Source organism: Streptomyces sp. NPDC056128 (genome assembly GCF_042263835.1).
Classification (GTDB): domain Bacteria; phylum Actinomycetota; class Actinomycetes; order Streptomycetales; family Streptomycetaceae; genus Streptomyces.
The window spans coordinates 1-55,919 of sequence record NZ_JBHJVQ010000019.1 but is presented as its reverse complement, the minus strand read 5'-3'; the positions used below and the strand labels follow the sequence as shown (position 1 = coordinate 55,919).

Here is a 55,919-nt window from a genome sequence, read left to right as displayed (position 1 = left end):
GCCCAGCCCACCCCGGTGGCGGTCAGCCGAAGTAGGCGTCGAAGTTCTTCATGAACTCCCAGTTCCCGAACCGGTCCCAGTTGATCGACCACGTCATCAGGCCGCGCAGCTCCGGCCAGGTGCCGTGGGTCGCGTAGGAGCCGCAGTCGGTCTTCTTGGTCAGGCAGTTCAGGGCCTTGTTCACCTCGGCCGGGGAGACGTGTCCGTTGCCCGCGTTGACGGAGGCCGGCATGCCGATCGCGACCTGGTCGGGGCGCAGCGGCGGGAAGACGTTGTCCGCATCGCCGGCGACCGGGAAGCCGGTGAGGAGCATGTCGGTCATCGCGATGTGGAAGTCGGCGCCGCCCATGGAGTGGTACTGGTTGTCGAGGCCCATGATCGGGCCCGAGTTGTAGTCCTGGACGTGCAGCAGGGTCAGGTCGTCGCGCAGGGCGTGGATGACGGGGAGGTAGGCGCCGGCCCGCGGGTCCTGCCCGCCCCACTTGCCCGTCCCGTAGTACTGGTAGCCGAGCTGGACGAAGAAGGTCTCGGGGGCCATGGTCAGCACGAAGTCGTCGCCGTACTTGGCCTTGAGGGTCTTCAGGGCCGAGATCAGGTTGACGATGACGGGGGTCTTCGGGTTCTTGAAGTCCGTGTCGTCGGCGTTCAGCGACAGCGAGTGGCCCTCGAAGTCGATGTCGAGGCCGTCGAGGCCGTACGTGTCGATGATCGCGGAGACGGACGAGACGAACTTGTCGCGGGCGGCGGTGGTGGTCAGCTGGACCTGGCCGTTCTGGCCGCCGATGGAGATCAGGACCTTCTTGCCAGCCGCCTGCTTGGCCTTGATCGCGGCCTTGAACTCGGCGTCGCTCTCCACGTTCGGGCATTCGGTGACCGGGCAGCGGTCGAAGCGGATGTCGCCGGAGGTGACCGAGGTGGGTTCGCCGAAGGCCAGGTCGATGACGTCCCAGCTGTCGGGCACGTCGGCCATCCGCGTGTACCCGGACCCGTTGGCGAAGCTGGCGTGGAGGTAGCCGACCAGGGCGTGGGCCGGGAGATCGCCGGACCCGCCGCCGTCCGGGCGCTCGGCGGTGGTGGCGGTGACCGTCGCCGAACGCGCCGACTCACCGGCGTCGTTGACGGCGGTGACCTGGAAGGCGTACGCCGTCGAGGGGGTCAGGCCGGTGACGGTGGTGGAGGTTCCGGTGACCGTGCGGACGCGGGTGCCGTCGCGGTAGACGGCGTAGCCCGTGGCGCCGGGGACGGGTGACCAGGACAGCGCGACGCCGGTCGGCGTGACGGAACCGGCCGTCAGGCCGCCGGGGACCGCCGGGGGCCGGCCCACCTCGCCGCCCGGGCCGGTGAGCGAGATGTCGTCGGCGTGGTAGGCGCCGGTGCCGTACCAGCCGTGGGTGTAGACCGTGACGCGGGTGGTGGACGGGCCGGTGCGGAAGGTGGTCGTCAGGCGCTGCCAGTCGGGGGCGGACTGGGCCCAGGTGGAGACGTCGGTGGTGCCGGTGCCGCTCGCGCCGAGGTAGACGTAGGTGCCGCGGACGTAGCCGGAGAGCGTGTACTGGGAGTCGGGCCGCACGGTCACCGTCTGCGCGCAGCGGGCGTTGTCGGCGCCGGCCGGGGTGGCCTTGAGGGCCGCCGTGCCGCTGCGCACGGGCGCGCTGACGACCGCGCCCGCCGTGCAGGTCCAGCCGTCCAGGGCGGACTCGAAGCCGCCGTTGCGGGCGAGGTCCGCGTCGGCCGCACGGGCGGCCGACGTGAGCGCGGTCAGACCGGACGCGGCGAGTGCCGCGGCGGTGAGCAGGGTGACGAGGGGGCGGCGGGCGAGCGGTCTGGAGCGTTCCACAAGTGCCTCCGGACATGGGGGAGATGGGGAGGGTGGAGCGCGCCCAACTTGGTCCAGACCAATTCTCTTGTCAACCCCTTGCGCTGCTCATATCCCTCCCTCCTCCCCCGCGAGCGCCGCCGCCGCCTCGTGCATCGCCAGTTCCAGCAGCGCGGGGTCGGTGAGGGTGCCGGAGCCGTCCGGCGGGATCAGCCAGCGGACTCCGCCGGACGACGCTCCCCCCGGGTGCGGCACCACGATCCAGGTGCCGAGCCCGGCCGTCCGGACCCCGGTGCCCACCCAGCGGGTCGCCGTCCCGGCCGGCACGAAGAAGCCCGTCCGCGCGTCGCCGAAGTCGACGAGCACCGGGCCCGGCCGGTCCAGGACGCGGGAGAGCACGTCGAGGGTCGGACAGCCGAGCCTGCTCGGCAGGATGAGCACGTCCCAGGCCCGGCCCGCGGGCAGCAGCGCGACGCCCAGGGGGTCGCGCTCCCACTCCCGCCGGCAGGACTCGGGATCCGGTGCGACGGATGCCAGCCACGCGACCGCCGTCTTCGCACCAGGCATGTGAAGACCTCCCTCTCGCTCATTGGACGCGGGGTGCGTCACGAGGGAGAGGGAGGTCACCGGCGGGCATTACGCGAGTCGCCGCGCCTCGTTCGGGTGAAGCGGGTCACACGGGCCCGGCTAGCTGTCGAAGCCCAGCCCCAGCTTGTCCATGGTCCGCAGCCACAGGTTGCGCTTGCCGCCCTGCGCGTCCGCGCGGGCCAGCGACCACTTGGTGAGGGCGATGCCCGTCCAGGCGAACGGCTCGGGCGGGAACGGCAGCGGCTTCCTGCGGACCATCTCCAGTTCGGTGCGCTCGGTGCGCTCCCCCGACAGCAGGTCGAGCATCACCTCGGCACCGAACCGGGTCGCGCCCACGCCGAGGCCCGTGTACCCGGCGGCGTAGGCGACCTTGCCCTGATGGGCGGTGCCGAAGAACGCCGAGAAGCGGGAGCAGGTGTCGATCGCGCCGCCCCAGGCGTGCGTGAAGCGGACGCCCTCCAGCTGCGGGAAGCAAGTGAAGAAGTGCCCCGCGAGCTTGGCGTAGGTCTCCGGGCGGTCGTCGTACTCGGCGCGCACCCGGCCGCCGTACGGGTAGATCGCGTCGTAGCCGCCCCACAGGATCCGGTTGTCGGCGGAGAGCCGGAAGTAGTGGAACTGGTTGGCGCTGTCCCCGAGCCCCTGCCGGTTCTGCCAGCCGATCGAGGCCAGCTGCCCGTCGGTGAGCGGCTCGGTCATCAGGGCGTAGTCGTAGACCGGGACGGTGTACGAGCGCACCCGCTTGACCAGGTTCGGGAAGATGTTGGTGCCGAGCGCGACCGTGCGGGCGCGGACCCCGCCGTACGGGGTGCGGACGGCCATGCCGGCGCCGTACGGCTTCAGGGTGAGCGCCGGGGTGTTCTCGTAGACGCGCACCCCGAGGTCGAGGCAGGCCCGCTTGAGGTTCCAGGCGAGCTTGGCCGGGTTGAGCATGGCCACGCCCTTGCGGTCCCACAGGCCCGCCCGGAAGGTCGGGGAGCCGACCTGTTCCCGGACCGCGTCACCGTCCAGGTACTCGACGCCGTCCGCGAGTCCCTTGGCGCGGATCTCCTCGTACCAGTCCTTCAGCTCGGCGGCCTGGTACGGCTCGGTGGCCACGTCGATCTCGCCGGTGCGCTCGAACTCGCAGTCCAGGGAGTGGCGGGCGACCGCCGTCTCGATCGCGTCGAGGTTGCGGGCGCCCAGCTCCTCCAGCTTGTGGATCTCGCCCGGCCAGCGGCTCAGGCCGTTGGACAGGCCGTGGGTGAGGGAGGCGGCGCAGAACCCGCCGTTGCGGCCGGAGGCGGCCCAGCCCACCTCGCGGCCCTCCAGCAGCACCACGTCCCGGCCCGGGTCGCGCTCCTTGGCGATCAGCGCGGTCCACAGCCCGCTGTAGCCGCCGCCGACGACCAGCAGGTCGCAGGTCTCGGCGCCGGTGAGGGCGGGCTGCGGACGGGGCCGGCCGGGGTCGTCCAGCCAGTACGGGACCGGCTGGGCGTCGGAAAGGGATTTCGTCCAGTCGTTGCTGCGGCTCATGGCGCTCGGGGCCATGATTTCAACTCCCTACGAATGCATTACTCAGTCGCTACGCCTTGCGGCGATTTCGGCGGTTGCCGACGGCCATGGAGGCCAGGACGAACAGTACGGCGATGACGAACATGGCCGTACCGACGACATTGATCTGAACGGGCGTTCCGCGCTGCGCCGATCCCCAGACGAACATGGGGAAGGTGACGGTGGAGCCCGCGTTGAAATTGGTGATGATGAAATCGTCGAAGGAGAGCGCGAAGGCGAGCAGCGCGCCGGCCGCGATGCCGGGGGCCGCGATGGGCAGCGTGACCCGGACGAAGGTCTGGAAGGGGCCGGCGTACAGGTCCTGCGCCGCCTGCTCCAGCTTCGGGTCCATCGACATCACGCGCGCCTTGACGGCCGTCACCACGAAGCTGAGGCAGAACATGATGTGGGCGATCAGGATCGTCCAGAAGCCCAGCTGGGCGCCCATGTTGAGGAACAGGGTGAGCAGCGAGGCGGCCATCACGACCTCGGGCATCGCCATCGGCAGGAAGATCAGCGAGTTGATCGCACCCCGCGCGCGGAAGCGGTAGCGGACCAGCGCGAAGGCGATCGCGGTGCCCAGCGCCGTGGCGCCGAGCGTCGCCCAGAGGGCGATCTGGAGGCTGAGCGACAGGGAACCGCACAGCCCGGCGACACCGCAGGGGTCCTTCCAGGCGTCCGTGGAGAACTGCTGCCATTCGTAGTTGAAGCGCCCGTTCGGTTTGTTGAACGAGAACACCGTGACAATGACATTGGGCAGCAGCAGATAAGCGAGCGTCAGCAGTCCGGCGATGACGACCAGATTGCGCTTGAACCAGTTGACGAAGGCCATTTAAACCAAATCCTCCGTCCCGGACTTCCGAATGTAGAGGGTGACCATGGCGAGAATCGCGGCCATCAGGATGAAGGAGAGTGCCGCCGCCGTCGGATAGTCCAGCACTCTGAGGAACTGCGACTGGATGACGTTGCCGATCATTCCGGTGTCGGCCGAGCCGAGCAGGGAGGCGTTGACGTAGTCGCCGGTCGCCGGGATGAAGGTCAGCAGCGTGCCGGAGACGACGCCGGGCATCGACAGCGGGAAGGTGACCTTGCGGAAGACGGTGGAGGGCTTCGCGTACAGGTCGCGCGCCGCCTCGTGCAGCCGCCCGTCGATGCGCTCCAGGGAGGTGTACAGCGGAAGGATCATGAAGGGGAGGAAGTTGTACGTCAGACCGCAGACCACCGCGAGCGGCGTGGCCAGCACGCGGTCGCCGGACGTCCAGCCGAGCCAGCTGGTGACGTCCAGGACGTGCAGCGTGTTCAGGGCGCCGACGACCGGTCCGCCGTCCGCGAGGATCGTCTTCCAGGCGAGGGTGCGGATCAGGAAGCTGGTGAAGAAGGGCGCGATCACCAGGATCATGATCAGGTTCCGCCAGCGGCCCGCGCGGAAGGCGATCAGGTACGCGAGCGGGTAGCCGAGCAGCAGGCACAGCACGGTGGCGGAGGCGGCGTAGGCGACCGAGCGCAGGAACTGCGGCCAGTACTCGGACAGCGCGTCCCAGTAGGTCACGAAGTGCCAGGTGACCTTGTAGCCCTCCTCCAGCGAGCCCGTCTGCACGGACGTGGAGGCCTGGTAGATCATCGGCGCCGCGAAGAAGACGACCAGCCACAGGATGCCGGGCAGCAGCAGCCAGTACGGCGTCCAGCGGCCCCTCTTGCGCGGGGGCTTCTTCGGCTCGGGCGCGGGCGGGGTGAGCGGCGGTGGCGCCTCGGTGAGGGTGGACATCAGGCGGCCTCCCCCTCGGCGACGCCCGCGTCGATGTCCTGGGAGGCGTCCAGCCCGAAGGTGTGCGCCGGGTTCCAGTGCAGGACGACGTCGGCGCCGGGCACGAGGCGGGCGTCGCGGTCGATGTTCTGGGCGTACACCTCGAAGTCGGGGCAGGCCGCGCAGTCCACGACGTACTGGGTGGAGACGCCGATGAAACTGCTATTGCTGATCTTGCCGGTGATGCGGTTGCGGCCCTCGGGTATGGAGCCGGCCTCGTCCGCGTGGGTGAGGCCGACCTTCTCCGGGCGTACACCCACCAGCACCTTGCCGCCCGCCTGCGCGGGCACGGCACAGCGGGAGCCGGGCAGGAGCAGCTTGTCGCCGGCCGCCCGCACCACGATGTCGTCGCCGCTGCGGGTGTCGACCTCGGCCTGGATCAGGTTGGAGGTGCCCAGGAAGTTGGCGACGAACGTGGTCTGCGGGTTCTCGTACAGGTCGGCGGGGGCGCCCAGTTGCTCGACGCGGCCCCCGTTCATCACGGCGACCTGGTCGGCCATGGTCATGGCCTCCTCCTGGTCGTGCGTGACGTGCACGAAGGTGATGCCGACCTCGGTCTGGATGCGCTTGAGCTCCAGCTGCATCTGGCGGCGCAGCTTGAGGTCGAGGGCGCCGAGCGGTTCGTCGAGGAGCAGCACCTTGGGGTGGTTGATCAGGGCGCGGGCGACCGCGACGCGCTGCTGCTGGCCGCCGGAGAGCTGGTGCGGCTTCTTGCGCGCCTGCTCGCCGAGCTGGACCAGGTCCAGCATCTCCTCGACCTGCTTCTTCACCGACTTGATGCCGCGCCGGCGCAGGCCGAAGGCGACGTTCTCGAAGATGTCGAGGTGCGGAAAGAGGGCGTAGGACTGGAAGACCGTGTTGACCGGCCGCTTGTACGGCGGGAGCGCGGTCACGTCCTGGTCGCCGAGGTGCACGGTGCCGCCGCTGGGCTCCTCCAGCCCCGCGATCATGCGCAGGGTGGTGGTCTTGCCGCAGCCGGAGGCGCCGAGCAGGGCGAAGAAGGAGCCCTGTGGGACGGTCAGGTCGAGCGGGTGCACGGCGGTGAAGGACCCGTAGGTCTTGCTGATGCCGGAGAGGCGGACGTCGCCGCCGCGGTCCGTGGCCTGTGGCTGAGTTTTCGTCGTCATCGTCGTCACGCCCCAGTGAGCTTCGCGAACTTCTCTTCGTATGCCGTCTCTTCCTTCGAACTCAGGGAGCGGAAGGAGTGCGACTTGGCCTGCATGGCCTTGTCGGGAATGATCAGCGGGTTGTTCGCCGCGTCCTCGTCGATCTTCGCGAGCTCGTCCTTCACACCGTCGACGGGACAGACGAAGTTGATGTAGGCGGCGAGTTCCGCGGCCGGGCGGGGCTCGTAGTAGTAGTCGATGAGCCGCTCGGCGTTCGTCTTGTGCCGCGCCTTGTTGGGGACCAGCATGTTGTCGCTCGACGTGACGTAGCCGCTGTCCGGGATCACGAAGTCGATGTCCGGGTTGTCCGCCTTGAGCTGGACGACGTCCCCGGCCCAGGCCAGGCAGGCCGCGAAGTCGCCCTTGCTGAGGTCCGAGGTGTAGTCGTTGCCGGTGAAGCGGCGGATCTGACCGCGGTCGACGCCCTTCTGGAGCCGGGCGATCGCCGCGTCGTAGTCGTCGTCCGAGAAGCGGGCCGGGTCCTTGCCCATGTCGAGCAGCACCATGCCGACGGTGTCGCGCATCTCGGTGAGGAAGCCGACCCGGCCCTTGAGCTTCGGGTTGTCGAGCAGGTCGGCGACCGTCTTCACCTCGACGCCGTCCAGCGCCTTCTTGTTGTAGGCGATGACAGTCGAGATGCCCTGCCAGGGGTACGAGTAGGCGCGGCCCGGGTCCCAGTCCGGGTTGCGGAACTGGGGCGACAGGTTGGCGAAGGCGTGCGGCAGGTTGGCCGGGTCCAGTTTCTGGACCCAGCCGAGGCGGATCAGACGGGCGGCCAGCCAGTCGGTGAGGACGATGATGTCGCGGCCGGTCTCCTGGCCCGCGGCGAGCTGCGGCTGGATCTTGCCGAAGAACTCGCTGTTGTCGTTGATGTCCTCGGTGTACGTGACCTTGATGCCGGTGCGCTTGGTGAACGCCTCCAGCGTGGGGTGCCGCCGGCCGCTCTCGTCGACGTCCATGTACTCGGTCCAGTTGGAGAAGGCGATCCTCTTCTCCTTCTCCGACCGGTCCTCGGCGGAGACGCCGCCCTCGGTCTTGCCGGCCGCCGGGATCCCGCAGCCGCTCAGCATGCCGAGACCGCCGACCGCGAGCGCGCCGCCCGTGGAGGCGCGCAGCAGTGAGCGACGGGTGAGGGCGGCCCTGCCGCTCCTGAGACTGCGCCGCATGGCGGCCACTTGGGCCGGTGACAGGCGGTCGGGCTCGTACTGCTCCATGCGCGTGGTTGCCCTTTCGGGTGGGTCGGCCGTGGTCGGCGGCCTCTCGACGTGACTAGCGGTCCCCGAAGACGGTGCGGTGCCAGTCCTTGGCCGCCACCGCGGTGTTGTCGAACATGACGTGCTTGACCTGTGTGTACTCCTCGAAGGAGTAGGCCGACATGTCCTTGCCGTAGCCGGACGCCTTGTATCCGCCGTGCGGCATCTCGCTGATGATCGGAATGTGGTCGTTGATCCACACACAGCCCGCCTTGATCTCGCGGGTGGCGCGGTTCGCCCGGTACACGTCCCGGCTCCAGGCGGAGGCGGCGAGCCCGTACGGCGTGTCGTTGGCCAGCCGGATGCCCTCGTCGTCGCCGTCGAAGGGCAGCACGACCAGGACGGGACCGAAGATCTCGGACTGGACGACCTCGCTGTCCTGCGCGGCGTCGGCGATGAGGGTGGGCCGGTAGTAGGCGCCTTCCTCGAGGTCGCCCTGCGGTGCCTCGCCACCCGCCACCACGCGCGCGTAGGAGCGCGCCCGGTCGACGAAACCGGCGACGCGGTCCCGCTGGACGTGGCTGACCAGCGGGCCGAGGTCGGTGCCCGGCGCGAAGGGGTCGCCGACCCGGACGGTCTCCATGAGGGCGGCGGTCTTCTCGACGAACGCCTCGTACAGGGGCCGCTGCACGTACGCGCGCGTGGCGGCGGTGCAGTCCTGGCCGGTGTTGATCAGCGCGCCCGCGACCGCGCCGTGGACGGCGGCGTCCAGGTCGGCGTCGTCGAAGACGAGGAAGGGCGCCTTGCCGCCCAGCTCCAGGTGCAGGCGCTTGACGGTGGCGGTGGCGACCTCGGCGACCCGCTTGCCGATCGCGGTGGACCCGGTGAAGGAGGTCATGGCGACGTCGGGGTGGGCGACCAGGTGCTCGCCGGCCTCCCGCCCGGTCCCGCTCACGATGTTGATCACGCCGTCGGGGATACCGGCGGCGGTCGCGGCCTCGGCGAACATCAGGGAGGTCAGCGGGGTGATCTCGGCGGGCTTCAGCACGATGGTGTTGCCCGCGGCGATCGCCGGGAGGATCTTCCAGGCGGCCATCTGGAGGGGGTAGTTCCAGGGCGCGATGGAGCCGACCACGCCGATCGGCTCGCGGCGCACGTACGAGGTGTGGTCGCCGGAGTACTCCCCCCGCCGACTGCCCCTGGAGGTGCCGGGCGGCGCCGGCGAAGAAGGCCGCGTTGTCGATGCTGCCGGGCACGTCGAACTCGCGGGTCAGCTTCAGCGGCTTCCCGCACTGGAGGGACTCCGCGCGGGCGAAGTCCTCGGCGCGGTCGGCGAGCACGGCGGCGAACCGGTGCAGGGCGTCGGAGCGCTCGCCGGGCGTGGCGCCCGCCCACCCCGGGAACGCCTCCCGCGCGGCGGCGACGGCCGCGTCGACGTCGTCGGGACCGGCGAGCTCGTAGGTCAGGACGTCTTCGCCGGTCGCCGGATCGACGACGGTGTGGGTACGCCCGGAGGTGCCCTTCGTCAGGCGGCCCGCGATGTACTGGGCCCCGTCCGCGAAGCGGTCCTGGGCCGGGAATCGGTCCGGGGTGGCGTTGCCCGGGTTGTGCATGTCGGCTCTCCTCGGTCTCCCCGTGGCGGGGGCCGGCGTGGCTCAGGCTCGATGTGAGTGCCGATCCTGACAGAGCACTAGGGCTCCAACAAGTGATTCCGTTGTTGCCATTTGGTTACGCGACGGAATCTGTCGACCAGGTGTCGAGTCGCCACGGAAAAGCACGGACGGAGTGTCAGTGGCGCGTGCCAGACTCGCGTGCATGGACAGGATCACGGGGGCGGCGCCGGAGCCCGGCGTCATCGACAGCAGGGAGGCGCTGCTCGGACAGGTCCGCGCGGGCGCCCGGATCAAGTACCTCTGCTTCTGGGGCCACCGCCCGCTCCCCGACGGCCGCGTCGGACCGGGCTGCCTGAGCCAGTGGTGGCCGTCGCCGTTCACCGTGGCCGGGGTGGAGTACGCGACGGCCGAGCACTGGATGATGGCCGGCAAGGCCAGACTCTTCGAGGACCCGGAGGCCGAGCGCCGCGTCCTGGCCGCCGGGCATCCGGCCGAGGCCAAGAAGGCGGGCCGGCTGGTCCGCGGCTTCGACGAGGCGGTGTGGCAGCGGGAACGCTTCGGGATCGTCGTCGAGGGCAGCACCCACAAGTTCGCCTCGGACCCGGCGCTGCGCGACTTCCTGCTGAACACGGGCGGCAGAGTCCTGGTCGAGGCGAGCCCCGTGGACCGCGTCTGGGGCATCGGCCTGCCCGCGTCCGACGAGGCGGCGACGGACCCGGAGCGGTGGCGGGGGGCGAATCTGCTGGGGTTCGCGCTGATGGAGGCGCGGGAGCGGCTGCGGACGCGGTGATCTTAGCGGGCGCGGCGGCACAGTAACCGGACACCGGTCCACGGGTGCGGCGACGGTCACGGCGACCGGCTTCGGATCATGCGCCGACTCGTGCCCAGTACTCCCAAGGCCGCGCTTTGACCCACTCGAGCGTCGGAGTGAGCTGGATGCCCAGCGCTTCCTCCACGGACGCCGGATGCGGACAGAGCAGGTCGGGGGCCTGGCCCTCGCCGACGTGGTGGTAGATCCCGGCGACCCCGGCCGCGGCCTCGGCGCCGAGCAGGTCGGCGAGCCCCTGCTCGAACCTGGCGACCTCCAGGGGCAGGTAACGGACCTCGCGGCCCAGGGCCTGGCCGAAGACGGCCGCGAGTTCGGGACCCGTCAGGACGTCGGCACCGCCGACGTGCAGCACCTGGCCGGCGGGCACGTCGTCGTCGAGGGCGCGGGCGGCGACCTTGGCCAGGTCCTCATGGCTCATCCACGCCACGCGCTGCTCGGCGGGCAGCGGGTAGGCGAGGACGCCGTCGTTGACGATGGCGGGGCCGTTCCAGGGGCTGAAGAGGTTCTCCAGGTAGACCGGCGGCCGGATGGTGACCACCGGGACCGCACCGGCTCGCAGCACTTCCTCGGCGCGGCGACGGGTCTCGAAGCCCGCGTAGCGCGTGGCCTCGTCCGGAACGGGCGTATTGGTGTTGAGGACGATCCGGCGCACGCCGGCCTCATGGGCGGCCTCGGCCACGTTGCGGGCATAGTGGGTGACGGTGTCGGGGTCGTACTCCAGCGGCATGACGACGACGGCGTGCGTGGCACCCCGGAAGGCGGCGCGCAGGGCCTCGGGGCTGCCCAGGTCGCCGCGGACCGGCGTGAACCCGCCGCCCGCAGCCGTGGCCTTGGCCTCGTCGCGGACCAGGCCCCGCACATCGTGCCCCTGGCCCGAGAGCCACCGGGCGACGGCACCGCCCTGGAATCCGTTGGCGCCGGTCACCAGGACGCGCTTGAGGTGCTCTTGTGTCATGTCGTGCCTTTCATCGTGTGGTTCGTGCGGGGCGTACGGGCCCGATCGCGGGCCGCGGGGGCCGGACCGGGAGGCCGCGATCAGGACACGGGACGCCGTTCTGCGGCGGCGGTGCTCGCCTCCGTGTCCGGATGGGGCGGCGCGGGAAGCCGCAGCCGCAGGGACAGCAGCACGCCGAGTACGGCGAGAGCGGTCCCCACCAGGAAGGCGGCGCCGAAACCGTCGGTCAGGGCGGTGTCGTGGGCCGCGGTGGAGGCGTTGGTACGGGCGGCCGCCACGCCGGACAGCACGGCCAGGCCGATGACGGAGCCGAACTGGAGGCTGGTGTTGACCAGCCCCGAGGCGAGGCCCGCCTCGTCCTGGCGAGTGTCCAGGGTGGCGGCGACGTTGGTGGTGATGGAGACCAGCGGCAGGGCCACGCCGAGCACCAGCGTCGGTGCCAGGACGTCGGCCGCGAACGAGCCGTCGGCCGGGATCCGGGACAGACCGGCCATCCCGACGGCGACCAGCGCGAACCCGGCCGCCATGACGCCCCGCAGACCGAACCGGCCGATCAGCCGGTCCGCGAGGGAGGCGACGGCGATGACGACCACGCACAGCGGCAACAGGGCCAGACCGCCGAACACCGCCTCGTGGCCCAGCACCGCCTGGAGGTAGAGACTGACCAGGAAGAACATCGGAAACAGCGACATCTGCCACAGCGCGGCCAGGAGATTGGCGAGCCGAAGTGTGGGCCGACGCAACACCGCGGGCGGCACCAAGGGGTGCGCGACCCTGCGTTCCACCAGGGCGAACAGGACCAGCAGCACGACGGCGGCGCCCCCGGTGGCGAGGGTCGCGGTGGACCGCCACCCGGCCTCGCCCGCGTTGACCACGGCGTAGGCCAGCAGGGCCAGGCCTGCCGTGCCCGCGATCGCGCCGGGCACGTCGAAGCCCTGTTCGCGCCCGCCGCCGGTACCGCCCGGCAGCAGCCGGGGTGCGGGCAGCATCAGTGCGACACCGGCGATCACGTTCAGCGCGAACGTCGATTCCCAGCCCAGCCAACTGGTGAGCACCCCGCCGAGTACCGTGCCGACGGCGCCTCCGGCGCCCGCCATCGCGGCGAACACCCCGAGCGCCCGATGCCGTTCGGGACCGTCCGGGAACAGGCTCAGCACCAGGGCGAACGCCGCCGCGGCGGCCATGGCCGCGCCGACGCCCTGCACCGCCCTGGAGGTGATCAGCAGCGCCGCGTCGTCGGCGAGGGCGCCCAGCAGCGAGGAGGCCGACAGCACGCCGAGCCCGGCCAGGAAGACCCGGCGCCGGCCGAGCAGGTCCGCGGCGCGTCCGCTGAGCAGGAGCAGACCGCCGAAGGAGACGAGGTAGGCGTTGGCCACCCAGGACAGCTCCGCGGGCGAGATGTCGAGCCCTTCCCCGATGGACGGGGCTGCCACGTTGATGATCGAGGTGTCGAGGAGCAGGACGAACTGGGTGCAGGCGAGCAGCGCGAGCGCCCGCCACCGGTCAGCCGAGCGCATCGAGGTCGCCCGCGGCGACGGCCGTCACGTTCTTCATGAAGTCATCGTTCTCGGCGGGGTCGCTACGATCAATTAGTCATGAGCCGGATCCGTTTAAGGATCGTCCGGAGTGCCGTGGGGGGAATCGTCCATGCATGACGACGTGCTGAGCGAGGTACTGCGCCCGCTGTGGCTGACCGACGTGTTTCACAGCACCTGGCGGGCCGGAGGGCAGTGGGGGGTCGAGGGACACGACGACAGCTGCGCGATCGTTCACTACATGGTCGACGGCGGCTGTGTCATCACGTTCGACGACGATTCCGCACCGGTGTCGCTGAACGAAGGGGATCTGGCGGTCTTCCCGCACGGCACCGCCCACACCTTCGCCGCGGAGCCCGGAGTGGCCGCCACGCCGTTGTCCGCGCTGCTTACGCGCAGCCCGCCGAGCGGGTCGCAGGTCATCACCGTCGGTACTCCCCCGTACCGGACGCGGATGCTCTGCGCGAGCCTGCGCTACTGCGCGATCGGCGAACCGGTCCTCTACTCGGCGCTGCCCAGGCTCATCGTGATCCGGGACCGCTTCCTGAAGGGCGAGTCGCTGCTGGTGCGCACGCTGGAGTCGCTGCCCGCGGAGGTGGGGCGTACGGCGCCCGGTTCCCGGCTGGTGACCCTGCGGGCGTTCGAGACGGTGTTCATCCTGTCGCTGAGGATCGCCATGGAGCAGCTGGCGGACGAGTCACCCGCCCTCCAGGCGCTGCACCATCCGGGCATCAGCAAAGCGCTGATGGCGATCCACGGCTCCTACGGGAACCCGTGGACGGTCGAGTCGCTGGCCCGCGAGGCGGGTATGTCCCGCTCGGTCTTCGCCCAGTTGTTCCGGGAGTTGGTCGGCCAGCCGCCCATGCGGCATCTGACTCTGCGGCGGCTCCAGGAGGCCCGACGGCAGCTCGCGGACACCTCCGTCCCGCTCCACGAGATCGCCCAGCTCATCGGCTACGGCAGTCAGGTGGGCTTCCACCTGGCGTTCCGCAAGGAGTACGCCATGACGCCCGGCGAGTACCGGTCCAGGCACCGGACCGCGGCCGCCCCGATCCGCACTACGGCATGAAGATCACCAGCGCGCCGAAGCCCACGCCCAGGACGATGCCGACGATTCCGCAGATGATCCCGGCCAGCGCCTGGCCCGCGTTGGAGGCCTCGCCCCGGTTCGCCTTCGCGCGGCCGAGGGAGCCGAAGACGATCCCGAGGATGCCCACGATGATCGCGAGCGGCCAGAGGCAGAAGCCGACGGCGGCGATGATGCCGAGGACGAGGCCGGTGGTGCCCATGCCGTTGCTCGGCATCGGTCCCATGCCGGACCAGCCGTAGTAGCCGTGCGGCTGCGCACCGGGGTATCCGGCCGGGCCCGGGTGCCCGTAGCCGACCGGGCCCGGGTAGCCGTAGGGGACCTGGCCGGGGCCGTCCGGCGCGATGGGCGGCGGCGGGACCGGCTGCCGGTCCTGGGCGTACGGCGGCGGCGTGACCGGGGGCGCGAAGGGGTTGGGCGCGCCGGTGCTCGCGGCGGCCGTCGGGTCCGGTGCCGCGAAGGGGTTGGCGGGGGCGGACGGGGCGGCCCACCCCGGGGGGTCCGCGGCCGGCATGGACGTGACCGTCTGCTGGTCGTGGACGGACGGGGGCGGCCAGGACGCGCTGCCGTTCGAGGCGACGGTCGTGCCGGGCCCGCCGTCGGCCGCAGGGGCGGCGTCCGCGGGCGGCGCCCAGGGGTCGGGGGTGGCCGGACCACCGGGGGCTATGGGCACTCCCGGCGTGCCCGGCTTGTCGAGGCCGACCCCGGGGGCCGGTGCGGTGGCGCCCGCGGAGGGACCGCCGTCGGCAGGGGTGCCGGGCGCGGCCGGCCCGGGTGCCGGATCGTTCCCCGGAGCCTGAGGCGTGTGCCGCGGGTCGTTTCTCGGCGGCTGCGCGTCGTCGGGCATGTGCGGGTCCCCCTCAGTCGAACGTCCCGTCATGCTACGGCCCGTCTCCGTCCGGCACGGGCCCGGCCTACGATGATCCCGAGTCACCGATCAGCCGATCACCCGCGCCCCGCCGGCCCACGCCGGCCCGGGACGCCGCTGTGGGGAGGAACACCCTTGACCGAGCACCTCGTCGACCCCGACGTCCCGCGTGACCTGCACGCCTTCATCGCCGGGCTGCCGAAGGCCGAACTGCACGTCCACCACGTCGGTTCCGCCTCCCCGCGCATCGTCTCGGAGCTGGCCGCGCGCCACCCCGACTCCAAGGTCCCCACCGACCCCGAGGCCCTGGCCGACTACTTCACCTTCACGGACTTCGCGCACTTCATCGACGTGTACCTGTCCGTCGTGGACCTGATCCGCACACCGGAGGACGTCCGGCTGCTGACCTACGAGGTGGCCCGGGAACTGGCCCGGCAGCAGGTGCGGTACGCCGAGCTGACCATCACCCCGTTCTCCTCCACCCGGCGCGGCATCGACGAGCGCGCCTTCATGGACGCGATCGAGGACGCCCGCAAGGCGGCGGAGGCCGAGTTCGGGACCGTACTGCGCTGGTGCTTCGACATCCCCGGCGAGGCGGGGCTCCAGTCGGCGGAGGAGACCGCGCGGCTCGCCACGGACGACCGGCTGCGCCCGGAGGGCCTGGTCTCCTTCGGGCTGGGCGGGCCCGAGATCGGCGTCGGCCGGCCGCAGTTCAAGCCGTACTTCGACCGGGCCATCGCCGCCGGACTGCACTCGGTGCCGCACGCGGGCGAGACCACCGGCCCGGAGACCGTCTGGGACGCCCTGACCGAGCTGCGCGCCGAGCGCATCGGCCACGGCACCAGCTCCGCCCAGGACCCGAAGCTGCTGGCCCACCTCGCCGAGCGGCGCATCCCGCTGGAGGTGTGCCCGACCTCGAACATCGCCACCCGCGCGGTGCGCACCCTCGACGAGCACCCGATAAAGGAGTTCGTGCGCGCCGGCGTCCTGGTGACGATCAACTCCGACGACCCGCCGATGTTCGGCACCGACCTCAACAACGAGTACGCCGTCGCCGCCCGGCTCCTCGGCCTGGACGAGCGGGGCCTCGCCGGCCTGGCCAAGGACGGGGTCGAGGCGTCGTTCCTGGACGCGCCGGGCAAGGCACGGATCAAGGACGAGATCGACACGTACACCGCCTCCTGGCTCTCCTCCTGAGACGGCGGCCCCCATGCATCCTCCCCTGCGCAAGCTGACCGCCGTGGCCCACCGCGGCGACCCGTACCGGCACCGCGAGAACACGCTCGACTCGCTGCGCTCCGCCCTCGACCTCGGCGCGGACGCGGTCGAGACCGACGTACGCCTGACCCGGGACGGCGTGCCGGTGCTGCTGCACGACGAGACGCTGAAGCGGCTGTGGGAGCACGAGCGGCCGCTGCGCTCCCTGTCGGCCGAGGAGGTGCGGGGGCTCACGGCGGGCCGGGTGCCGACCCTCGCGGAGGCGCTCGCCGCGACGGACGGCAGCAGGCTGATGCTCGACCTGCCGGGGGCGCCCGGCGAGCGGGCGGTCCGGCGCATCGTGGACGTGGTCCGCGAGTGCGGGGCCGAGGACCGCGTGTACTACACGGCGGGGCCCGTCGCCATGCTCGCCGTACGCGCCGCCGACCCGGCCGCCGAGATCGCCCTGACCTGGACGACGTCGGCCCCGCCCCGGGCCGCCCTGCTGGCGGCGGTCCGGCCGCGGTGGCTCAACTACCGCTTCGGCCTGGTCGACCGGGCACTGTCCGACCGCGTCCACACCGACGGCTACCTGCTGTCGGTGTGGACCCCCGACACCCGCCGCACCATGCGCCGGCTGATCGCCCTGGGCGCCGACTCGATCACGACCAACCGGGTCGACGTGCTGTGCGCCCTGCGCGGCGGGGCGGGTCCGCGCCGCCCGTAGGGGTGATCCCGTACAAGTCCCCCCGCTCATGGGGGACTTCCCGGAGTCCGGGCCCGGGGCCCGTGCCCTCCTCACCGACGATCCGTGACGGGTCGCGGCGGACGAGGATGATCATCGACCTTCCCGCCCGGAACCACTGGAGCAGTCGATGCGTGCCCGTACCTCCACCGTCCTCGCCGCTTCCCTCGTACTCGCCCGGCCCACTTGCGGCGCCCGCCTTCGCCGCCCCGCCCTCCCCCAACGCTTCCGCGACCTCCGCCCCCGGGCACAGAACGGACGGGACGGACGGGACGGACGGAGCGGACGTCTTGGACGAAGTCGCGCTGCGCGCCGCCGTCGACGCGGTCCCGAACCAGCACGCCACCGCCGCCCTCGTACGGGTCGGCGCCACCGGCGACACCTGGCGCGGCAGCGGGGGTGTGCGCGACCTGGCCAGTGAGCGGCCAGCCCGCGAGAACGCCCGCTTCCGGGCCGGGTCGATCACCAAGGTCGTCACCGCCGCCACCGTGCTGCGGCTGGCGGCGGACGGCAGGGTGGACCTGGACGCGCCGGTACAGCGCTACCTGCCCGACCTCTTCACGCCGGAGTTCCGGCAGCCGATCAGCGTGCGCCAGTTGCTGAACCACACGAGCGGCATCCAGGAGGGAGACAGCTTCGGCGACGACTTCGCGGAGGTGTACCCCCACCGCTTCGACACACTCACCCCGCAGCAGGTCGCGGCGTCGGCGATCGCGGAGGGACCGGAGTTCGACCCCGGGGACCAGCAGCGCTACCTGAACATCAACTACACGGTCCTCGGCCTGTTGATCGAGAAGGTGACGGGACGCACGTACGCCGCCGAGGCCACCCGGCTCGTCCTGCGCCCGGCCGGCATGCGCCACACCTACTTCCCCGGCACCGACCCCCGCATCCGGGGTCCGCACAACCGGGGCTACCAGAAGGTGGAACGGCCCGACGGAACGACGAAACTCGTCGACGTGACCGAGTGGAACCAGGCGGACCGCTGGGCGGCCGGCGACATGATCTCGACCACCGCCGACCTGGAGCGGCTGCTCACGGAGCTGTTCGGGGGACGGATCGTGCCGCAGCCGCAGTTGGAGGAGATGTTCACGACTCCGGCGGGCCTCCCGAAGGCGACCCGCAGCGCGGGCCTGGAGTACAAGAAGGTGGGCGGCCAGATGTTCTGGGGCAAGTCGGGCTCCCGCTACGGCTACAGCGCCCTCATCGGCGGAACCCGCGACCTGAGCCGCACCCTCGTCTACTCGGTCAACTCCACCGACGCCAAGAGCGAGGAGCGCAACCCGGTCATCGACGGCATCACCGCGGCCGCGCTGAAGTAGCCCCCGTCAGCCGCCGCGCCACGGTGTGCGCCGCGACCGTCGCCGCGCCCGCGAGCCCCAGCCCCCGGGCGAGGTCGCGCGGGCGCGTGGGCCGCAGCACACCGGCGCGGCGCAGCCGGTGCCGGGCCCAGAGGGTGAACGGGACGACGATCAGCGCAGAGGTCACCGACCCGGGCGTGTAGCCGCGGACGAGCCCGGCCTGCGCGAGGTGGACCAGGCCGTGCAGACCGAAGGCGTCGAGTGCGGTCTGGTACGCGGCCGACCGCCCGCCGGTCAGCCGTCCCGCGACGGACGCGGCGGCCACGACCGCGGCCATCGCCCCGACCGCCACGGCGAACTCCCGCCCGTCGACCGATCCGGCCCGGCGCCAGACGCCCTCCGGCACCGTGGGGAACCGCTCGCGCAGGACCGGCAGATTGCGGCGCCACCAGCCCGGCACGGTCGCCAGTTCCTCGGCATCGTGCAGGGCCCAGGCGGCCAGCAGTCCGAGCGTGACCGCACCGCCGACTTCCACGGAACGCGATTCACCACTCGATGAATTATCCATTGCGTCAGTCTGCTACACGCCGACGATCCCGTTCCACCGCTTCGCGAACTCCGCCCGCTCCCCCGCCCCGATGTCCCGGGCGATCCTGAGGCGCTCGCGCATCTTGTCGTCCGGGAAGATCAGCGGGTCCTCGGCCAGGGCGGCGGTGTCCGGGTCGTCGGAGGAGGCGAGTACGTCCCGGGCGGCGGGGACCGGGCAGACGTAGTTGACCCAGGCGGCCAGCTCGGCGGCGACCTCGGGCCGGTAGTAGTAGTCGATCAGCCGCTCGGCGTTGCCCTTGTGGCGGGCCAGGTTGGGGATCATCAGGGACTCCGCCCACAGCTCGGCGCCCTCCTCCGGGACCACGAACTCGATGTCCGGGTCGTCGGCCTGGAGCTGGATCACGTCACCGGAGTAGGCCTGGCAGGCCAGCACGTCCCCGCTGGAGAGATCCTTGATGTAGTCGTTGCCGGTGAAGCGGCGGATCTGGCCCTTGCCGACCTGCTTCTCCACCAGGTCGCACATCGTGTGGAAGTCGTCCGTCTTCCAGTCGGTGATGTCCACCCCCTCGCCCTGCATCAGCAGGGCGAACGCCTCGTCCATGCCGGACAGCAGGGTCACCCGGCCCTTGAGGTCGGCCGCCCACAGGTCGGACACGTGCCGGATCTCCCGGCCGAGCCGGCGGCGGTTGTAGGCGATGCCGGTGATGCCCGACTGGTACGGCACGGTGAACTTCCGGCCCGGGTCGAAGGCGGGCGAACGCAGCAGCGGGTCCAGGTACTTGGTGACGTTCGGCTGTCGGGAGCGGTCCATCTCCTGCACCCAGCCGAGCCGGACGAACCGGCCGCACATCCAGTCGCTGATGACAATCAGGTCGCGGTCGACGGGCTGGTGGTTCATCAGGGACGGGCTGATCTTGCCGAAGAACTCGTCGTTGTCGTTGATCTCCTCGATGTAGTCGACGGAGATGCCCGTCCGCTCCTCGAACGCCTCCAGGGTGGGCCGGCGGCTCGGGTGCTCGTCGTCGGTGTCGATGTACAGCGGCCAGTTCGCCCAGGTCAGCCGGCGTTCGGCGGCGGACCGGTCGGTGGCGGCGCGGTCGCCCGGCGCGACGTACGCGGCCGGCACACCGCAGCCGGCCAGCGCGCCGAGCGCGGCGCCGCCGCCCAGGCCGCGCAGCAGGGACCGGCGGGAGATCGAGGGCGTCCTCGGGAGCAGGGGCATGGCCGCAGGATCCCGCGCCCGCGCCCACCGGGACAATCGACGCTGCGTCGAGCGCCTCCGGCCAGGCCCGACACCCTGTCGACCGGGACGCGTTCACGATGCACGCACCGCGGCCCCGGAACGGGATTCCCGTCCGGGGCCGCGGTGCGCGAACCTAGGTGTCAGGCGTCCAGCGACGTCATCACGTGCTTGACCCGCGTGTAGTCGTCGAAGCCGTACGACGACAGGTCCTTGCCGTAGCCGGACTTCTTGAAGCCGCCGTGCGGCATCTCGGCGACCAGCGGGATGTGGGTGTTGATCCACACGCAGCCGAAGTCCAGCTTCTTGGACATCCGCATCGCGCGGCCGTGGTCCTTGGTCCACACCGAGGAGGCCAGCGCGTACTCGACGCCGTTGGCCCACTCGACCGCCTGGTCCTCGTCGCGGAAGGACTGGACGGTGATGACGGGGCCGAAGACCTCCTTCTGGATGATCTCGTCGTCCTGCTTGAGACCAGAGACGACGGTCGGGGCGTAGAAGTAGCCCTTGTCGCCGACCCGGTGGCCGCCCGCCTCGACCTTGGCGTGCGCGGGCAGGCGCTCGATGAACCCGGTGACCTGCTTGAGCTGGTTGGGGTTGTTGAGCGGGCCGTACAGCACGTCCTCGTCGTCCGGCTGGCCGGTCTTGGTCTCGGCCGCCGCCTTGGCGAGGGCGCTCACGAACTCGTCGTGGATCGACTCGTGGACGAGCACGCGGGTGGCCGCCGTACAGTCCTGGCCTGCGTTGAAGTAGCCCGCGGTCGAGATGTCCTCGACGGCCTTGGGGATGTCGGTGTCCTCGAATACGACGACCGGGGCCTTGCCGCCCAGCTCCAGGTGGACCCGCTTGAGGTCCTTCGACGCCGACTCGGCGACCGACATGCCGGCCCGCACGGAGCCGGTGATGGAGGCCATCGCCGGGGTCTCGTGCTCGACCATCAGGCGGCCGGTGTCGCGGTCGCCGCAGACGACGTTGAAGACGCCCTTGGGCACGATGGAGCCGATGATGTCGGCCATCAGGGCCGTGGAGGCCGGGGTGGTGTCCGACGGCTTGAGGACGACCGTGTTGCCCGCGGCGAGCGCCGGGGCGAACTTCCACACGGCCATCATCATCGGGTAGTTCCAGGGGGCGACCTGCGCGCAGACGCCGATCGGCTCGCGGCGGATCATGGAGGTCAGACCCTCCATGTACTCGCCCGCGCTGCGGCCCTCCAGCATCCGCGCCGCACCCGCGAAGAAGCGGATCTGGTCGACCATCGGCGGGATCTCCTCGGAGCGGGTCAGCCCGATGGGCTTGCCCGTGTTCTCCACCTCGGCCGCGATCAGCTCCTCGGCCCGCTCCTCGAACGCGTCGGCGATCTTCAGCAGGGCCTTCTGCCGCTCGGCCGGGACCAGGTCCCGCCAGGCCGGGAAGGCCGCGGCGGCGGCCGCCATGGCCGCGTCCACGTCCGCCTGTCCGGACAGGGGCGCGGTCGCGTAGGCCTCTCCCGTGGCGGGGTTGACCACCTCCGTGGTCCGTCCGTCGGCGGCGTCCCGGAACTCACCGTCGATGTAATTGCGCAGACGACGCAGCTCGGTGCTCACTGCCGGCCCTCCAAGGTTGGGTGTCCAATCACTGAGACACCCACCCTAATCCGTGCACCGACGTTTTCAACACCCCCGATCGCCCCTTGATTGCGAAATCCGCAGACTGAAACGACCTAGACAACGGATTTCATCGATACGGCCTTGCGAAACTGTCGAGACGTCGTGCACAGTGTGGGCGTGGCCAGTCGAAGCGCAGACCCGAAGGACTCCCGCGAGTCCAGGAACGGCGGTCCCCAGTTGGACGCCGTCTCCCTCGCCATCATCGAACAGCTCCAGGAGGACGGCCGCCGGCCGTACGCCGCCATCGGCAAGGCCGTGGGCCTCTCCGAGGCCGCGGTGCGCCAGCGCGTCCAGAAGCTGCTCGACCAGGGCGTGATGCAGATCGTCGCCGTCACGGACCCGCTCACCGTGGGCTTCCGGCGCCAGGCGATGGTCGGTGTCAACGTGGAGGGCGACGTGGAGTCCGTCGCCGACGCGCTGACGGCCATGTCCGAATGCGAGTACGTGGTGATGACCGCGGGCTCGTTCGACCTGATGGTGGAGGTCGTCTGCGAGGACGACGACCACCTCCTGGAGGTCATCAACCGACGCATACGGGCCGTGCCCGGCGTGCGCTCCACCGAGAGCTTCGTCTACATGAAGCTCAAGAAGCAGACCTATATGTGGGGAACCCGATAATCGTGAGCACCGACAGCCCCAAGGACCTCAGCAGGACCGCGTACGACCACCTGTGGATGCACTTCACCCGCATGTCGTCGTACGAGAACGCCCCCGTCCCCACCATCGTCCGCGGTGAGGGCACCCACATCTACGACGACAAGGGCAAGCGCTACCTCGACGGTCTCGCCGGCCTGTTCGTGGTCCAGGCCGGACACGGCCGCCAAGAGCTGGCGGAGACCGCCTCGAAGCAGGCGCAGGAGCTGGCCTTCTTCCCGGTGTGGTCCTACGCCCACCCCAAGGCCGTCGAGCTGGCCGAGCGCCTCGCGAACGAGGCCCCCGGCGACCTCAACAAGGTCTTCTTCACCACCGGCGGCGGTGAGGCGGTCGAGACCGCCTGGAAGCTCGCCAAGCAGTACTTCAAGCTGACCGGCAAGCCGACCAAGTACAAGGTCATCTCCCGCGCGGTGGCCTACCACGGCACCCCGCAGGGCGCCCTGTCCATCACCGGCCTGCCCGCCCTGAAGGCCCCCTTCGAGCCGCTCGTCCCGGGCGCGCACAAGGTGCCGAACACCAACATCTACCGGGCCCCGATCCACGGCGACGACCCCGAGGCCTACGGCCGCTGGGCCGCCGACCAGATCGAGCAGCAGATCCTCTTCGAGGGCCCGGACACGGTCGCGGCCGTCTTCCTGGAGCCCGTGCAGAACGCCGGCGGCTGCTTCCCGCCCCCGCCCGGCTACTTCCAGCGGGTGCGCGAGATCTGCGACCAGTACGACGTGCTGCTCGTCTCGGACGAGGTCATCTGCGCCTTCGGCCGCCTGGGCACGACCTTCGCCTGCGACAAGTTCGGGTACGTCCCGGACATGATCACCTGCGCCAAGGGCATGACCTCGGGCTACTCCCCGATCGGCGCCTGCATCATCTCGGACCGCCTGGCCGAGCCGTTCTACAAGGGCGACAACACCTTCCTGCACGGCTACACCTTCGGCGGCCACCCGGTCTCCGCCGCGGTCGGCATCGCCAACCTCGACCTGTTCGAGCGCGAGGGCCTCAACCAGCACGTGCTCGACAACGAGGGCGCCTTCCGCGCCACCCTGGAGAAGCTGCACGACCTGCCGATCGTCGGCGACGTCCGCGGCAACGGCTTCTTCTACGGCATCGAGCTGGTGAAGGACAAGGTCACCAAGGAGTCCTTCAACGAGGACGAGACCGAGCGCGTCCTGTACGGCTTCCTCTCCAAGAAGCTCTTCGAGAACGGCCTGTACTGCCGTGCCGACGACCGCGGCGACCCGGTCATCCAGCTCGCCCCGCCGCTGATCTCCAACCAGGAGACCTTCGACGAGATCGAGCAGATCCTGCGCGCCACGCTCACGGAGGCGTGGACGAAGCTCTGATCATCCGTCCAGATGATCATCTAGTAGTTCCGGAAGATCATCACGGGCCCCGGTGCCGTCCGTTCGAGTGAGAACGGCGGCCCGGGGCCGCGTGCTGTCCGGCTTCCCCCGCGGCGACTCCCTACCGTGCCCAGTGACCGATCGGCCCCCTCCTCGTTCCCCCGGACGGGGGACGTGACCGGGGAAACACGGATCAGAACCGAGGTGTACGCCCATGGAGGCCCCGCCGGACAACGACGTGCTCTGGGCCCGCGCCCTGCACTTCCAGCACCAGGACGGCTCCCCCGCGCTTCAAGGCGTGTCGCTCGGCGTCCGCGAGGGCGAGATCCTCGCCGTGAGCGGCCCGCGCGGAAGCGGCAAGACCACGCTGCTGCGCTGCCTGTCCGGACTGGTCCGGCCGCAGGACGGCGAGGTCTGGTTCAACAGCGTGCCGGTGCACACCATGGGACCGCTCAGCCGCGAACGGCTGCGCCGCGACCGCTTCGGCTGGATCGACCCCGCCCCCGTGCTGGTCCCGGAACTGAACGCCTGGGAGAACGCCGCCCTCCCCCTCATGCTGCGCGGCACGGGCCGGCGCCGGGCCAAGACCGCCGCCCTGGAGTGGCTGGACCGCCTGGACGTCGGCGACAAGGCCCGCCGCCGCCCGCGGGAACTCCAGCAGGCCGAGCGGCAGCGGGTCTGCATCGCCCGCGCGCTGGCCGTCGCCCCCGCGGTCCTCTTCGCCGACGAGCCCACGGCGCCGCTGCACCGCGCCGACCGCGCCCAGGTGCTGCGCACCCTCACCACGGCGGCCCGCTCGCACGGCATCACCGTCGTCCTCGCGACGCACGAGGCGCAGACCGCCGGCCTGGCGGACCGCGCGGTGGCGCTGCTGGACGGACGGCGGGTACGGACCGTGCATCTGCCCCCGCTCGCCGAGACCGCGGTGGCCACGGGCGCCGCCGGGGCCTCCGGAACGGAAGGCCGGGCCGCGTGCTCGCTCTCCGCCTGACCCGCGCCGCCCACCTCGCCGTCCACCTGCGCCGCCTGCTGGTCGCGGTGGCCTCGGCGGGCACGGGCTTCCTGCTGCTGTGCGCCTTCGGACACGCGATGAGCCACCCGGACGCGCCCGGTTCCTCCGCCCTCCGCCTCGCCTGGTGCGCGGCGCCGCTCGCCGCCACCGTGTACCTCGCGGTCGCCGTGGCCCGCACCGACCCCGGCACCCGGCCCCGCTCGGGGCTGTCCGCGATCGGCCTCGGGCCGGGCCGGCTGATGGCCGTCTCGGCGACGACCACGGCCCTGTCGGGCGCGCTCGGCTCGGTGGCGGCCCTGCTGCTCTTCCTCCATCTGCGCGGCGACCTGACGGGCCTGCCCTTCGACGGCGTCGCGGCCGACGCGCTGGCCGTCGGCCAGTCCCTCCCGGCCCCGGCGATCCTGACGCTGCTGGCCCTGGTACCGGCCGCCGCCTCGGCCGCGGTCGCGTACTCCCAGCGCCCCCGCGAGCCGCGCCGCGCCCGGGCCACCGGCGTCCGCGGCTACGGCCGCTTCGGCGCGTACGGCTGGGGCAAGGCCCGGGAGACCTTCGGCACCTACGGCCGCTTCGGCGCCCGCTGGACGTCGTCCCCGGCGGAGGCCGGTGCCCCGGCGCCCGCGGCCCGGCAGGCGACCGCCGGTTCCGCCGAGTCCTCGGACGTCCCCTCCGGGGGAGCCGCCCTGCTGACGCGGGCCGGTGACGACGCCCCCGCGGCGGACCAGGACGGCCCCCCGCCCGCGCAGGGCCCCGCCCCCGCCCTCCCGACACCCCGCCCGCCGAACACCACCGTCCTCCCCTGGGGCATCGCCGTGCTCGCCGCGGGCCTCACCGTCGAGACCTACACCGGGCACCCGGCCACCACCCCCGACACCGCCCCCTCGGCCGGCGTACTCATCGGCTGGGCCCTCACCGCCCTGGGCCTCGCGCTCGCCGGTCCCGGCCTCACCCACCTGTGCGGCCGCCTCCTCCAGGCCGCCCGCCCCGGCGCCCTGCGGCTGCTGGCCGGACGCGTCCTCATGGACGAGGCGCACCGCATCGGCCGCCCCCTCGGCGTCGTCTGCGCCGTGGCCGCCGCGGCCTACGTGGCCACCTCGCTGTACGCCACCGACGGCCCGGACTTCGGCCCGCTGAGCACCCTGGGCGCCCTCCTCGTGGCCGGCTGCACGGTGGCCACCCTCCTCACCGCGGCCGTGGAGGCCAAGCACGCCCGTGCCGACACCACCGACGCCCTGCTGCGGCTGGGCGCGCCCCCGGCGACCCTGCGCGGCGCCGCCGCGGTACGCGCCGCCGCGCTGCTCGCCCTGTTCGGTCCGCTGACCCTGATCGTCGCGGAACTTGCGGCGCTCCCCCTGTCCCGCTGACCGCACGCGGACGCCTTCGAAGAACCCCGGAAAAATTCTCGAAGAGATCCGCGGAACGACGATGAGTTTCGCGTGCCCCGCACGTCTAACTTCTCGAACAGCACGACAACGGCAGCGCACTTACGGGAGAGGCCCTCATGTACCAGCAGATGATCTTCGTGAACCTGGCCACCAACGACCTGGCCGCCTCGAAGAAGTTCTTCAACGGTCTCGGCTACGAGATCAACGCGCATTTCAGCGACGACACCACGGCCTCGATCCCGCTCAGCGAGACCATCGTCGTGATGGTGCACACGCCGGAGAAGTACCGCCAGTTCACGAAGAAGGAGATCGTGGACTCCGCCAAGTCCAGCGAGGTGCTCCTCGCGCTGAGCGCCGAGAGCCGCGAGAAGGTCGACGAGCTGGTGGAGAAGGCGGTCGCGGCGGGCGGTTCGGTCAGCGGCGAGACCCAGGACCACGGCTTCATGTACGGCCGCGCCTTCGACGACCTCGACGGCCACACCTGGGAGGTCGTGTGGATGGACCCGGCGGCGGTCGAAGGCTGAGCCGGCAGGGGGCCGGGGCACCTCCCGACGCGCTGAAACGTGTCGGCGGTTAATAAGACGGCAAAGTCAACGTGCTTGGCTGGCATATGCGTTGACACTGCTTATGCACCGCTTATAAACCAGTGAGGCTCATGGGTGTGCTGATGCCGTGTCATCGGGCGTCGGCACCCTGCCCACCCCCCATCTGTGCTCCCGTAAAGGACAAACGTGGCAGTCCTGTCCATAATCAGCCGCACGGCATCACGCCGTAGCGTCCGCGCCCTCGGCGTCGTCGCCGCCTCGGCGGCTCTGGCCGTCGGCGCCGCCGGCAACGCCCTCGCCTGTGACATCAGCGAGTTCTCCGCCGCCGCCAAGTGCGAAGGCGACAAGGGTGTCATCACCGTCACCGACGTGGACCCCGCCGGCATCCCCGCCGTCGTCACCGTCTACCTGCAGAACAACGGCGCCGACGCCGAGAAGATCGGCGAGAAGACCGTCAAGGGCTCGCGCGACGGCAGCACCATCACCTTCGCCGCGGACTGGAAGCCGAACGCCGAGTACCGCATCCACGTCAAGGCCGACCGGTACGTCGACGAGGACATCAAGCCGAACCTCGTGACCCCGTCGACCCCCTGCAAGACCGAGGACACTCCGAGCCCGACCCCGTCGGAGAGCTCCTCGACCCCGTCCGACGAGACGGAGACCCCGGCTCCCGAGCCGTCCACCTCGGCCCCCGCGCCGACGGAGGACGAGAGCACCGCCCCGGCGGCCGCGCCGAGCAACGCCCCGTCCCCGGCGGCCGGTGACTCCAACCTCGCCGAGACCGGCGCCAACTCCAACACCGGCATGATCGCCGGTATCGCGGCGGCCCTGGTCGCCGTCGGTGGCGGTGCCGTCTTCTTCGGCCTGCGCCGTCGCGGAGCGAACAGCACCCGCTGACGCCCGCACACAGATGGACAGCGGCGGTGGCCCGTCCCCGGTTCGGGGGCGGGCCACCGTCATGTCCGAGGAGCGCCCCCGTCGCGGGCCGGCGCTCAGCCGAGCACGACGACCTCCGCCGCGTCGAACTCCACCCCGACCGCGTCCCCGACCTCCGGCGCCGCCCGCAGCGCGCACGCCGCCTCCAGGCGCGGCGCGTCCTCCGGCTGGAGTTGCACGGCGACATGGGTGCCCCGGAAGGTGCGGGCCGCGACCGTGCAGCGCAGGCCCGCGTCGGCGGCGACGATCCGGACCCCGGCCGGGCGCACGAGCACCGTCCGCGTCCCCTGGAGGGCGTCCTCGGGGACCGGGACCTTGCCCCAAGGGGTGTCCGCGACCTGCCCCGCGACGGTCGCCCCGGCCACGTTGTCGAAGCCGAGGAAGCGGGCGACGAAGGCGTCGGCCGGCCGCTGCCACACCTCGAGCGGCGTCCCCGACTGGGCGATCCGCCCGTCCCGCATCACCACGACCCGGTCGGCGAGCGCGAACGCCTCGCCCTGGTCGTGGGTCACGGCGAGCACCGTGGTGCCCAACCGGCCGAAGAGTTCACGCAGTTCGACGACGAGGCGCTCCCGCAGCGAGCGGTCGAGCTGACCGAGCGGCTCGTCCAGCATCAGCAGCCGGGGCCGGGGCGCGAGCGCCCGGGCGAGGGCCACCCGCTGCTGCTCGCCGCCGGAGAGCGCGGCGACGGACCGGCGTCCGGCGCCCGGCAGTCCGACCAGCTCCAGCAACTCCCCCACCCGGTCCCGCTGTTCGGTACGGGACGCGCCCCGCATCCGGGGCCCGAAGGCGATGTTTCCGGCCACGTCCCGCTGCGGGAACAGCTGGTGGTCCTGGAACATCAGCCCCACCTCACGCCGGTGCGCGGGCACCCCGGCCTGGTCCCGCCCGTCGAGCGTCACCCGGCCGGCGTCCAGCGGCTGGAGCCCGGCCACCGCCCGCAGCAGCGTCGACTTGCCGCTGCCGCTGGGCCCGAGCACGCACACCACCTCGTGCTCGGCGACCCCCAGGTCGACGGCGTCCAGCACGGCCCGCCCGCCGAAGCGGACGGTCGCGCCCTCAAGGCTCAGCAGCATCCCTGGATCACCCGCACAACCAGTCGCATCTCTAGAACTCCCCGCTCCGGTCGGTGCGCAGCCGTTCCAGCACCACCAGCGCCACGGCGCACACCAGCATCAGAATCGTCGAAAGGGCCATGGCCTGGCCGTAGTTCATGTCCCCGGGTCTGCCCAGCAGCCGCGCCACGGCGACGGGCAGCGTCGGGTTGTCGGGCCGCGCGATGAACACGGTCGCGCCGAATTCCCCGAGGGACACGGCGAAGGCGAACCCGGCCGCGACCAGCAGCGCCCGCCGCACCATCGGCAGGTCCACCTCCCGCCACACCCGCCACGGCGACGCCCCGAGCACCGCCGCCGCCTCCCGCAGCCGTCCGTCCACCGCCCGCAGTACGGGCAGCATGGTCCGTACGACGAAGGGGACACCGACCAGCGCCTGGGCGAGCGGCACCAGGATCCAGGAGGAGCGCAGGTCCAGCGGCGGTTCGTCCAGCGCGATCAGGAACCCGAAACCGACCGTCACGGCGGACACCCCGAGCGGCAGCATCAGCAGCGCGTCGAAGCCCCGCACGAAGCGGCCCGCGTCGCGCCGGGTGAGCGCGGCGGCGGCGAGACCGCCGATCACCACGGCGATGGCGGTGGCGGCGACGGCGTACTGGAGGGAGTTGCCGATCGCCTCGATCGGCGGGACCAGGAAGGTGCCGCCGTCGGCACTGGTCAGCGCCCGGTAGTAGCCGAAGCCGGGTGCGCCGAGCGACCGCTGGACCAGCACGGCGAGCGGCAGCACCAGCAGCAGGGCGACGGTGCCCAGGACGCCGGCCAGCAGCGCCCACTGGCCCGTGCCCCGGGGCCTGCGCGCGGTCGTGGCGGCGTCCACCAGCCGCAGGGCGCTCTCCCGCCGCCGTACCGTCCAGGCGTGCACCGCGAGGACCGCGGCGACCGCCACGAACTGGATCAGCGTCAGCACGGCGGCCGTGGAAAGGTCGAAGACCTGGGACGTCTGCCGGTAGATCTCCACCTCCAGGGTGGAGAAGGCGGGCCCGCCGAGGATCTGCACGACGCCGAAGGAAGTGAAGGTGAACAGGAACACCATCAGCGCGGCGGCCGCCACCGCGGGAGCGAGCGCGGGCAGCGTGACCTGCCGCCAGGCCCGCAAGCGGGAGGCGCCGAGCATCCGCGCGGCCTCCTCCTGCCGCGGGTCGAGCTGCGCCCACAGGCCGCCCACGGTGCGCACGACGACGGCGTAGTTGAAGAAGACGTGCGCGAGCAGGATGGCCCACACGGTGGTGTCCAGCCGTACGCCCCACAGCTCGTCGAGCAGCCCGCCGCGCCCCACCAGGGCCAGGAACGCCGTCCCCACGACGACCGTCGGCAGCACGAACGGCACGGTCATCACCGCCCGCAGCACCTGCTTGCCGGGGAAGTCGAAGCGGGCGAAGACGTAGGCGCCGGGCAGTGCGATCAGCAGGGTGAGCGCGGTGGACGCCAGCGCCTGCCAGGTCGTGAACCACAGCACGTGCCGCACGTCGGACTGGGCGAGCACGTCCCCGATCCGGCCGAACTGCCAGGCGCCGTCGACCTCCAGGCCGCGCGCGACAATCGCGGCGACGGGGTAGGCGAAGAACACCGCGAAGAACGCGACGGGCACGACCATCAGGGCGAGCCGCGCCGCGCTCCCGCGCAGGGTCCGGGTCCGGCCCGGACCCTTGCCTACTTCAGTACGAGCGAGGTCCACGACTTGACCCACTGGTCGCGATTGTCGGCGATCTTCGCCGGGTCCATGGTCTGCGGGTCCTTGGCCTGCGGCCCGTACTTCGCGAACGCCTCGGGGATCTGCGCGCCCTCCCGCACCGGGTACACGAACATGTTCAGCGGCATGTCGTCCTGGAACTGCTTGCTGATGAGGAAGTCGAGGAGTGCCTTGCCGCCCTCGGGGTTCTTGGCGTTGCTCAGCAGGCCCGCGTACTCGACCTGGCGGAAGCAGGTGCCGTCGGCGACGCCCGTGGGCGCGGTGGACGGCTGCGGGTCGGCGTAGATCACCTCGGCGGGCGGGGAGGAGGCGTAGGAGACGACGAGCGGACGGTCGCCCTTGGCCTTCTTGCCCCCGGCCGAGCCGGAGAACTCCTCGTTGTAGGCCTGCTCCCAGCTGTCGACGACCTTGACGCCGTTGGCCTCGAGCTTCTTCCAGTAGTCCTGCCAGCCGTCGTCTCCATACTTGGCGGCCGTGCCGAGCAGGAAGCCGAGGCCGGGTGAGGAACTGCCGGCGTTCTCGGTGACGAGCAGGTCCTTGTACTCGGGCTCGACCAGGTCGTCGAAGGAGTCCGGCGGGGTCAGCCCGTGCTTCTTGAAGTACGCCTTGTCGTAGTTGACGCAGATGTCACCGGTGTCGACGGGCGTGACCCGGTGCTTGTCCTGGTCGGCCCGGTACTCGGGCAGGATCAGGTCGGAGCCCTTCGCCTCGTACGGCTGGAACAGCCCGTTGTCGAGGGCGCGGGAGAGCAGGGTGTTGTCGACGCCGAAGAAGACGTCGCCCTGCGGGTTGTCCTTGGTGAGGACGGCCTTGTTCACGGCCTGCCCGGCGTCGCCGTCCTCCAGCACCTTGACCTGGTAGCCGGACTTCTTCTCGAAGGCGGCGATGACGTCCTTGGACGCAGCCCACGAGTCATGGCTGACCAGGGTCACGGTCTTGGAGTCGCCGGAACCCTGCCCCTCGTCGGACGACGACCCGCACGCGGCCAGGCCGCCGACCATGCCAAGACCGACGGCCAGGACGGTGACCTTCTTGGTGATGCTCACTGATTCCTCCTGGGTGACCAGGAGAAGACGCGGCCCCGCCCGCGACCCCTGGCGAGGGTCCCGGGCAGGGCGCAACAGCTCGAGTGGTGACCGATCTCCCTACCCAGAATGACCTGGGCCAGGTTCGGAGGGTCTGCGGCCGGTGCCGCACTCTCAGCGCTGTGGCGCTCCCCTGTCGGAATATGAAGATGTGGTTACTGTTTACGAGGTACTGACGCCGGTCAGGTTACCGCTCGCTCGCGGCGAGCTGACCACACGCCCCGTCGATCTCCTGGCCACGGGTGTCCCGGATCGTCACCGGTACACCGTGCGCCGCGATCGCCTCCACGAACGCCTTCTCGTCCTCGGGCCGCGACGCGGTCCACTTCGAGCCGGGCGTGGGGTTGAGCGGGATGAGGTTGACGTGCACCGGCCGGCCCTTGAGCAGCCGCCCGAGGCGGTCGCCCCGCCATGCCTGGTCGTTGATGTCCCGGATCAGCGCGTACTCGATGGAGAGCCGGCGCCCGGACTTCGCGGCGTACTCGAACCCGGCGTCCAGCACCTCACGCACCTTCCAGCGCGTGTTGACGGGGACGAGGGTGTCGCGCAGCTCGTCGTCGGGGGCGTGCAGCGAGATGGCGAGGCGGCACTTGAAGCCCTCGCCGGTGAAGCGGTTGATCGCCGGGACGAGACCGACCGTGGAAACGGTGATGCCGCGCTGGGAGAGCCCCAGACCGTCCGGCTCCGGGTCGGTGAGCCGGCGGATGGAGCCGACGACCCGGTTGTAGTTGGCCAGGGGCTCGCCCATGCCCATGAACACGATGTTGCTGAGCCGGGCCGGACCGCCGGGGACCTCGCCGTCCCTGAGCGCCCGCATCCCGTCCACGATCTGGTGCACGATCTCGGCCGTCGACAGGTTCCGGTCCAGGCCGGCCTGTCCCGTGGCGCAGAACGGGCAGTTCATGCCGCAGCCGGCCTGGGAGCTGATGCACATGGTCACCCGGTCCGGGTAGCGCATGAGCACCGACTCGACGAGCGTCCCGTCGAACAGCTTCCAGAGCGTCTTGCGGGTGGTGCCCTGGTCGGTCGACAGATGCCGGACGACCGTCATCAGCTCGGGCAGCAGCGCCTCCCGCAGCCCCTCGCGCGAACCGGCGGGGATGTCGGTCCACTGCTCGGGGTCGTGCGCGTACCGCGCGAAGTAGTGCTGCGAGAGCTGCTTCGCACGAAAGGGCTTCTCACCGACAGCGGCGACGGCCTCTTTACGCTCGGCGGGCGTGAGATCGGCAAGGTGCCGCGGCGGCTTCTTGGCTCCGCGGGGGGCGACGAATGTGAGTTCTCCGGGCTTAGGCATGGCTGTACCAGTGTCGCAGATCGTCAGGGGTGGCCCGGGGCGGCTCAGAACAGGCCCCCGACCAGGTGGACGACCACCATGGAGTAGTTCTTCGTGCGGTGCCACGGGCCGCAGTAGCGTCGGGGCCTGCGCCGGCCCTTCTGGTCGAGGAGCGCCTTGCACCAGGCGCAGGGCAGATCGCCGTGGTATCTGCCGTCGTCGTCCCGCCTCGCCTGTGCCATGGCGGCACCTTAATGGATCACTCGTACCCCGCACAGGCGTTCGGTGGCGGCGGGTCAGTTCCGTCGGGGCGGCGGTACCAGGCCCCGTGCGACGAGGCGGCGGCTGATCAGCGTCGCCAGGGCGGAGGCGCCGAGGATGAGGGCGCCGCCGGTGCGCAGGATGGTGTCGTAGGCCTGCTCGGGTCCGGTCTCGGGGGTGAGTGCCGTGATCGCCGACGCCACGGCGGCGAGCGCGATGGCGCCGAGGACGACCAGTGCGGTGAGGACGACCCCGGAGGCCTCGCCGGCCCGGGCGGGCGGGACGATCTGCTGGGTGGCGACGCTGGCGAAGGTCCAGCCGAGTCCCAGGCCCAGGGCGCACCAGGTGAAGACCGGGATGTAGAGCCACCAGGCCCAGACCAGGCTGAGCCCGATCATGCCGGAGCCGGCGATGGCCCCCGCGAGCGCCATCACGCTGGTGGGCCGGATCCGGGTCGAGAGCCAGGCGCCGAGCGGCCCGGTACAGGCCACCATGAGGGCGGGCGCGAGGAAGACGGTCCCGGCGAGGAGGGCGGACAGGCCGCGCAACTGCTGGAGCTGCAGGGTGGCGAGGAAGACGGTGACGGCGTAGCCCATGTTGCTGACCGCCCCCATGACCGTGACCAGGTCGAAGGGGACGTTGCGGAAGAGGCCGAAGTCGACGAGCGGGTGCCGGCAGGTGCGCTCGCGCCGCACGAAGAGGGCGGCGCAGACGGCGGCCACCGCGAACAGCGTCAGCGTGCGCGTGTGGTCCCAGCCCCAGGCGCTGCCCCGCTCGACGGCGAGGGTCAGGGCGGCCAGCGCGGCGACGACGGCCAGGCAGCCGGGCAGGTCGATCTGCCGGGGAGCGGATTCGTCCCGGGAGTCGGGGACGTACCGCAGGCCCAGCAGCAGGGCGACGGCGCTCAGGGGAGCCAGCAGCCAGAAGATCCACCGCCAGCCGGGACCGTCGGTGAAGCCGCCGCCGGCGAACGGCCCGACGGCGGTCCCCACGTTGGCGATGGCGAACACCGCACCGAGCGCGCGGGCCCGGGTGGCGTCGGGAAAGGCGTTGGTGATCACGGACACCGTGACCGGGAAGATGAGCGCCGCCCCGACGCCCTGGACGATCCGTGCGGCGACGAGGACCCCGAGGGAGGGGCTGAGGGCGCAGCCCACGGACGCGGCCGCGAACAGGGCCACACCGGCGAGCAGGACCGGGCGACGGCCCAGGAGGTCGCCCAGACGGCCGCCGACGATGAACAGGCAGCCGATGGCGAGCATGTACGCGGACAGGGTCCACTGGGCGGCGGAGACGGTGACGCCGAAGTCGGCCGCGATGCCCGGGATGGCGAGGTTCAGCGCGAAGAAGTCGAGCTGGATGCAGAAGAGCGCGATCGATACGGCGACGAAGACACCGGCGTGCCGCACGCTCCCCCGCGCCGATTCGGCGGTCGTCGATCCCATCCTCCCAGCAGACCTCCGGGCGGGCCGGGGCGCCATCGGAAGGGCGGGCCGAGGGGGCGCGGGGACGGCCCTCCATGGTTCATGGGCCGGCCCCGCACGCGCCGCGGTCAGCCGGAGCCGACGAAGATCACCAACAGGAGCCAGACCACCGGTGCCGTCGGCAGGAGGGAGTCCAGGCGGTCCATGATGCCGCCGTGGCCCGGCAGGAGGGTACCCATGTCCTTGATGCCGAGGTCGCGCTTGATCATGGACTCGCCGAGGTCGCCCAGGGTGGCGCTGACGGCGACCGCGAGGCCGAGCAGCAGACCCTGCCACCAGGTGCCGTCCTCGATCACGAACTGCATGCACAGCGCGCCCGCCGCCATCGCGAAGGCCACCGCTCCCAGCAGCCCCTCGCGGGTCTTGCCGGGGCTGATGCGCGGGGCGAGCTTGGTCCTGCCGAAGCGCCAGCCGACGGCATAGGCACCGGTGTCGCTGACGACCGTGAGCAACAGGAAGGTCAGCACGCGCTGCGCCCCGTCGTCGGCCATCAGCATCATCGTGACGAACGTGGCCAGGAAGGGCACGTAGAACGCCGCGAACAGGCCTGCCGTGACGTCCTTGAGGTAGCCCTCCGGCGGCTCGGTCATCCGCCACACGAGCACCGCCAGCGCCGTGAGCGCCATGGCGACCCACGCGCCCTCGGCACCTCGCGCGTACCCGGCGACCACCATCGCCGCGCCGCCGATCGCCAGCGGCACGAGCGGCGCCTTGATGCCCTTGCGCTCCTCCAGCCGCTTGGTCAGCTCCCACAGGCCCACCACGACCGCGACCGCGACCACGCCGACGAAGACGGCCTTGACGACGAACAGCGACGCGATGATGACCGCGCCGAGCCCGACGCCGACCCCTATCGCCGCGCCCAGATCGCGCCCCGCGGTCTTCTTCGGCGGCGGCTGGGACTGCGCCGGATGGGGGGCGTCGGGCATGGGCTCCGGATTCTGCGGCACCGCCGCATACGGCTGCGCCGGCTGGTGCTGGAACAGGGGACCGCTCGCCCGAGCGGCCCCCCGGTCGTGGTCCTGGTCACCGCCGTGTTCGGGTACGTCGGGCACGATGGGCATGGGGCGAGTCTGCTGCGCGTACTGCGCATCGTATGCGGGACCCGCCGGGGCAGCGCCCTGGACAGGTCCCCCGTCGGACGGCCCCCAGTACCCGGCTTGTGGCGGCGCTCCCCAGGAAGAGTCGTTCATCAGACCTCGAGCAGCTCCGCTTCCTTGTGCTTCAGGAGCTCGTCCACCTGGGCGACGTACTTCGAGGTGGTCTGCTCGAGCTCGCTCTCCGCACGACGGCCCTCGTCCTCGCCGACCTCGCCGTCCTTGATCAGCTTGTCGATGGCGTCCTTGGCCTTGCGGCGCACGGAGCGGATGGACACCTTGGCGTCCTCGCCCTTGGCCTTGGCGACCTTGATGTAGTCGCGGCGGCGCTCCTCGGTCAGCTCGGGGAACACCACTCGGATGATGTTGCCGTCGTTGCTCGGGTTGACGCCCAGGTCGGAGTCGCGGATCGCCTGTTCGATGTTGCGCAGGGCGCTCTTGTCGAAGGGCGTCACCACGGCCATGCGCGGCTCGGGCACGGAGAACGAGGCCAGCTGGTTGATCGGCGTCAGCGCGCCGTAGTAGTCGGCCACGATCTTGTTGAACATCGCCGGGTGCGCACGGCCGGTGCGGATCGCGGCGAAGTCCTCCTTGGCGACCACGACGGCCTTCTCCATCTTCTCCTCGGCCTCGAGGAGGGTCTCTTCGATCACCACTTGCTCCTGCGTGTCTTGAGTAGGCCCGGCTGCGGTCCCCTGGCGGGGCGGCGGCCGGCTGCGTCGCGTTCTTCCTGCACGGTTCCCGACCGGCGGGACATTGTCCATCCCCCGGCCCGGCCCCGTCCCGTCCGTCCCCCGGACAGGTGGCGTCCGCGGACAGGGGGGTGTTCTCCGGTCAGTCCCGGGTGCCCTGGTCACCCACGAGCGTGCCGATCTTCTCACCCTTGACGGCGCGGGCGATATTGCCCTCCTTCAACAGCTCGAAGACCACGATCGGGAGGCTGTTGTCGCGGCAGAGCGTGACGGCCGTGGCGTCGGCGACCTTGAGGTCGCGGGTGATGACCTCGCCGTAGCCGAGCGCGTCGAACTTCACGGCGTCCGGGTTGGTCTTCGGGTCGGAGTCGTAGACCCCGTCCACGCCGTTCTTGCCCATGAGCAGCGCCTCGGCGTCGATCTCCAGGGCGCGCTGGGCGGCGGTGGTGTCGGTGGAGAAGTAGGGCATGCCCATTCCGGCGCCGAAGATGACCACGCGGCCCTTCTCCAGGTGGCGCACGGCGCGCAGCGGGATATAGGGCTCGGCGACCTGGCCCATGGTGATGGCGGTCTGCACGCGGCAGTCGACGCCCTCCTTCTCCAGGAAGTCCTGGAGGGCCAGGCAGTTCATCACGGTGCCGAGCATGCCCATGTAGTCGGAGCGGGCGCGGTCCATGCCGCGCACCTGGAGTTCGGCCCCGCGGAAGAAGTTGCCGCCGCCGATGACGACGGCGATCTCGGCGCCGTCGCGTACGACGGCCGCGATCTCGCGGGCGATGGCGTGCACCACGTCGGGGTCGACGCCCAGGCCGCCACCGCCGGAGAAGGCCTCTCCGGACAGCTTCAGCATGAAGCGGCCGCGTACTTTGCCGTCGTCGCTCTTCTCGGCCTTGGTGGTCATGGAGATCTCGCCTCTTTTACGTGGGTCACACACACGAAGAAGGCCACTGCCGGTGGGGGCGTGTTTCGCATCCCATACGCGGCAATGGCCTCCTCGTCAGATCTGCTGTCGTCCGCCGCCACGCGCGCGTGCGCCACGGCCTGCGCGAACGACGCCGACGACTGCTGTCGACCCTACCGGGGTCGAGCGTCCGTCGCGGTACGGACTCAGATGCCGACCTTGATGCGCGAGAAGCGCTTCAGGGTGACACCGGCCTCTTCCAGCACCTTCTGGACGGACTTCTTGTTGTCCAGGGCGTAGGGCTGGCCCAGCAGGGTCGCGTCCTTGAAGAAGCCGTTGAGGCGACCCTCGACGATCTTCGGCAGGGCGGCCTCCGGCTTGCCCTCGGCGCGGGTGGTCTCCTCGGCGACGCGGCGCTCGGACTCGACGACCTCGGCCGGGACGTCCTCCTTGGAGAGGTACTTCGGCGCGAAGGCGGCGATGTGCTGGGCGATGCCCCTGGCCACGTCCGCGTTCGGCTTGTCCAGCTCGACGAGGACACCGATCTGCGGGGGCAGGTCGGGCATCGTGCGGTGCATGTACGCGGTCACGTAGCCGCCGGAGAACTGCGCGAAGCGGTCCAGGACGATCTTCTCGCCGAGGTTGGCGTTGGCCTCGTCCACGTACGCCTGGACGGTCTTGCCGACCTCGATCTCGGAGGCGAGCAGGGCCTCCAGGTCCGCCGGGGCGGCCTTGGCGACGTGCTCGGCGATGGTCTTGGCGACGTTCTGGAACTTGTCACCCTTGGCGACGAAGTCCGTCTCGCACTTCAGCTCGACCAGGACACCGGAGGTGTTGTCGTCGGCGATGATCGAGACGACGGCACCGTTCTCGGCGGAGCGGCCCTCGCGCTTGGCGACGCCCTTCTGGCCCTTGATACGGAGCGCCTCGACGGCCTTCTCGACGTTGCCCTCGGCCTCGTCCAGCGCCTTCTTGCAGTCCATCATGCCGGCGCCGGTGAGCTCACGAAGCTTCTTGACGTCGGCGGCGGTGTAGTTCGCCATGATTCAGGAATCTCTCTCGAAGTCCGAAGATCTACGGGCCGGACGGCGGGGGCTTCGTGGGCCCCCGCCGTCCAGAACCCGAAGGTGGTGAGGGGTCAGGCCTGCTCGGCGTCCGCGGCAGGGGCCTCGGCGGCGGGCGCCTCGGCGGCGGGGGCCTCGGCGGGCTTGTCGGCGTCGGCGTCGGCCACCTCGGCGGCGGCCTCCTCGACAGCCTCGGAGACCTTGGCGTCGGGGGCGGGCGCCTCGGCGGCGGCCTCGACGGCCTCGTCCTTCTTCTCGCCCTCGAGCAGGTCGCGCTCCCACTCGGCGAGCGGCTCGCCGGCGGCCTTCTCACCCTTGGCACCACCGGCGGCACCGGAGCGGGCGATGAGGCCCTCGGCGACGGCGTCGGCGATCACGCGGGTGAGCAGGGTGACGGAGCGGATCGCGTCGTCGTTGCCCGGGATCTTGTAGTCGACCTCGTCGGGGTCGCAGTTGGTGTCGAGGATGGCGACGACCGGGATGTTGAGCTTCCGGGCCTCGCCGACCGCGATGTGCTCCTTCTTGGTGTCCACGATCCAGACGGCGCTGGGCACCTTGGACATCTCGCGGATACCGCCGAGGGTCTTCTCCAGCTTGGCCTTCTCGCGGGAGAGGACCAGCAGCTCCTTCTTGGTGAGGCCGGAGGCGGCCACGTCCTCGAAGTCGATCTGCTCGAGCTCCTTCAGGCGCTGCAGGCGCTTGTAGACGGTCGAGAAGTTGGTGAGCATGCCGCCCAGCCAGCGCTGGTTGACGTAGGGCATGCCGACGCGGGTGGCCTGCTCGGCGATGGCCTCCTGCGCCTGCTTCTTCGTGCCGACGAACATGACCGTGCCGCCGTGGGCGACGGTCTCCTTGACGAACTCGTAGGCGCGGTCGATGTACGACAGCGACTGGAGCAGGTCGATGATGTAGATGCCGTTGCGTTCGGTGAAGATGAAGCGCTTCATCTTCGGGTTCCAGCGACGGGTCTGGTGACCGAAGTGGACGCCGCTTTCCAGCAGCTCCCGCATCGTGACGACGGCCATGGCCGTTCTCCTTGGTTTTCTCGGTTGTGCCGCGCAAGCCGGACGGCTTGAGCGCCTGACGCCCGCTGTGCGCCGTGCCGCAAGGGACCGAGGGGCGCTGACACGCGCCTTGGAAGGCGTCGTGTCGGGGCGTGCGAAGTCGACCCGGTGACCCGGATCGCCACCAGAAGTGTACGGGACCGGAGGGGTACCGGGTGACGCGGCTGTCCACAACCGGGCGGCGGTCCACAGGCCCGCACGGAGGCCGGCTACGTGCGGGACGGTTCTCGCATGCGAGCGAGGCGATGCGTGAGTGCGTGCATGTGTGCGTGTACGTGGGTGGTGCTGCTGTTGACCGTCCTGGCCCCGGCGCCGTCCGGCGCCACGCGGGCGGTGTCGGTGGTGCCGTCGGCGGCCGTGGGGCGGGGTCCGGATCCGGCGGTGCCGGCCGTGGCCCGGTGGTGGCCGGTGGGCACTCGGCCCGCGGTCCTGCGGGGGTGGGAGCCCCCGGCCAGTGCCTACGGTCCTGGTCACCGGGGCGTGGACCTCGCGGCGGCGGGCGGGGCCCCGGTGCGGGCGGTGGCGGCGGGACGGGTGTCCTTCGCGGGGCGGGTGGCGGGGAGGGGCGTCGTCTCACTCGAACTGACGGGTACCGGCGACCTGCCCCTGCGCACCACGTACGAGCCGGTCGCGGCCTCGGTACGCGAGGGCGACGAGGTGGCGGCGGGCGAGGTGCTCGGCACGGTCGAGCCGACGGGCTCGCACTGCACGGCCTGCCTGCACTGGGGCCTGCTGCGCGGGGACGTCTACCTCGACCCGCTGTCCCTGCTCCCGCCGTGGCTGCTGGACTCGGGGCCGTCGAGGCTGCTGCCGGTCCTGGGGGTGCCGCTGCCCGAAGAGCAGTCCGAAGGGCAGTCAGACGACCGGTCCGGTGACCGGTCCGGTGACCGGTCCGGAGAGCAGCGGGCGATCAGCCGCGCACGCCCCGCAGCGCCATGGAGACCGCCGCCCGGGTGATCTCGCCGGGCTCCTCGGCCGCGCCCAGTTCGATCCGCCGCACGGCCGCGTCCACGACGCCCTGCAGCAGCATCGCCGCGAGCCTGGGCTCGGCGTGGCCCATCTCCGCCAGCGCCTCGACGATCATGGCGATCAGCCCGCCGTGCGCCGCCCGGATCTTCTCCCGCGCACCGGCGTCCAGCTCACTGGCGGAGATGGCCACGACCGCCCGGTGCCGCCGGTCCCCGACCAGGTCGAGCTGCTTGCGCACATACGCCTCGACCTTGGCCTCGGGGGCCGCCTCGCGCTCCATCGCCGCCTCGACCTCGGCCGCCCAGACCGGGAAGTCGACGGCGCACAGCTCCTCGACGACGGCCGCCCGCGACCGGAAGTACTCGTAGACCGACGACCGGGCGAGGCCCGTCCGTTCGGCGAGGGCGGGGAAGGTCAGCGCCTCCGTTCCGCCGTCGGACAGCAGGGAGCGTGCCGCGTCCAGCAGGGCGGCACGCTGCATCGACCGGTGCTCGGCCACGGAGGCCGCTCGAATCCTTGGCACGCCACCACTTTACGGACGCGTCACCCCGTGCGGGAGACAGTCACCCGACCGCACGGCCGCGGAGCGGGCACCACCGGCGGCGTCGCGATACCATAAGCCCAGCTCAACGGCCGAAACCGGCCAGCTTGCCGCGCAGCTGCAACACCGACTTGGTGTGGATCTGGCTGACCCGACTCTCGGTCACACCCAGCACGTTCCCGATCTCGGCGAGGGTCAGGCCCTCGTAGTAGTACAGGGTGACGACGGTCTTCTCGCGCTCCGGCAGCGTGTTGATCGCCCGCGCCAGCAGCCGGCGCAGCTCACGGTCCTCGGCGACCTCCACGGGATTGTCGGCGGCGGTGTCCTCCAGGGTGTCCATGAGGCTGAGCCGGTCGCCGCCCTCGCTCCCCGCGTGCAGCAGCTCCTCCAGAGCCACCACGTTGGCCAGCGACAACTGGCTGAAGACCGCGTGGAGGTCCTCGACCGCGATCCCCATCTCCACGGCCACCTCGCTCTCCGAGGGGGTGCGGCGCAGCCGCGCCTCCAACGTGGCGTACGCGCGCTCCACGTTGCGCGCCTTCTGCCGCACCGAGCGGGGAATCCAGTCCAGCGCGCGCAGTTCGTCGATCATCGCGCCGCGGATCCGGGTGATTGCGTACGTCTCGAACTTGATCTCGCGGTCGACGTCGAACTTCTCGATCGCGTCGATCAGCCCGAACACACCGGAGGAGACGAAGTCGGCCTGTTCGACGTTGGGCGGCAGTCCCACGCTGACCCGGCCCGCCACGTACTTCACCAGGGGCGAGTAGTGCAGGATCAGCTGTTCCCGCAGCCGCTCGTCCCCCGTCGCCTTGTACGACCGCCACAGCTCGTCGAGCGTCGAGGGGGCGGACGGTCGCACGCTGCCGCCGTCGCGGGCGGCTGGGGGGACCGCCGCCCGGTCGGACCCGGAGGTGTGCTGGGGCATTCGTCGCCTTGTGCCGTTCTGCCGTGATGTGGTGCGCCTGAGGCCGCCGGTCTGCTGTCTGGTGGTCGCCTGTTGCCGGCCGTGTTCGTGAGGCCCTCGCGAGCGTAGCGTGACTGGACCGTCGCGTTGTGCGAAGGAGTGGGTGGGAAGCGTGCGCAGATACGTTCCGCTGAACGCTCTACAGGGGGGACGATGATCGCTCTGCGTGATCACTCGAATATCTCAACTGCCGGATTTCCCACGGGCGTCGGGGTTCCCCCGGACGGCCGAACACGGTGCGTCAGCAGGGACCCCGGGCGTCGCGGACCGAGATCATCGCCTGGCGTGTCAACTTCCAGCCATCGCCGTGTCGTTCGACGTAACCAAGTGCTCGAAGCTCGTACAGTCTCGCGATCGCGTCGTCCCGCGTGGTCTGCGCGCGGCGTGCCGCCTCGGCCGCCGTCGCCGTGCCGCGCGCGGGCAGTCCGGCCAGCACGTGGCGGGTCCGGGGTTCCAGGAGGTCGGTGGGGAGGACCGGCCCGCGCCGCTCCGGAGACAGCTCCCCCATGTCGCCGACCAGTTCGACGACCTCGGCGGCGTCGCTGACGAGCACGGCGTCGCCGCGCAGCAGTTCGTGCACGCCCGCGGACAGCGCGCTGGTGGCGGGCCCGGGCACGCCCATCGTGTGCCGGCCCAGGCGTTGCGCGGCCCGGGCCGTGACCAGGGAACCGCTGCGGTAGGCGGCCTCGACGACGACGGTGCCCCGGGTGAGGGCGGCGATCACGCGGTTGCGCAGGATGAATCTGCTCGGCGTCGGGTGATCACCGGGTGGCAGCTCGCCGACGACCAGGCCCTGCTCGGCGATCCTGGTGATCAGCCCGGTGTGCCCCGGCGGGTAGGGCCGGTCGACACCGCAGGCCAGCACGGCGGCGGTGGCTCCGCCCGCGCCGAGGGCGCCCCGGTGGGCGGCGCCGTCGACCCCGTAGGCGCCGCCGGACACCACCACCCAACCCCGTTCGGCGAGGCCGGCGGCGAGGGTGGCCGCCATGTGGGCGCCGTACTCGGTGCAGGCGCGGGCGCCGACCACGGCCACGGAGCGCAGCGCCCACATGCGCAGGCTGGGCCCGCCGCGCACCCAGAGCCCGAGCGGCCTGGCGTCCCCGAGGTCGTCGAGCTGCCCCGGCCACTCGGCGGTGCCGGGTGCCACGAATCGCACGCCGGCGGCACGCGCGACGGCCAGGTCCCGGCGGGGGTCGGCCCGGCCCGCCCGCGCGCACAGCCCGGCCCACCGTTTCGCGCTCACCTCCGTCAGGGCACGCCCTCCCTCACGCAGTCGCCGGACCACCTCCGCGACCCCGCGCTCCCGCACCCACCGCCCGCCGGTCTCGTCGCCGGGCTCGATGACCCGGGTGAGGAAGACCCGGCCGAGCAGATCGGAGTCCACGGTGCCCTCCCGGGCGGGGTTGGCCATGGCGGCCGCTGCGGTTGGGGCTACGTCCCGGTCCATGCCGTCCCCGACGGCCGGGGAGACCGGGGAGACCGGGGAGACCGGGGAGACGCTGCCCGGAGCGTCCCGGGCCCCGCCACCCCCGCCGACCGGGCACAACCCGCCCGCAGCGTCCCCGGCCCCGCCGGGCAAGCCGGTCGGGGCCTCACCGCCCCCGTCGGGCGGGGCATCAACCGGGGTCGGCTCCTGTGCTCCGGGCGTCCCGTCCACGGCCCACCACCCGACCCCGGGCCCGGCACTCCCGCCCGAGGCGTCGGAGGCGCCCGAGTCGCCCGCGCCGGACGAGGGGGCCTCTCCAGGGCCCCCGCCCCCGTCCCCGGCCGTCACGGCTTCCCGGGCACCACCGCCCCCGCGGCCCCCGCCATCCACCCCGGCCGGGGCCTCACCTGCGACCGAGCCTCCGCTCCAGGGCACGGCGTCCGCGCCCGCGCGCCGGCCTCCTGCCAAGGGCACCGCGTCCGCGTCCACGCGCCCGCCTCCACCCCAGGACTCCGCGTCCGCGTCCACGCGCCCGCCTCCACCCCAGGACTCCGCGTCCGCGTCCACGCGCCCGCCTCCACCCCCGGCACCCCCGTCAAAGGCATCCGAAGCATCCGACCCGCCCGGACCGAACAAGGCGCCCCCGACAGCGCCCCCGCACCCGCCCGTCACCGCATCGCGCCCGCTCACGTCAGCGCTCCCAGAGCCATCGGCACGCCCCGCGGCACCCCGGTGCGCAGTTGCAGTGCCAGGGCGACGTCCCTCGCGTCGGGGCGGTCGTGGCCGACGAGGTCCGCGACGGTCCAGGCGACGCGCAGGACGCGGTCGAGGCCGCGGGCGGTGAGTACCCCGCGTTCCAGACTGCGCTCCGCCTCCTCCAGCGCGCCGGGCGCGGCGTGCCAGCGGCTGCGCAGCTCACGGCCGGGTACCTCGCTGTTGGACAGCCAAGGGGTGCCCGTGAGGCGCGCGGAGGCCCGCGCCCGGGCCGCCGCCACCCGGTCGGCGACGGTCGCGGTGGCATCCCCGCGGGATCCGCTCCCGGTCAGCTGGCCGCGGGTGACCCGGTCCACCTCGACACGGAGGTCGACCCGGTCGAGCAGCGGACCGGACAGCCTGGCCTGGTACCGGCGGATCGCCGAGGGCGGGCACTCGCAGAGGTCCTCCCGCTGCGAGAACCGGCCGCACGGGCACGGATTGGCCGCGAGCACCATCAGGAACCGGGCCGGGAAGCGCACCACGCCCGCACTGCGCGCGATGACGACGTGCCCGGCCTCCAGTGGCTGCCGCAGGGCGTCCAGCACGTGGCTGCCGAACTCGGGGGTCTCGTCCAGGAACAGGACGCCCCGGTGTGCCAGCGAGACCGCGCCGGGCCGCGCGATGCCGGGTCCGCCGCCGACGAGCGCCTGCATCGTGGCGGAGTGGTGCGGTGCGCAGTAGGGAGCCACGTCGATCAGGGGCTTGCCCGGCGGCAGCAGGCCCGCCACCGAGTGCACGGCCGTGACCTCCAGGGACTCCGGCCGGGTGAGCCGGGGCAGGATGGCGGGCAGCCGCTCGGCGAGCATGGTCTTCCCGGCGCCGGGCGGTCCCTCCAGGAACAGGTGGTGGCCACCGGCCGCGGCGACCTCCACCGCCGTACGCGCCGACTCCTGGCCCACCACGTCGGCGAGGTCGTGCCCCTGGTCGTACTGGGCGGCGCCCATGCTGTGCATGCCGGTGGCGGCGCCCGTGCCGGGCATGCGCAGGCCGGCGAGGAGCGGATCGGGGCGGCCCGGCTGGTCCTGTTCCTCCTCCGGCACCGGTTCGTCGGCGAGGACGGCGATCAGCTGGCGCAGGCTGCGTACACCGAGCACCGACACCCCCGGCACCAGGGACGCCTCGGCGGCGGCGCACTCGGGCACGACCACCTGCTCGTAGCCCGCCTCGGCCGCGGCCAGCACCGCGGGCAGGATGCCGCGCACCGGCCGCACCCGGCCGTCCAGGCCCAGCTCCCCGATCATGACGATGTCCGCGAGCACCCGCGGGTCGATCCGCTCGGACGCGCCCAGGACAGCGGCGGCCACGGCCAGGTCGAAGCCGCTGCCGCTCTTCGGCACCGACGCCGGGCTGAGTCCCACCGTCAGCTTCTTCTGCGGCCACTCGGCGCCCGAGTTCACCACTGCGGCCCGCACCCGGTCCCGGCTCTCGGTGAGGCTCTTGTCCGGCAGCCCCACCAGCGTGAACGCCGCCACGCCCGGTTCCAGGTCGGCCTGGACCTCGACCACCACGCCCTCGACGCCGACGAGCGCCACGGAGCACGTACGCGCGAACCCCATCACGCCACCCCCCGGGCGTGCTCGACCACGGGGGCGCCGCGCTGCGGGAGGAGAACGCCCACCAGGTCGATGCGCACACCGCCGGGTGGGGCTCCGCCGTGGGTCTGGATCCAGCGCTCGGCGAGCCGCCGCAGCCGCTCCGCCTTCTCGGGGGTCACCGCGGCCATCGGGTGTTCGAAGGAGCCGCCCCTGCGCGTCTTGACCTCGCAGACGACCAGGACGTCCCCGTCCCGGGCCACGATGTCGATCTCGCCGGTCCTGCCGCAGCGCCAGTTGCGCTCCAGGACCGTCATGCCGGCTCCGGTCAGCCGGCGGGCGGCGAGTGTCTCGCCGTACCTGCCCATCGCACCTCGTGCGTTCATGTCGGCACCACCTCCGGCGCCAACGATGAGGGCAGCTCAGCGAGCTATTGGATCTTGGTGGACAGTCAGCCGACTGTGGACAACTTCGTCACCCACACGAGTGAAGACTGCCTGAAGACTCGCTTGCGCAGCCGACCGGCAACCTGCCCTCACCCGCCCGGAAGCTCCAGGTCACTCTTGTTCAGCTCTTCAATGTTCACGTCCTTGAACGTCAACACGCGTACCTGCTTCACGAAGCGAGCCGGGCGGTACATGTCCCACACCCAGGCGTCCGCCATGGAGACCTCGAAGAACACCTCGCCCTGGACCGAGTGCACCTGCATCTCGTAGTCGTTGGTGAGGTAGAAACGCCGCTCGGTCTCGATCACGTATTTGAACAGACCGACGACGTCGCGGTACTCCCGGTAGAGCTTGAGCTCCATCTCGGTCTCGTACTTTTCGAGGTCCTCGGCGCTCATGGCATGTTCCCCTTCAGCCGTGCGGGTCCCCCCATTGTGCGCCAGTCCCGTGCACCCCTAGACGATTTCCGTGTCCAGGGTCACCGGCCCGGCCGGGGGACCCTCGTCGAGCAGCGTGCGCAGCAGCCCGGCGAGTCTGGTCGGATACACCGTCTCACGTGCCCCGGTCAGTTCCTCACACGTCCACCAGCGTGCTCCGGCGACGCTGCGCCGCTCCAGCTCGGTGAGACCGGCGCCGACGGCCCCGGTCGCGGTCTGCCGGGTGCGGGCCAGGTAGTACCACTCGTCCTGGTCCCAGCGGCGGCCCGCGAAGGGGAACGAGCACCTGCGCCGCCACAGCACCGGGCCGAGTTCGACATCGGTGATGCCGGTCTCCTCCAGCAGCTCCCGCCGGGCGGCCTCCTCACGGGTCTCGTCGCCCTCCACACCGCCGCCGGGCGTGAACCACCAGTCGTCGGCCGGGTCGTCCGGCTCGTGGCCGTGCAGCAGCAGGATGCGGTCGTCGGGGTCGAGCAGCACGACCCGCGCGACCCTGCGCAGTCCGCCCTGGTAGGTGTCCTGCCCGGCCGGGGTCGCCTCAGCGCCCATCGGCGGGCTCCGCGGCGCGTCCGGCCCGGGAGGCCGCGGCCCGCTTGGCGAGGGGACCGTACGCCCCACCGCCGAGGATCAGCACGGCCCCGGCGATCACCAGGGCGACGACCGGCGTAAGCGGCCCGGGCGAGGAGAGGCTGCCCAGCGTCTCGAAGCCGGTCGGCCGCTCCAGCATGCCGTTCATGGGCCAGACCACGGCGTCGACGCGGGCGTCCACGGCGCCGCTCGAGACGGTGCCGCGTGCCGCGTCGGTGAGGTGGGCGGTGGAGTCCACGGAGTTGTCGCGCTCGTCGCCGAGCAGGAACAGGCGGCCCTTCGGGACGTTCACGGTCTGGAAGTCCATGATCTCGGCCGGTGTGCCGGCGGGCAGGTACGGCTCGTCGATCACCTTGCCGTTGACCTTCAGCTTGCCCTCCTGGCAGCAGGAGACGGTGTCCCCGCCGACGGCGACGACCCGCTTGACCATCGGGGCGTTGGCCCAGGCCGTGTCCTTGAAGACGACGACGTCGCCGCGCCGCACGTCGCTCCCGTCGATGCGCTCGGCGAGCACCCGGTCACCGACGCCGATGGTCGGGGCCATCGAGCTGGTCGGCACGGTGTAGGGCCGGTAGACCACGGCGCCCCAGGCGAACCCGCCGAGGAACAGCACCATGCCCAGCGCCACGGCGAGGCCGGACAGTCGCTGCCCGGTCCGGCTGCCCGCCGGACCCTTGGTCGCTCCCCCGCGCGGGGCCGTACGTGTTGTGCTCTCGCCACCCATGGAGCCGCACCTTACCCGGCGGTACCCCAACGGGGCAGCCCCCCTCCCGGGGCCGGGAAGGGGGCTGTCGCGTCGATGGGGACGTACGGGCCGGGGCGCCTCAGCGCGCCTCGGCGGCGGCGCGCCGACGGCTGCGCCACCAGACCACCGGGAGGACGCCGGCGACGGCGAGCCCCTGGGGCGCGACCGACAGCGTGGCCGCGGCCGGGGACCCGGCCTGGAGACCGTCCTGGTCGAAGGTCTCGGGGACCGGCAGGTTGTTCCAGCGGTTCATCGGCCAGGCGACCACGATCGCGCGGCCGACGACCTCCTTGACCGGGACCATGCCGCCGTGCGCGTCCGACTGGTTGTAACGGGAGTCGCGGGAGTTCTGCCGGTGGTCGCCCATGACCCAGATGTAGCCCTCGGGCACCTTGACCTTGAACCGGCCGCCCTGGTCGTCGTCGGTGCACGGCGTGTTGCCGGGGTAGACGTACGGCTCGTTGAGGGCCATGCCGTTGACCTTGAGCGGGCCGGTCTTGTTGCACTCGACGGTGTCGCCGCCGACGCCGATGACGCGCTTGATCAGGTCCTTCTCCTCGGCGGACGGCATCAGGCCGATCCAGCTGAGCACCGTCTGCAGCGCGTTCGGGTCGGGCGTGGGCTCGCCCGCCAGCCAGTCGTCCGGGTCGTGGAACACGACGACCTCGCCGCGCTCGGGCTCGGAGCCGAACCACGGCGTGAGCTTGTCGACCAGGACACGGTCATTGATCTTGAGCGTGTTCTCCATCGACGAGGACGGGATCGAGAATGCCTGCACCAGGAACGTCTTGATCAGCAGCGCGAGCACCAGCGCGATGCCGATCAGGATCGGCAGTTCCTTCCAGAAGGAACGCGGCTTCTTGGTCTCGCGGTGTGCCGTGGGGGGCGTCCCGCCCACGCCCTCGTCCTGCGTCCCGTTGTCTTCGTTCGTCACCCTGCCGTCCTCGGTTCCGGAGCCGTGACCGGAGTCGCGGGCGCCGTCCGGGGCCGGGCCGGCCGTCTCCTCGGGGCGTCCGCGGTTCTCCTCGCCGTCGTGTCCGGACCGTGCGCCAACCGCCACATCCCCCACGCCAACTCCTTACTCTCTGCCGCCGCCCGCCCCGTATACGGCGCAGGCCCACCACTCCCATAACGAGCGGGAGTTCCGCAGGGGTCGGGAGTTGAATCATCGCGTTCGGATCGTCGGGGGCAACCCTATGCGACAGCGGAGGAGCGGCGGTCGCACCGGAGGCCGAGTCGGTGACGGATGCATACGTTTTCGGCTCGTCCAGGGTGGTCCAGTGACCGAACGGCCAGGCGATCACCATGGCGCGTCCCACCACCTCCTCCTCGGAGACCGTGCCGAAGTCGGTGTCCTGGTGGGCGCGGGAGTCGGCGGAGTTGGACCGGTGGTCGCCCATCACCCACAGCCGCCCCTCGGGGACGGTGACGTCGAACGGCGTCCGCGACGGGGTGTCACCCGGGTACAGGTAGTCCTCGTTCAGGGGGACGCCGTTGACGGTGACGCGTCCCTGGGTGTCGCAGCACTTGACCTTGTCCCCGCCGACGCCGACGACCCGTTTGATGAGGTCCTTCTCGTCGTCGGACGGCAGCAGGCCGATGAAGGCGAGGCCCTCCTTGACCTGCTTGATGACGACGGGGGCGTCCTTCTTGGTGGTCTGCTCGCCCTGGAGCCAGCCGCCGGGGTCCCGGAAGACCACGACGTCCCCGCGCTGCGGTTCGGAGCCGAACCAGGGGGTGAGCTTGTCCACCAGGACCCGGTCGCCGATCTGGATGGTCTGCTCCATGGAGCCGGACGGGATCACGAAGGCCTGGACGAGGAAGGTCTTCAGCACCAGCGCTATGAGCACGGCGACGCCGATGAGGAGCGGTATCTCCTTGACGGCGCCGCGCCTGCGGCGCCGTTTGACCTTGCGCTGGAGCTTGCGCCGCTCCGCGCGGGAACGGCCACCGGAGGGTGCGGCGGTGCGCCGGGAGCCGGTGGGCAGCAGGTTCTCCGCGGGGCTGCTGGGGGCTCCGCGCGGTTTGCCGCGGCTACCCATCGGCGCCCGCGGGCCCGCGCGCGCCGCCGGCCCCTCCGTCCGCGTCCGCGTCGGCCTCCGGCACGCGCGCGTAGGCGTCGGGGCGGTCGAGGTGGGTGGCGTGGGCGAAGGGCCAGACGATCCAGTCGGCGCGGCCGATCACCTCGTCCACCGGGATCATGCCGCCGCCCGGCGAGCCCAGGTGGTCGCGGGAGTCGCTGGAGCCGGACCGGTGGTCGCCGAGGACGAAGAGGGTGCCGTCGGGGACGGCGACGTCGAAGCGCACCGTCGACGGGCGGTCACCGGGGTACAGGAACTCCGACTCGTCGACCGACTGGCCGTTCACCTGTACCCTCCCCTCCCTGTCGCAGCACACCACATGGTCCCCGCCCACACCCACCACGCGTTTGATGTAGTCGCCGGGCCCGAAGAGTCCCGTGCCGTCGAAGACCACGACGTCGCCCCGCTGCGGCCGCCCACCAAAACGGTACGCCAACTTATTTACGAGAACCCGGTCACCGATCCTCAATCCGCGTTCCATGGATCCGCTGGGGATCTGGAACGGCCGCAGTACGAAGGTGCTGAGCAGCAGCAGGAACAGCAGCAGCGTCAGCAGGGTGACGGTGATCCGGCCGCCCGGCACCCAGTCCGTGATCCGCCCCGCGAACGCGGAACGCGACCGTTCCTCCGGGCCCTCCGGATCCGAGGGCTGCTCGGAGTCGGAAGGGCGGGAGGAGCGGTCGCGCTCCGTGGGCTGTGCTTCGGTGTCCATCGGGGCCAGATGCTATCCGGCCCCGGCGCGGACCTCGGAGGCGCTCAGCTCTCGCGCTTCTCCTTGATCTTCGCGGCCTTGCCGCGCAGCTCGCGCAGGTAGTACAGCTTGGCGCGGCGGACGTCACCGCGGGTGACGAGCTCGATCTTCTCCACGATCGGGGTGTGCACCGGGAAGGTGCGCTCGACGCCGACGGAGAAGGAGACCTTGCGGACCGTGAAGGTCTCGCGCACGCCGGCACCCTGGCGGCGGATCACCACGCCCTTGAACTGCTGCACACGGGAGCGGTTGCCCTCGATGACGCGCACGTGGACGTTGACGGTGTCGCCGGGGCGGAAGGCGGGGACGTCGGTGCGCAGCGACGCGGCGTCGACGGAGTCGAGCAGGTGAGACATTTCGTCTGCTTTCCTCGCTGATGCCACAGGTCATCAACGGAAACTAGGTGTTTCGGATTCAGAGTCGTGCGGGTCGGGACGGGCGTCGTGTCCCCCTGTGGCAGGGGCGCGCTCCGGACGGACGCACAACAGCGGCCTATTGTTCCATGCCGGGGGTCCTGCGCCAAAATCGGCCGTACGGCTCCCCGTCCGGGTCCGGCGCCCAGCCCAGGATGGAGAGCATCTCGCGGTCCTTCTTGTCGACGGCCTTGGGGTCGCACCGCTCGATCAGGTCGGGCCGGTTGGCCGACGTGCGCCGCAGGGCCTCGTCCCGGCGCCAGCGGGCGATCTTCCCGTGGTGGCCGCTGAGCAGCACGTCCGGGATGCCGCGCCCGCGCCACTGCGGCGGCTTGGTGTGGACGGGGCCCTCCAGGAGGTTCGCCATGGCGCCGGGCGCGAAGGAGTCGTCCCGGTGGGACTCGGCGTTGCCGAGGACGCCGGGCAGCAGCCGGGCCACGGCCTCGGTGACGACCAGTACGGCCGCCTCGCCGCCGGCGAGGACGTAGTCGCCGATGGAGACCTCGTACACGGGCATCCTGGTCGCGTACTCGTCGACGACGCGGCGGTCGATGCCCTCGTAGCGGGCGGGCGTGAAGATCAGCCAGGGCCGCTCGGAGAGGTGGACGGCGAGTTCCTGGGTGAAGGGCCGGCCGCTGGGCGTGGGCACGATCAGGGCGGGCTCACCCGCCCCCGACTCGTAGCCGTCGGCCAGGACGGAGTCCAGCGCGTCGCCCCACGGCTCGGTCTTCATGACCATGCCGGGGCCGCCCCCGTAGGGGGTGTCGTCGACCGTGTTGTGCCGGTCGTAGGTCCACTCGCGCAGGTCGTGCACCTGGACGTCGAGCTGTCCACGCGCGCGTGCCTTGCCGACGAGGGAGACGTTCAGGGGTTCCAGGTACTCGGGGAAGATCGTGACGACGTCGAGCCGCATTACGCGCCTTCCTCCGGGGACTCCTCGGCGTCCCGCGCGGAGGCGATCTCGGCGCGGTCGTCGATCAGGCCCGGGGGCGGGTCGATGACCGCGCGCTGCTCCTCCAGGTCGATCTCCGTGACGATCTCCGACACGAACGGCACGTAGACCTCGCTGCCGTCGGGGCGCTCCACCACGAACAGGTCCTGGGTGGGCAGGTGGGAGATCTCGGTGATCCGGCCGACCTCGCTGCCGTCAGCGGTCACCACGTCGAGGTCGATGAGCTGGTGGTCGTAGTACTCGTCGTCGTCCTCGGGACGCTCGTCGGGGTCGACGTCGGCGATCAGCAGGGTGTTGCGCAGGGCCTCGGCGCCGGTGCGGTCGTGGACGCCCGCGAAGCGCAGCAGGAGGCGGCCGCTGTGCACCCGGCCGGTCTCGATGGTCAGCGGACCGGCGGTGGCGGGATCGGTGGCCAGGACGGCGCCGGGGCCGAGCCGCAGCTCCGGCTCGTCGGTGCGGACCTCGACGGTGACCTCGCCCTTGATGCCGTGGGCGCGGCCGATGCGAGCGACTACCAGCTGCACTGTGCTTGATCTCCTGTCGGAACTGCGACGAGCCCGGGCGGGGCTCACGACCCCGTGCGGGGCTCTACGACTGCGGGCCGGGGACGGCCCATGGCCCTCCCCGGCCCGAGCCGGTGCTGCGTTCTGGCGTCAGCGGACGTGGTCCACGTCGACGAGGTCGACGCGGACACCGCGGCCGCCGATGGCGCCCACGACGGTGCGCAGAGCGCGTGCGGTGCGGCCGTTGCGGCCGATCACCTTGCCGAGGTCGTCGGGGTGCACCCGGACCTCGAGCACACGCCCGCGACGCAGGTTGCGCGAGGCGACCTGCACATCGTCAGGGTTGTCGACGATGCCCTTCACGAGGTGCTCGAGAGCCTCCTCGAGCATGCTCAGGCCTCGGTCGACTCGGACGAGGAGGACTCGGCGGCGGCCTCGTCCTTCTTGTCGGCCTTCTTCTTCTGGGTGATCGCCTCACCCTTGCCCTCGTCCTCGCCACCGATCGCCTCGAAGGACGGACGGGCCGCCTTCTCGGACGGCTGGAGCAGCGGAGCCGGGGCGGGCTCGCCCTTGAACTTCTGCCAGTCGCCGGTCTTCTTCAGGATGGCGAGCACGGGCTCGGTCGGCTGGGCGCCGACACCGAGCCAGTAGGCGACACGCTCGGCGTCGACCTCCATCACCGACGGGTTGTACGTCGGGTGGTACTTGCCGATCTCCTCGATGGCCCGGCCGTCACGGCGGGTACGGGAGTCGGCGACGACGATGCGGTAGTGAGGCGAACGGATCTTGCCCAGACGCTTCAGCTTGATCTTGACTGCCACGGGAGTGGATTCTCCTGGTTTGACGTGATTGGGCACGGCGAGAGAGCCGCGTGGGGTTGCGGTACCCGAGTGCCCGATGGACGCGTCAGCCGGAGGAGAGAGGGGTCCTGTGCGACTGTCGAGTACAGCTTGCCATTGTGCCACACGCGGGCAGACCCCTCGGACCGGAGGGCACCGGGGCCGCCCTCCGGTCCGGCGGAGCGGGTCCGACGACAGAACCTGGCCCGGATCCGGCTGCCACGAGCAGCCGGATCGTCAGCTCACGCCCGCGCCGACCACCTCCGGGATGCGGAACGGCTTGCCGCAGCCGCCGCACATGATCGGGGCCTGGGCCAGCACGGACGGGACGACCCGTACGTTGCGCCCGCAGTCGCAGACGGCTTTCACGCGCACCCCTCCCCCGGAGGAGCCGTGGCGGGCGGCCGGACCGCGGAAGCTGCGGGCCGAGTCGGTCGCGGTGGCGGCGGTGTGGGCCTTCAGCGCGCGCTGGAGGCGTTCGGTCGTCGGGCGGTAGCGGCGCTTCGCCTCGGGGGTGAGGGTGACCAGCGAGAAGCCGCTGCTGGGATGTGGCTCCTCGGGGTGGTCGAGGCCCAACTCCTCTGCGATCGCCAGGAATCGACGGTTGTGGTAGCGCCCCGCGCGGGAGGTGTCGCGTACTCCGCGCGCGGCGGCGATGCCGTGGACTGCCTCATGGAGCAGTCGCTCGAAGGAGAGCTCGTGCCCGCAGGCGGACGACGACTCTCCGATCAGGGACTCGGGCGCGGCAAGATCGGGCAGCTCGGGGTGGTACCGCTGAATGTCGGCCCACGCCTGCGCCAGCTCTGCGGCGAGAACAGGTGGTGTCGTGCTCACGTAATGACAACGAGCCGGAGTGCCGCTGTGTTCCTATTCCGGGGCATCCCAAATAATTTGCACGTACCAGTCAGTTGCCGCTGATGCGTCGCGACGAGGGCGGGTGCGCTGATCTGCGGAGAAGCCTCACAGCTCATACCAAGCTGGTGCGTAGTCCGACGTACGCCCCGGCGCGTAGCGGTCGTCCACGCTCCGGGGGCGCGGAGTGCTCTCGTGCGCAAGGGGCGTTTCGGCCGCCGTCGCGCCGGAGCGGAGCCGTCCGGGCGGACGCGCCGACGGGGGCGACGTTACCGGGTGGGCCGCCGGGGTGCGGCACCGCCCCGTCCCCCGGCGGTCCCCCGCCCCGCGCGACGCCCGCGGACCCCGTCGACCTTGGCCGGAACCGCCCCGTCCGCACCCGGGCCCGCCCCGTCCGCACCCCGGCCACCCGCTGTCATCGCCGACCGGCACGATCCGGCCATCCGGTCAAGGTGTCGCCGGGGGGCTACCGCGGGTACCGCGCGGCCGGCCCACATTGCCGGGAAGTGAAATCTCGCCATGGGGACGGGGATCGGGCAAACCGGCCCCCTCTACCACTGGACGCCACGGCGAGCCCGGAGTTTCCTGGCATACGGGGGAAGTTCGAGCGCACTGCACGGGGGCCATGGAATCGGGCACAGCGGCAACACTCGGCGATTGGGGCGCTTTCCTATGACACCTACGCTCGTACGGCAGCACTCATCTCACACGGGGACGATGTCTCCCGTGGACCTGCGTGCACGTGCGCGTGACTGGTCCGAGATACAGGAGAGGATGCTCGTACCGCTCTACGAAGCCGTCTTCGAGCGACTTGACGTGGGCGGCGGCACCCGGATGCTGGGCCTGAACTGCGGTTCCGGGCTCGCCCTGCTGATGGGCGCCTCGCGCGGCGCCTCGGTGACCGGTGTCGACACCCGCTCTCCGGAACTCCTGGAGCTGGCACGGCGGCGTCTGCTGCCCGGGGCACCCGAGGCGCCGGAACCTCCCGGCGTCCGGCCCGCCCCCACCCGCGCGGACGCGGCGCGGGTCGTGCAGGGACCACCCGGTGCCGCGGCGGACCCGTCGGCGCCGGCGTTCACCCTGGTGACCGCCTTCGAGCCCATCGGATGCCTCGCGGGCGACTCGGAGGGGCTGGGCGGGCTGCTCGCCGAGGCGACGCCGCTCGCCGGGCGCGGGGCCGCGGTGGTGCTGGCGGGCTGGGGCCCGCCGGAGCGGTGCGCCACGACCTCGGTGCTGCGGGTGGCCACCAAACTCGCGGACCCGCTGCGCAGCGCGGGCAGCTGGCGCCCCGCCCTGCGCGACGACCTGGAGGAGGTCGCCCAGCGGGCCGGGCTCAGGCCGGACGGCTCGGGGCGGGTGGCGTGCCCGTTCGGGTACGCGGACGCCGCGAGCGCGGCACGGGGGCTGCTGTCGACCGGCCTGTTCGACGCGGCGATCGCGGCCACCGACCGGGAACAGGTCGACAAGGAGCTGGCGGAGGCCCTGCACCCGCACCGGCGCCCGGACGGGACCGTCTGGATGCCGAATGTCTTCCGCTACTTGATCGCACGAGTTCCTTAAAGATCGATTCCGACCGAACGTGTGCGTTGTCCGGCCGACTTTTTCCGGTGCAGGTGTGAATGCCGTGAAGAAGCCGGTCGAGGGCTCCTGTGGTTTCCCCAGGTGGATCATGGACCTTTACGCTGATCCACCGTTCGGGGGAAAACACACATCTGCATACAGGAGCCTGTAGTGCCGCACCGCAAGACCGCACTGCGCCTCGCCGCGCCCGTCGCCGTCCTCGCCCTTGCCCTCACCGCGTGCAAGGGCGGAGACGAGGACTCAGGCGCCGACGCGAAGAGCCCGGCGACCACCGAGGCATCGC

At 71.5% G+C, this 55,919-nt stretch carries 53 protein-coding genes, 3 pseudogenes and 1 riboswitch (1 of these 57 running past the window's edge); of the genes and pseudogenes, 14 read left to right on the top strand and 42 right to left on the bottom strand.

Annotated features, from left to right (window positions below; genetic code table 11):
* Positions 1-54, top strand: the end of a protein-coding gene (locus ACFC1X_RS28005) for a phosphatase PAP2 family protein (RefSeq protein ID WP_376358511.1). It extends 612 nt beyond the left edge of the window; 54 of the gene's 666 nt are visible here — the last part of the coding sequence; the start codon falls outside the window, past its left edge; the stop codon is at positions 52-54.
* Here the strand turns inward: ACFC1X_RS28005 and ACFC1X_RS28000 are convergent.
* The 8 genes and pseudogenes from ACFC1X_RS28000 to ACFC1X_RS27965 form a co-directional block, all read right to left on the bottom strand.
* Positions 23-1,837 (bottom strand): chitinase, encoded by a 1,815-nt coding sequence (locus tag ACFC1X_RS28000; RefSeq protein ID WP_376358357.1) that lies wholly within the window; start codon positions 1,835-1,837, stop codon positions 23-25. The genes ACFC1X_RS28005 and ACFC1X_RS28000 overlap by 32 nt on opposite strands.
* Before the next feature lie 87 nt (positions 1,838-1,924).
* Positions 1,925-2,383: a hypothetical protein gene (locus ACFC1X_RS27995; RefSeq protein ID WP_376358354.1), complete on the bottom strand. Its 459-nt coding sequence runs from the start codon at positions 2,381-2,383 to the stop codon at positions 1,925-1,927.
* Between the two features lie 120 nt (positions 2,384-2,503).
* Entirely contained in the window at positions 2,504-3,931 is a 1,428-nt protein-coding gene (locus ACFC1X_RS27990) for an NAD(P)/FAD-dependent oxidoreductase (protein ID WP_376358351.1), read from the bottom strand.
* Positions 3,932-3,965: 34 nt separating this feature from the next.
* Complete coding sequence (locus ACFC1X_RS27985) at positions 3,966-4,766, bottom strand: ABC transporter permease (protein ID WP_234960135.1); 801 nt, start codon at positions 4,764-4,766, stop codon at positions 3,966-3,968.
* Positions 4,767-5,699, bottom strand: coding sequence for an ABC transporter permease (locus ACFC1X_RS27980; RefSeq protein ID WP_376358348.1), 933 nt, complete (start codon positions 5,697-5,699; stop codon positions 4,767-4,769). It abuts the gene before it with no gap.
* The gene (locus tag ACFC1X_RS27975) at positions 5,699-6,865 is read right to left on the bottom strand and encodes an ABC transporter ATP-binding protein (protein ID WP_376358345.1); all 1,167 of its coding nucleotides are present in this window, start codon (positions 6,863-6,865) and stop codon (positions 5,699-5,701) included. Before ACFC1X_RS27975 ends, ACFC1X_RS27980 begins: the two co-directional genes overlap by 1 nt.
* A gap of 5 nt (positions 6,866-6,870) precedes the next feature.
* Positions 6,871-8,118, bottom strand: a complete 1,248-nt coding sequence (locus tag ACFC1X_RS27970) for a spermidine/putrescine ABC transporter substrate-binding protein (RefSeq protein ID WP_376358342.1) — start codon at positions 8,116-8,118, stop codon at positions 6,871-6,873.
* Positions 8,119-8,173: 55 nt separating this feature from the next.
* Positions 8,174-9,710, bottom strand: a pseudogene (locus ACFC1X_RS27965) (gamma-aminobutyraldehyde dehydrogenase).
* 202 nt (positions 9,711-9,912) lie between these two features.
* On the opposite strand from ACFC1X_RS27965, the gene ACFC1X_RS27960 reads away from it, so the two are divergent.
* Positions 9,913-10,500 carry an NADAR family protein gene (locus ACFC1X_RS27960; RefSeq protein WP_376358339.1) on the top strand — a complete coding sequence of 196 codons (588 nt, stop codon included), beginning with the start codon at positions 9,913-9,915 and terminating at the stop codon, positions 10,498-10,500.
* Between the two features lie 76 nt (positions 10,501-10,576).
* Here the strand turns inward: ACFC1X_RS27960 and ACFC1X_RS27955 are convergent, their stop codons facing one another.
* The gene (locus tag ACFC1X_RS27955; protein WP_376358336.1) at positions 10,577-11,494 is read right to left on the bottom strand and encodes an SDR family oxidoreductase; all 918 of its coding nucleotides are present in this window, start codon (positions 11,492-11,494) and stop codon (positions 10,577-10,579) included.
* 80 nt (positions 11,495-11,574) lie between these two features.
* Positions 11,575-13,011 (bottom strand): MFS transporter, encoded by a 1,437-nt coding sequence (locus ACFC1X_RS27950; RefSeq protein WP_376358333.1) that lies wholly within the window; start codon positions 13,009-13,011, stop codon positions 11,575-11,577.
* Positions 13,012-13,141: 130 nt separating this feature from the next.
* Here ACFC1X_RS27950 and ACFC1X_RS27945 point away from each other — a divergent pair, with 130 nt between their 5' ends.
* The gene (locus ACFC1X_RS27945; protein WP_376358331.1) at positions 13,142-14,098 is read left to right on the top strand and encodes an AraC family transcriptional regulator; all 957 of its coding nucleotides are present in this window, start codon (positions 13,142-13,144) and stop codon (positions 14,096-14,098) included.
* Here ACFC1X_RS27945 and ACFC1X_RS27940 read toward each other — a convergent pair.
* Positions 14,088-14,963 (bottom strand): hypothetical protein, encoded by an 876-nt coding sequence (locus tag ACFC1X_RS27940; protein ID WP_376358328.1) that lies wholly within the window; start codon positions 14,961-14,963, stop codon positions 14,088-14,090. The two genes, ACFC1X_RS27945 and ACFC1X_RS27940, sit on opposite strands and share 11 nt — an antisense overlap.
* A gap of 156 nt (positions 14,964-15,119) precedes the next feature.
* Here ACFC1X_RS27940 and ACFC1X_RS27935 point away from each other — a divergent pair, with 156 nt between their 5' ends.
* The 3 genes and pseudogenes from ACFC1X_RS27935 to ACFC1X_RS27925 all read left to right on the top strand — a co-directional run bounded on the left by ACFC1X_RS27935 (position 15,120) and on the right by ACFC1X_RS27925 (position 18,248).
* The gene (locus ACFC1X_RS27935) at positions 15,120-16,181 is read left to right on the top strand and encodes an adenosine deaminase (RefSeq protein WP_122615140.1); all 1,062 of its coding nucleotides are present in this window, start codon (positions 15,120-15,122) and stop codon (positions 16,179-16,181) included.
* Positions 16,182-16,194: 13 nt separating this feature from the next.
* Positions 16,195-16,908, top strand: a complete 714-nt coding sequence (locus ACFC1X_RS27930; protein ID WP_376358325.1) for a glycerophosphodiester phosphodiesterase — start codon at positions 16,195-16,197, stop codon at positions 16,906-16,908.
* A gap of 148 nt (positions 16,909-17,056) precedes the next feature.
* Positions 17,057-18,248: pseudogene (locus ACFC1X_RS27925) on the top strand (serine hydrolase domain-containing protein).
* On the opposite strand, the gene ACFC1X_RS27920 reads toward ACFC1X_RS27925, so the two are convergent.
* From ACFC1X_RS27920 to ACFC1X_RS27910, 3 genes are all read right to left on the bottom strand, one after another.
* A complete protein-coding gene (locus tag ACFC1X_RS27920) occupies positions 18,226-18,795 on the bottom strand; it encodes an HXXEE domain-containing protein (RefSeq protein ID WP_376358322.1) in 570 nt (189 codons plus the stop codon). The pseudogene ACFC1X_RS27925 and the gene ACFC1X_RS27920 sit on opposite strands and share 23 nt — an antisense overlap.
* Positions 18,796-18,807: 12 nt before the next feature.
* Positions 18,808-19,998, bottom strand: coding sequence for a spermidine/putrescine ABC transporter substrate-binding protein (locus ACFC1X_RS27915; protein WP_376358319.1), 1,191 nt, complete (start codon positions 19,996-19,998; stop codon positions 18,808-18,810).
* Between the two features lie 161 nt (positions 19,999-20,159).
* Positions 20,160-21,599 (bottom strand): gamma-aminobutyraldehyde dehydrogenase, encoded by a 1,440-nt coding sequence (locus ACFC1X_RS27910; protein WP_376358316.1) that lies wholly within the window; start codon positions 21,597-21,599, stop codon positions 20,160-20,162.
* Between the two features lie 165 nt (positions 21,600-21,764).
* Between ACFC1X_RS27910 and ACFC1X_RS27905 the strand changes: the two genes are divergently transcribed.
* The 6 genes from ACFC1X_RS27905 (at position 21,765) to ACFC1X_RS27880 (ending at position 27,492) form a co-directional block, all read left to right on the top strand.
* A complete protein-coding gene (locus tag ACFC1X_RS27905; protein WP_376358313.1) occupies positions 21,765-22,280 on the top strand; it encodes an Lrp/AsnC family transcriptional regulator in 516 nt (171 codons plus the stop codon).
* A 2-nt stretch (positions 22,281-22,282) separates the two neighbouring features.
* Positions 22,283-23,656, top strand: coding sequence for an aspartate aminotransferase family protein (locus ACFC1X_RS27900; RefSeq protein ID WP_376358310.1), 1,374 nt, complete (start codon positions 22,283-22,285; stop codon positions 23,654-23,656).
* Positions 23,657-23,870: 214 nt separating this feature from the next.
* Positions 23,871-24,647 (top strand): ABC transporter ATP-binding protein, encoded by a 777-nt coding sequence (locus ACFC1X_RS27895; RefSeq protein WP_376358307.1) that lies wholly within the window; start codon positions 23,871-23,873, stop codon positions 24,645-24,647.
* Positions 24,629-26,029, top strand: coding sequence for a hypothetical protein (locus ACFC1X_RS27890; RefSeq protein ID WP_376358304.1), 1,401 nt, complete (start codon positions 24,629-24,631; stop codon positions 26,027-26,029). Before ACFC1X_RS27895 ends, ACFC1X_RS27890 begins: the two co-directional genes overlap by 19 nt.
* A 137-nt stretch (positions 26,030-26,166) precedes the next feature.
* Positions 26,167-26,574, top strand: a complete 408-nt coding sequence (locus ACFC1X_RS27885; RefSeq protein WP_376358301.1) for a VOC family protein — start codon at positions 26,167-26,169, stop codon at positions 26,572-26,574.
* A gap of 207 nt (positions 26,575-26,781) precedes the next feature.
* On the top strand, positions 26,782-27,492 hold the full coding sequence (locus tag ACFC1X_RS27880; RefSeq protein WP_376358298.1) for an LAETG motif-containing sortase-dependent surface protein: 711 nt from the start codon (positions 26,782-26,784) through the stop codon (positions 27,490-27,492).
* Positions 27,493-27,587: 95 nt separating this feature from the next.
* Here the strand turns inward: ACFC1X_RS27880 and ACFC1X_RS27875 are convergent, their stop codons facing one another.
* The 11 genes from ACFC1X_RS27875 to rpsB form a co-directional block, all read right to left on the bottom strand.
* Positions 27,588-28,607 (bottom strand): ABC transporter ATP-binding protein, encoded by a 1,020-nt coding sequence (locus tag ACFC1X_RS27875; protein WP_376358296.1) that lies wholly within the window; start codon positions 28,605-28,607, stop codon positions 27,588-27,590.
* Positions 28,608-28,638: 31 nt separating this feature from the next.
* Positions 28,639-30,321: an ABC transporter permease gene (locus ACFC1X_RS27870; RefSeq protein WP_376358508.1), complete on the bottom strand. Its 1,683-nt coding sequence runs from the start codon at positions 30,319-30,321 to the stop codon at positions 28,639-28,641.
* Positions 30,297-31,382 carry a thiamine ABC transporter substrate binding subunit gene (locus tag ACFC1X_RS27865; RefSeq protein WP_376358294.1) on the bottom strand — a complete coding sequence of 362 codons (1,086 nt, stop codon included), beginning with the start codon at positions 31,380-31,382 and terminating at the stop codon, positions 30,297-30,299. Before ACFC1X_RS27865 ends, ACFC1X_RS27870 begins: the two co-directional genes overlap by 25 nt.
* Before the next feature lie 78 nt (positions 31,383-31,460).
* Positions 31,461-31,566, bottom strand: a riboswitch (TPP riboswitch).
* 42 nt (positions 31,567-31,608) lie between these two features.
* Entirely contained in the window at positions 31,609-32,715 is a 1,107-nt protein-coding gene (rlmN, locus tag ACFC1X_RS27860; RefSeq protein ID WP_376358292.1) for a 23S rRNA (adenine(2503)-C(2))-methyltransferase RlmN, read from the bottom strand.
* 44 nt (positions 32,716-32,759) lie between these two features.
* Positions 32,760-32,936, bottom strand: coding sequence for a hypothetical protein (locus tag ACFC1X_RS27855; protein WP_376358290.1), 177 nt, complete (start codon positions 32,934-32,936; stop codon positions 32,760-32,762).
* Positions 32,937-32,990: 54 nt separating this feature from the next.
* A complete protein-coding gene (locus ACFC1X_RS27850) occupies positions 32,991-34,400 on the bottom strand; it encodes an MFS transporter (protein WP_376358287.1) in 1,410 nt (469 codons plus the stop codon).
* A gap of 107 nt (positions 34,401-34,507) precedes the next feature.
* Positions 34,508-35,632, bottom strand: a complete 1,125-nt coding sequence (locus tag ACFC1X_RS27845) for a phosphatidate cytidylyltransferase (protein WP_376358284.1) — start codon at positions 35,630-35,632, stop codon at positions 34,508-34,510.
* Complete coding sequence (gene frr / locus ACFC1X_RS27840; protein ID WP_161326008.1) at positions 35,632-36,189, bottom strand: ribosome recycling factor; 558 nt, start codon at positions 36,187-36,189, stop codon at positions 35,632-35,634. The genes ACFC1X_RS27845 and frr overlap by 1 nt, the downstream gene beginning before the upstream one ends.
* Before the next feature lie 181 nt (positions 36,190-36,370).
* Positions 36,371-37,129, bottom strand: a complete 759-nt coding sequence (gene pyrH / locus ACFC1X_RS27835; RefSeq protein ID WP_064730053.1) for a UMP kinase — start codon at positions 37,127-37,129, stop codon at positions 36,371-36,373.
* A gap of 206 nt (positions 37,130-37,335) precedes the next feature.
* A complete protein-coding gene (tsf, locus tag ACFC1X_RS27830; protein WP_376358280.1) occupies positions 37,336-38,172 on the bottom strand; it encodes a translation elongation factor Ts in 837 nt (278 codons plus the stop codon).
* 95 nt (positions 38,173-38,267) lie between these two features.
* Entirely contained in the window at positions 38,268-39,218 is a 951-nt protein-coding gene (rpsB, locus tag ACFC1X_RS27825; protein WP_376358277.1) for a 30S ribosomal protein S2, read from the bottom strand.
* Positions 39,219-39,518: 300 nt separating this feature from the next.
* On the opposite strand from rpsB, the gene ACFC1X_RS27820 reads away from it, so the two are divergent.
* Positions 39,519-40,214 (top strand): murein hydrolase activator EnvC family protein, encoded by a 696-nt coding sequence (locus ACFC1X_RS27820; protein ID WP_376358274.1) that lies wholly within the window; start codon positions 39,519-39,521, stop codon positions 40,212-40,214.
* Here ACFC1X_RS27820 and ACFC1X_RS27815 read toward each other — a convergent pair.
* The 17 genes and pseudogenes from ACFC1X_RS27815 to ACFC1X_RS27735 all read right to left on the bottom strand — a co-directional run bounded on the left by ACFC1X_RS27815 (position 40,168) and on the right by ACFC1X_RS27735 (position 54,037).
* On the bottom strand, positions 40,168-40,725 hold the full coding sequence (locus ACFC1X_RS27815) for a TetR/AcrR family transcriptional regulator (protein ID WP_376358505.1): 558 nt from the start codon (positions 40,723-40,725) through the stop codon (positions 40,168-40,170). The two genes, ACFC1X_RS27820 and ACFC1X_RS27815, sit on opposite strands and share 47 nt — an antisense overlap.
* 127 nt (positions 40,726-40,852) lie before the next feature.
* Positions 40,853-41,695, bottom strand: coding sequence for an RNA polymerase sigma factor WhiG (gene whiG / locus ACFC1X_RS27810; RefSeq protein ID WP_376358271.1), 843 nt, complete (start codon positions 41,693-41,695; stop codon positions 40,853-40,855).
* A gap of 280 nt (positions 41,696-41,975) precedes the next feature.
* The gene (gene dprA, locus ACFC1X_RS27805) at positions 41,976-43,145 is read right to left on the bottom strand and encodes a DNA-processing protein DprA (RefSeq protein ID WP_376358502.1); all 1,170 of its coding nucleotides are present in this window, start codon (positions 43,143-43,145) and stop codon (positions 41,976-41,978) included.
* A gap of 701 nt (positions 43,146-43,846) precedes the next feature.
* Positions 43,847-45,472: a YifB family Mg chelatase-like AAA ATPase gene (locus ACFC1X_RS27800; RefSeq protein WP_376358268.1), complete on the bottom strand. Its 1,626-nt coding sequence runs from the start codon at positions 45,470-45,472 to the stop codon at positions 43,847-43,849.
* Positions 45,472-45,834, bottom strand: a complete 363-nt coding sequence (locus tag ACFC1X_RS27795) for a YraN family protein (protein ID WP_376358265.1) — start codon at positions 45,832-45,834, stop codon at positions 45,472-45,474. Before ACFC1X_RS27795 ends, ACFC1X_RS27800 begins: the two co-directional genes overlap by 1 nt.
* A 149-nt stretch (positions 45,835-45,983) precedes the next feature.
* Positions 45,984-46,292, bottom strand: coding sequence for a DUF2469 domain-containing protein (locus tag ACFC1X_RS27790; protein WP_003965949.1), 309 nt, complete (start codon positions 46,290-46,292; stop codon positions 45,984-45,986).
* Between the two features lie 57 nt (positions 46,293-46,349).
* Positions 46,350-46,880, bottom strand: coding sequence for an NUDIX hydrolase (locus ACFC1X_RS27785; RefSeq protein WP_376358262.1), 531 nt, complete (start codon positions 46,878-46,880; stop codon positions 46,350-46,352).
* Positions 46,870-47,643, bottom strand: coding sequence for a signal peptidase I (gene lepB / locus ACFC1X_RS27780; RefSeq protein WP_376358259.1), 774 nt, complete (start codon positions 47,641-47,643; stop codon positions 46,870-46,872). The genes ACFC1X_RS27785 and lepB (ACFC1X_RS27780) overlap by 11 nt, the downstream gene beginning before the upstream one ends.
* A gap of 100 nt (positions 47,644-47,743) precedes the next feature.
* Positions 47,744-48,733: a signal peptidase I gene (gene lepB, locus ACFC1X_RS27775; RefSeq protein WP_376358256.1), complete on the bottom strand. Its 990-nt coding sequence runs from the start codon at positions 48,731-48,733 to the stop codon at positions 47,744-47,746.
* Positions 48,627-49,706, bottom strand: a pseudogene (gene lepB / locus ACFC1X_RS27770) (signal peptidase I); the annotation flags it as partial. The pseudogene lepB (ACFC1X_RS27770) and the gene lepB (ACFC1X_RS27775), both read right to left, overlap by 107 nt.
* On the bottom strand, positions 49,699-50,457 hold the full coding sequence (gene lepB / locus ACFC1X_RS27765; RefSeq protein WP_376358253.1) for a signal peptidase I: 759 nt from the start codon (positions 50,455-50,457) through the stop codon (positions 49,699-49,701). The pseudogene lepB (ACFC1X_RS27770) and the gene lepB (ACFC1X_RS27765), both read right to left, overlap by 8 nt.
* A gap of 44 nt (positions 50,458-50,501) precedes the next feature.
* On the bottom strand, positions 50,502-50,852 hold the full coding sequence (gene rplS / locus ACFC1X_RS27760; protein WP_161326019.1) for a 50S ribosomal protein L19: 351 nt from the start codon (positions 50,850-50,852) through the stop codon (positions 50,502-50,504).
* A gap of 136 nt (positions 50,853-50,988) precedes the next feature.
* The gene (trmD, locus tag ACFC1X_RS27755) at positions 50,989-51,822 is read right to left on the bottom strand and encodes a tRNA (guanosine(37)-N1)-methyltransferase TrmD (RefSeq protein WP_376358249.1); all 834 of its coding nucleotides are present in this window, start codon (positions 51,820-51,822) and stop codon (positions 50,989-50,991) included.
* The gene (gene rimM, locus ACFC1X_RS27750) at positions 51,822-52,385 is read right to left on the bottom strand and encodes a ribosome maturation factor RimM (RefSeq protein ID WP_376358247.1); all 564 of its coding nucleotides are present in this window, start codon (positions 52,383-52,385) and stop codon (positions 51,822-51,824) included. The genes trmD and rimM overlap by 1 nt, the downstream gene beginning before the upstream one ends.
* A 129-nt stretch (positions 52,386-52,514) precedes the next feature.
* Positions 52,515-52,754: an RNA-binding protein gene (locus tag ACFC1X_RS27745; RefSeq protein WP_003973401.1), complete on the bottom strand. Its 240-nt coding sequence runs from the start codon at positions 52,752-52,754 to the stop codon at positions 52,515-52,517.
* 2 nt (positions 52,755-52,756) lie between these two features.
* Positions 52,757-53,185, bottom strand: a complete 429-nt coding sequence (gene rpsP / locus ACFC1X_RS27740; RefSeq protein ID WP_125494794.1) for a 30S ribosomal protein S16 — start codon at positions 53,183-53,185, stop codon at positions 52,757-52,759.
* Between the two features lie 255 nt (positions 53,186-53,440).
* Entirely contained in the window at positions 53,441-54,037 is a 597-nt protein-coding gene (locus ACFC1X_RS27735) for a hypothetical protein (RefSeq protein WP_122615172.1), read from the bottom strand.
* A gap of 690 nt (positions 54,038-54,727) precedes the next feature.
* On the opposite strand from ACFC1X_RS27735, the gene ACFC1X_RS27730 reads away from it, so the two are divergent.
* On the top strand, positions 54,728-55,615 hold the full coding sequence (locus tag ACFC1X_RS27730) for an SAM-dependent methyltransferase (protein ID WP_376358244.1): 888 nt from the start codon (positions 54,728-54,730) through the stop codon (positions 55,613-55,615).
* Positions 55,616-55,919 lie beyond the last annotated feature (304 nt).

Coding starts and splice junctions, on each gene's coding strand:
- whiG (WP_376358271.1), bottom strand. CDS start 41,695: ATGCCCCAGCACACCTCCGGGTCCGACCGGGCGGCGGTCCCCCCAGCC.
- ACFC1X_RS27995 (WP_376358354.1), bottom strand. CDS start 2,383: ATGCCTGGTGCGAAGACGGCGGTCGCGTGGCTGGCATCCGTCGCACCG.
- rplS (WP_161326019.1), bottom strand. CDS start 50,852: ATGTCTCACCTGCTCGACTCCGTCGACGCCGCGTCGCTGCGCACCGAC.
- ACFC1X_RS27950 (WP_376358333.1), bottom strand. CDS start 13,011: ATGCGCTCGGCTGACCGGTGGCGGGCGCTCGCGCTGCTCGCCTGCACC.
- ACFC1X_RS27960 (WP_376358339.1), top strand. CDS start 9,913: ATGGACAGGATCACGGGGGCGGCGCCGGAGCCCGGCGTCATCGACAGC.
- tsf (WP_376358280.1), bottom strand. CDS start 38,172: ATGGCGAACTACACCGCCGCCGACGTCAAGAAGCTTCGTGAGCTCACC.
- ACFC1X_RS27875 (WP_376358296.1), bottom strand. CDS start 28,607: ATGCTGCTGAGCCTTGAGGGCGCGACCGTCCGCTTCGGCGGGCGGGCC.
- ACFC1X_RS27785 (WP_376358262.1), bottom strand. CDS start 46,880: ATGGGCGCTGAGGCGACCCCGGCCGGGCAGGACACCTACCAGGGCGGA.
- ACFC1X_RS27945 (WP_376358331.1), top strand. CDS start 13,142: ATGCATGACGACGTGCTGAGCGAGGTACTGCGCCCGCTGTGGCTGACC.
- ACFC1X_RS27975 (WP_376358345.1), bottom strand. CDS start 6,865: ATGACGACGAAAACTCAGCCACAGGCCACGGACCGCGGCGGCGACGTC.
- ACFC1X_RS27855 (WP_376358290.1), bottom strand. CDS start 32,936: ATGGCACAGGCGAGGCGGGACGACGACGGCAGATACCACGGCGATCTG.
- ACFC1X_RS27920 (WP_376358322.1), bottom strand. CDS start 18,795: ATGGATAATTCATCGAGTGGTGAATCGCGTTCCGTGGAAGTCGGCGGT.
- lepB (WP_376358253.1), bottom strand. CDS start 50,457: ATGGACACCGAAGCACAGCCCACGGAGCGCGACCGCTCCTCCCGCCCT.
- ACFC1X_RS27970 (WP_376358342.1), bottom strand. CDS start 8,118: ATGGAGCAGTACGAGCCCGACCGCCTGTCACCGGCCCAAGTGGCCGCC.
- pyrH (WP_064730053.1), bottom strand. CDS start 37,129: ATGACCACCAAGGCCGAGAAGAGCGACGACGGCAAAGTACGCGGCCGC.
- ACFC1X_RS27885 (WP_376358301.1), top strand. CDS start 26,167: ATGTACCAGCAGATGATCTTCGTGAACCTGGCCACCAACGACCTGGCC.
- lepB (WP_376358259.1), bottom strand. CDS start 47,643: ATGGGTGGCGAGAGCACAACACGTACGGCCCCGCGCGGGGGAGCGACC.
- ACFC1X_RS27845 (WP_376358284.1), bottom strand. CDS start 35,632: ATGAACGACTCTTCCTGGGGAGCGCCGCCACAAGCCGGGTACTGGGGG.
- trmD (WP_376358249.1), bottom strand. CDS start 51,822: ATGCGGCTCGACGTCGTCACGATCTTCCCCGAGTACCTGGAACCCCTG.
- rlmN (WP_376358292.1), bottom strand. CDS start 32,715: ATGCCTAAGCCCGGAGAACTCACATTCGTCGCCCCCCGCGGAGCCAAG.
- ACFC1X_RS27730 (WP_376358244.1), top strand. CDS start 54,728: ATGACACCTACGCTCGTACGGCAGCACTCATCTCACACGGGGACGATG.
- dprA (WP_376358502.1), bottom strand. CDS start 43,145: ATGGCCAACCCCGCCCGGGAGGGCACCGTGGACTCCGATCTGCTCGGC.
- rpsB (WP_376358277.1), bottom strand. CDS start 39,218: ATGGCCGTCGTCACGATGCGGGAGCTGCTGGAAAGCGGCGTCCACTTC.
- ACFC1X_RS27850 (WP_376358287.1), bottom strand. CDS start 34,400: ATGGGATCGACGACCGCCGAATCGGCGCGGGGGAGCGTGCGGCACGCC.
- ACFC1X_RS27940 (WP_376358328.1), bottom strand. CDS start 14,963: ATGCCCGACGACGCGCAGCCGCCGAGAAACGACCCGCGGCACACGCCT.
- ACFC1X_RS27820 (WP_376358274.1), top strand. CDS start 39,519: ATGTGTGCGTGTACGTGGGTGGTGCTGCTGTTGACCGTCCTGGCCCCG.
- ACFC1X_RS27915 (WP_376358319.1), bottom strand. CDS start 19,998: ATGCCCCTGCTCCCGAGGACGCCCTCGATCTCCCGCCGGTCCCTGCTG.
- ACFC1X_RS27985 (WP_234960135.1), bottom strand. CDS start 4,766: ATGGCCTTCGTCAACTGGTTCAAGCGCAATCTGGTCGTCATCGCCGGA.
- ACFC1X_RS27745 (WP_003973401.1), bottom strand. CDS start 52,754: ATGCTCGAGGAGGCTCTCGAGCACCTCGTGAAGGGCATCGTCGACAAC.
- ACFC1X_RS27895 (WP_376358307.1), top strand. CDS start 23,871: ATGGAGGCCCCGCCGGACAACGACGTGCTCTGGGCCCGCGCCCTGCAC.
- ACFC1X_RS27790 (WP_003965949.1), bottom strand. CDS start 46,292: ATGAGCGCCGAGGACCTCGAAAAGTACGAGACCGAGATGGAGCTCAAG.
- ACFC1X_RS27930 (WP_376358325.1), top strand. CDS start 16,195: ATGCATCCTCCCCTGCGCAAGCTGACCGCCGTGGCCCACCGCGGCGAC.
- ACFC1X_RS27800 (WP_376358268.1), bottom strand. CDS start 45,472: ATGGGGTTCGCGCGTACGTGCTCCGTGGCGCTCGTCGGCGTCGAGGGC.
- ACFC1X_RS27955 (WP_376358336.1), bottom strand. CDS start 11,494: ATGACACAAGAGCACCTCAAGCGCGTCCTGGTGACCGGCGCCAACGGA.
- ACFC1X_RS27980 (WP_376358348.1), bottom strand. CDS start 5,699: ATGTCCACCCTCACCGAGGCGCCACCGCCGCTCACCCCGCCCGCGCCC.
- ACFC1X_RS27990 (WP_376358351.1), bottom strand. CDS start 3,931: ATGGCCCCGAGCGCCATGAGCCGCAGCAACGACTGGACGAAATCCCTT.
- ACFC1X_RS27795 (WP_376358265.1), bottom strand. CDS start 45,834: ATGAACGCACGAGGTGCGATGGGCAGGTACGGCGAGACACTCGCCGCC.